Consider the following 57,671-nt stretch of genomic DNA (forward strand, 5'->3'; position numbering starts at 1 on the left):
GCTGCTCAAGCGCCTCGAGGCACAAGGCCTGCTGGAACGCGTACGGGGCGTCGAGGATGAGCGGCTCGTCTATATCCGCCTGACCAAAGCGGGTGCGGCCCTCAAGCGTCAGGCACGCGAAGTGCCTGCAGAAATACTTTGTGCGACCCAGCAGACACCGGAATTCCTGCTGCGTCTGCGCGACGATCTGACACGCCTGCGCGCTACGCTCAACGACTACATGGAAGATTAGGTCGGCGGTTGAAACACAGCTGTGTAGCGTCCACGTGCAAATTCATTTGCACACAAATTATTTGTGTACTATCTTACTCACATGCCGCAGCCAAACGCTCAGCCGGAACGGCGAGCCAAACAGCGGCAAGCATGCAAACCCTGACAACCCAGACAATGGAGCAGCACCATGAACATCCTCTACAAGGCAAGTGCAACGAGTACCGGTGGCCGCGACGGCCGTGCAGTTTCGTCGGACAACGCGCTGGAGGTCAAGTTGGCCGCACCGCGCGAGTTGGGCGGCAACGGCGCAGCGGGCACGAATCCGGAACAACTGTTTGCTGCGGGCTACTCGGCCTGTTTCCTGAGCGCGATGAAGTTCGTCGCCGGTCAACATAAGCAGACTCTGCCGGCCGACACGCAAGTGTCCGCTGACGTAGGCATCGGCCCGAACGACAACGGCGGTTTCGGCCTCGACATCGATCTGCGCATCTCGCTGCCGGGCCTCGCCGCCGACGCGGCCAAGGAACTGGTCGACGCAGCGCATCAGGTCTGCCCGTACTCGAACGCCACGCGCAACAACGTTGCGGTGCGCCTGCACATCGCGTAATTCGCGGTCTCGGTGCCCTACTGCTAGATGCCGGCCTGGCGCGAACCACCGCGCCTCCGCGAACAGCGCCCGTCCTCTGCACAACGGAGACGGGCGCTGTGTCATTTGCCGGGCGCGGCATGTAAAGTGCGACGCTGGACCGATCGTGCACCGTCCGCGGTTTTATCGCCCTGTAATCCGTTACCGAACTCGCCATGCCCACGACAAGCGCCCGACGCCTCAACGACTCCTTCGACACCGGTTTGGTCTGGTTTCGCCGCGATCTGCGCAGCACGGACAATGCCGCGCTGTACTACGCGCTCAAGCACTGCGAACGCGTTTGGTGTGTGTTCGTGTTCGATACGACGATTCTTCAGCCGCTCGTGGACACGTGGCAGGCCCATCATCCGGATACGCCCGTGCAGGATCGCCGCATCGAGTTCATTCTCGCCGCGCTGGCTGAACTGGACGACGCGCTGCGCGCCCACGGCGGTGGTCTGATCGTGCTGTACGGCGACCCTGTCGAGCTCGTGCCCGCGCTCGCCCACGAACTCGGCGTGGACGCGGTCTTCACGAATCACGACTTTGAACCGGTCGCAATCGAGCGTGACGAAACCGTGCGCGAAACGCTCACCGAAGCCGGACGACAGTGGCTGACGTTCAAGGACCAGGTGATTTTCGAGCGCGCTGAAGTGCTGACCGGTCAGAACAAACCGTTCACGGTGTTCACACCGTACAAGAACGCCTGGCTCAAGCAGTTGACGGCCTTCGATCTGAAGCCGTATCCGGTGGAAAAGTATGCAAAGCATCTGGCGGCACTGCCGTCCAGACTGCACCGGCAACTACCGACGCTCAAGCAACTGGGCTTCGCCCCGAGCAACCTCGCCGACCTGAGCTTGCCGACCGGGATGAGTGGCGCGCAGCAACTGCTCGACGACTTCATGACGCGCATCGACAGCTACGCGGACCGGCGCGATTTTCCCGCAGCCAAAGGTCCGAGCTATCTGTCGATGCATCTGCGCTTCGGCACCGTCTCGATCCGCACGCTGGCGCGTCTTGCCCACGAAATGTCGCTGCAACCGGATGGCAAAGGGTCGAGCACCTGGCTCTCGGAACTGATTTGGCGGGATTTCTACTTCATGATCCTGTCGCATCATCCGAGGCTGGCGAGCGGCGCGTCCTTCAAGGAGGAGTACGACCGGCTACGCTGGGAAAAAGGCCGCGCCGCTGACGAAGCGTTCGCGGCATGGTGTGACGGCCGCACGGGCTACCCGCTCGTCGACGCCGCCATGCTGCAACTGAATCGCACCGGCTATATGCACAACCGTCTGCGGATGGTGACAGCGAGTTTTCTGGTGAAGGATCTTGGCGTGGACTGGCGCCTCGGCGAACGCTATTTCGCCGAGCAACTGAACGACTTCGATTTCTCGGCGAATAACGGCGGCTGGCAATGGGCGGCATCGACGGGATGCGATGCCCAGCCGTATTTCCGGATTTTCAATCCGGTCACCCAATCGGAGAAATTCGACGCTGAAGGGCGCTTCATCAAACGCTATCTGCCGCAACTGGAGAAACTGCCGGCCAAGTGGATTCACGCGCCCTGGCTAGCTGGCGCAGCACGGCTGGCGGAATTCGGCGTGGTGTTGGGCGATGATTACCCGGCCCCGATCGTGGATCACGCGGAAGCGCGCGCGCGCACGTTGGCCCGCTTCGGCAAGTGAGTGCCTACTCGCGTTAAGGGCTGCAGAAAATCTGGATGGAGCAATTCGACGCGGCGTTTGGATTCGCAGCATCGCGACCTGTATGGGTCGAATGCGGCGTTAGCCGATCTTGATGGATGCGGGATACGGATCGTCGCGCGTACGCCTGACTTCTGGCGACGGGACTTGTGACTTGGGTGGCGTTTCGGCGATGCCTCAACATGCGTTGTGGCGATGTTCCCGGCTGTCTCGACAATGACGTGACGGCCAATGCACCCTACCCGAACACCGGCGCCTCAAAACACGCCGATGCTTCAACTGGCGCAGCTTAGTGCTGGCTCATCCAGGACGGCTGGCGAACATTCGCGTCGCGGTCCAGCTTGCGCATACGGAATTCCAGATCGTACAGATCGGTTGCTTCGGCGAGGAACGCATCAGCACGTTCTTTGGCGAGTTGGTCGGGCGATTTGGTCAGGAACAGAAACAGGCGGCTAAGCAGATACATGGTCAACCTCGACAATGAAGTTAGGCGTTAACGCCTAAGGGATAACCCTCATTATAGGGAAAACCCTAGGACAACGCCAGCATTCATTTTTCGAAGTGTTGCTCTCACGTCACCGTGCGACGGCAGAGGCCGCTGTGGCGGCGCTTTCCGCGACATTGCCGGCGCCCGCACGACGCTGATGACGGAAGAATTCCCAGATCAGGGCGCTGGCGTCCGGACCTTTGGCGGAATGGAACGGGACGGCTTCATCGCCACCGCTCCAGGCATGGCCAAGTCCTTGCACGCGACACAAGCGCACGACGCGACGGCCGCTGCGCACGTAGTCGCGCGTCACCACACCGCCTTTTCGCTCCTCGCGCACTTCGCCGGATTTGCGTGCGCCGTTCTTGTCGACCATGCGGTTCAGGCGGACGAACTGTTCCGCCAACTGGTCACCATTGACCGGCGCGACCACGTGGTCGGCGTCGCCGTGAATCACGATGGCCGGCATGCCCGGGTAGCTGGCGACGTCGACCGCGTCATCCACGAGTTCAACGGGCTCGCGGCGTGCGCCCCGCCGCATCACGTCCATCGCCGTGATACCTGAACGCGCTTCGTTGAAAGCCGGACCGGAATGCAGCGCGACTGCGGCAAAATGTTCCGGGTAATGCGTCGCCAGAAGCGCCGTCAGCCCGGCTCCCGCCGAAATTCCCGCGACATACACCCGCTCGCTATCGAAGCCGTACTGCGCAATCAGAGCATCGACCAACGACACAACCGCGCGCGCTTCAGCGCCGCCGGCGGCATCGCTGGCGTCGTACCAATGCCAGCAGCGATGCGAATGGACATGCTTCGATTGCTCCGGATAAACCACCGCGAAGCCATAACGGTCCGCCAGCACGTTCATTCGCGTGCCTTCGGCGAATTCGTCGATCGACTGGGTGCAGCCATGCAGCATCACGACCAGCGGCATCGCATCGAGCGCGTGTCCGGACGGGATGTACAACCCGTATTGCAGATGGTTGACGAGTCGCCCCGGCGCGGCGGGCGCGGAGTGGAACGAGCGCGTCCATGCGCCGCTCGCCCACGCCGAGGCGCGCGGACGCACGCGCGATTCGCGCGCGGCGGGGCGCGGTGCCTCGCGTTTGACCGGCGTACGCAGCGCGGCGGCCGGTTTGACCGGCCGAGCCTTGGCGGAAGGCTTGCTGGTGGCGGCCCGCGCCGGCCGCGTCGTGGTGCGCTTGGCCGTCTTGTGAGCGTGCTCGGTCTGGATCGCGAGCAGCCGCTTGAGACCGCGCAGCCAGACTTTCGATAGACTTTTTGCCATCGGCGGATAACCTCGCAAAAAGGGACAGGATCCGTCCGATAGAACGGCGCATTTGTTGTGCAATGCACAATAACACCATTCCTCCTGCGATGCTGACGTCCCAAGCCACCCCGCGTGAGCGAAATTTCCGCACGGCGAACCTTGCAGCGAATCTGGCGTCAAACCGCAGCAAGGCTTGCTCTGCAGTGTTTCGCCGACCGTTCGGCGCTTGTTCGGCAGCTAACGTGTGGCGGCAAAAAGCGCCCTGCGCAAGACGACCGCGCCGCAGCACCCGTCTATACTGACGGTTGATTTAATTGATGTATTAGCTGCGCCACGTCGGCGATTCGCGCCCCTCGCGCGTTAAATTCTTATCAACCCGATTCTACGCGGCCTGGGTCGCGCGCCCGTTATGCCCGATTTATCTACGCATCTGTGGTACTCGATCACCAGCCTCGGCGCAGCCGGCATGACGCTGCCGCTCGCGTTCGCCATCGCCCTTTGGCTGGCCGTCGGCTACACGTGGCGCATGGCTGCGGGCTGGCTGGTGCTGCTCGGTGCGGCGATCGGCGTGGTTACCGTCACGAAGCTGGCTTTTCTCGGCTGGGGCGTCGGCGTTCGCGAGCTGGATTTCACCGGCGTGAGCGGTCACGCGATGCTGTCTACCGCCGTGTATCCGGTTGCACTGTTCCTCGTGCTGTTGCCCGCGCGACCCAAACTTCGTCTGCTCGGCGTCGTGCTGGGCCTCGCCGCGGGAATCGCGGTCGGCCTGTCGCGCGTCGTGCTGAGCGCGCACTCGCCGTCAGAAGCCATCACCGGTTGTCTGGTTGGCGCGCTGGCCGCACTGGTATTCGTGCGCATCGCGTGGAATGTCGAACCGGGCCGGCTATCGGCGTGGCCTGTCACGGCCAGTCTGATGGTCCTCGCGGTAGCGATGCACGGCGTGCATGTGCCCACTCAGCGCTGGGTGACCCACATCGCCCTGAAGGTGTCCGGGCACGACCGGCCGTTCATTCGCGCGAAATGGCGAGCCGTGCGCGACGTTCGCCCCGCCACCGCGCCGTTGTCGCAAACGCTCAACACGCTCCAGTCGCCGCACTCGCTCGACGCCTGAAGCGGCAAGCAGTCGGAAACACCCTGCGCTTCGCTTCAAGGGCCGCAATCATCCCGCGCAACTTTTGGGCGGGCAGAAACAACGCACGGCGCTCGCGCCAGCATCAGTCCTTTGCCGGCTACGCGCGCAGCGAACCTTGATCGCCGCGACGCCCGACGCCCGACGCACGCAACGCAACGCAACGCAACGCAACGATCAATTAGTCCTTCACGCCGAGTATCACGCTCGATGCCTTGAACACCGCCACGGCGGTTCTTCCTTCCACGAGCCCGAGTACATCGGCGCTGGCCCCGGTCACCACCGCGGTAATCACCGCGCCGCCTTCCAGCATCAGCGACACCTCTGCATTGACCGCGCCGCGCTTCACGCTTTGCACTGTGCCGTGCAACTGATTGCGCGCGGAGAGCCTGAGCGGCGCGCCGCTTTCGTCCTCGACCATCAGCACGACCCACGACGCCTTGATCAGCGCGAACGCCGCCGATCCTTCGACTAACGCCAGCGTCTCGGTGCTCTCATGCGTCAGCACGGCGACGATCACTTGCCCGCCTGCCAGCGTCAGCGAAACTTCGTCGTTGATGGCACCGCGAATGATCCGCGAGACCTTGCCATAGAGCTGATTGCGCGCGCTCGTCTTCACGCCGATGCGGCCGATCAGATCCCAATCCGTCGCGAAGCCCTCGATCGCCGCCCCCGCGCGCTCCAGAAAGCGCCGATGCTCGCGCTCCACGGCGCGGAACGTCTCGATCAGCTTCAATGCGCGCGGCGTGAGCGTGGTGCCGCCACCGCCCTTGCCACCGGTCTGACGCACGACGAGCGGCTCGCCCGCGAGGTTGTTCATGGTGTCGATGGCGTCCCACGCGCCCTTGTAGCTGATGCCGACCGCTTTCGCCGCACTGGTGATCGAACCGGTTTCGCCGATGGCCGCCAGCAACGCGATTCGCGACGTGCCGCCAAGCGCGTGCACACCGGCCTGAAACCAGACGGAGCCACCGAGTTCGATTGGTTCGCGGGAAGAATCGGGGCGCTCGGAGGTCATGGCGAGGGGCGTGGATAGCCGCATAAAGGAGGACGAATCATTATAACGACGCCCATAGCCGCGTTTGCCGATGGGCGGCCAGACAACCTGGAAAGCGGATAGATGGAATACTTTCTGCTCGACACTCAGACCGCCTCGCTTTTTTCGTTTTCCGGCACGGTTGACTCGGGCCGTTTGCCGCAACTGCTGCAACTTCCGCAAGGAGCCACCCAGTGAACATCGATCTAACGGGCAAGACCGCCATCGTCAGTGCATCCACGGCGGGCATCGGCCTGGCTATCGCGACCGGCATTGCCGCATCGGGCGCGCACACGGTCGTCAACGGACGCAAGCAGGACGCCGTCGACCATGCAATCGACACCATCCGCAAGAGTGCGCCGCACGCGAAACTGCAAGGCTTTGCCGGCGACCTCGGTACGCAGGCGGGCTGCGACGCGCTCGCGAAAGCCGTATCGCAGGCGGATATCCTGGTGAACAACCTCGGCGTGTTTGGACCCGGCGACATCTTCTCCACAGAAGACGCCGACTGGGAACGCTACTTCCAGGTCAACGTGATGTCGGGTGTGCGACTCACGCGTCACTACCTCAAGGGAATGATGGAGCGCAAATGGGGGCGCGTCGTGTTCATTTCGTCGGAGTCGGCATTGAATATTCCGCCCGACATGCTCGCCTATGGCTTCTCCAAGACTTCGCAACTGAGCATTGCACGCGGCATCGCCAAATACGCGGCGGGCAGTGGCGTCACGGTGAACGCCGTACTGCCAGGGCCAACCTTGTCGGACGGCTTGCGCTCGATGGTGGCGCAGACCGCGAAGGAGCAGGGCAAAACGGTCGAGCAGGTCGCCGACGAGTTCGTGCGCGAGCATCGCGCCAGTTCCATCATCCAGCGGGCGGCCAGCACCGAGGAAGTCGCGAACATGGTGGTCTATGTGTGCTCGCCGCAAGCGTCCGCCACCACGGGCGCAGCGTTGCGTGTGGACGGCGGCGTGATCGATACGATCGCCTGAGGTCCTTGCGATCCAAAGCGAAACGGGCGGCGACATGGCGGCCCGTTTCGCCGCATGCGCCTACGGCACGATCGACGTCATCGCAGCAGTCAAAGCGCGTACTGCGCAATACCGTTGCCGAACGACCAGTTCTCCTTCTCCACCTCGACGAGATTGATGAACACATCCTCCCGTCGTACCCCCGGCGATTCCGCCAACTCCTCCACGATCCGCTTGTACAGCGCCTGCTTTTGCTCGAGCGAGCGCGTGTTGCTGACCGTCAACTGGATCACGACGAAATCGTCGCCGCGTTCGATGTTCATGTACTGCCTGTCGTAGATGAAATTATCGGCGTCGTGCTCCGTGATCAGCATGAATTTGTCGTTCTTCGGCACGTTGAAACTGCCTTCGAGCGAGCGCTGAATGCTGTCGGTGAGCGCCTGGCGAAATTCGGCGGACTTGCCGGCGCGCAGTGAGATTCGTGTCAGCGGCATGATCGGACTCCTTTTTTGCTGTGATTGGGTAAACACAGCTTAGGTCTGGTCAGTCATAATGAACAGACATCATTGATGATTTCATCTATATCCATCAGAAATGAAAGTTCTCGATCTCGACGCCGTGCGCGCCTTTGTAATGGTCGCCGATCTGCATAGTTTCACGCGTGCTGCGGATACGCTCGACACCACGCAATCGGCCGTCAGTCTGAAGCTGAAGCGCCTCGAGGCGCATCTGGGCAAGCAGTTGCTGGAGCGCACGCCACGGGTCGTGCGCCTTTCCGCGGACGGCAACGCCTTTCTCAACGCCGCGCGCGATCTGCTAAATGCGCACGAGCGGGCGCTAGGTTCGTTGTCCCTCGAACGACGTCGGCTCGCGCTGGGGCTCAGCGAGCATGTGGCCGGCCCGGATTTGCCGCTACTGCTCGCCAGGGTCAATGCGCACGATCCGGGGCTGGTGGTCGAGTTGCATATGGGCACGTCGTCAGCGCTGCTGGCGCAATTCGACGAGCGACGGCTCGACGCGGTGATCGTTCGCTACGGCCCCGAAGAGCCGGCCCGCGACGATACGCAGGTGCTGTTCAGCGAACCGCTCGGCTGGCTCGCCACACCCACGTGGTTGCCGCGCGTCGGCGAGCCGTTGGCGCTGGCATTGTTGAGTCCGCCGTGCAATGTGCGCGACGTGGCGTTGCGCACGCTGGCAGCGGTGGGGATCGCGTGGCAGGAAGTGTTTGTCGGCGGCGGGGTGGCGGCCGTGGGCGCGGCGGTGGCGGCGGGTCTGGCGGTGTCGCCATTGGCGCGCCGGGTGGCACCGCGTGGCCTAGTCGATGTCGGCGCGCGGCTGGGTTTGCCGCCGTTGCCGGAGTCGCGCGTGACGTTGCATTCGCGCGTGCGGGACGAGCGATCGGTCGAGACGCTGCGACTGGTGACAAGTGGTTTGGCGATGCAATGACGTAGGCAGCGGCGCTGACGCCCAACCCTTGACTTCAATGGATGATCGGCGGCAGCGAGCCGCTGCTGGCGGTCGCCGGATTGGTCGCCGGGTTGTCGGCGCTGACGCTAACGTTTGCGGAAGGCGCCGAAGTCGTGGCGCGGGACATCGACGGCGTGGCCGCGCCGGTTTTCGCCGCGCTCCGGACCGCTTGAGGATGCGATTTCTGGCCTTGAGCAGCACGCTGGACCAGGTTCGCGTGAATTACCTTGCCTTGCCCCGGCTTCGCGCCAACAATCTGCACGCGTGGATTTTTGCCCTGCGTCATGACAGCGGGTTTCGATCTGGGTTTGGCTACGCCCGGCGTTCCGACGCTTCCCGCTTTAACACCACCCTTCCCGGCGACCTTTTTCACCTTGCCGCCATGCACCGCCGGCTTGCCGCCCTTGCCGGACGCCGACGCCACCCGCACAGTAGCGTGGTGTTGGCCACTCGCCGCGTGCGTGGCACCTGTCTTGGCACCCGTCTTCGCCGCAACCGTCTTTTTCTTCGCCTGCTTCGCGGTATGCCGCGACGCCTCCGGCGGATTCCATACTTCAGCGTAACCCGCCGCGACTGCCACACCGGACACGCACCACACGGCCAACGCCGCTGCTACTGCACGAACCCCCATCTCCCGCTTCTCCTGATCTTCAATTCCGTGACGAGCCGGGATTATATTCTCTTGCAAAAATCCATAATTGGACTATTATAAATTTTAAGTACACATACGGACTCATTGTTCTCATGGCTCACGCTGCCCGCGCCACCCAGCCCGATGCGCCGATTCACGGCCCCGCTTCGGAACCCACGCTCACGGAAATGTCCGCGGCAGGATTGCGCGCTTTCTTCAATATCGCACGCGACTGGGACCTGAGTGCCGAGGAGCAGATCGTGTTGCTCGGCGCCCCGGCGCGCTCCACGTATTTCAAATGGAAGCAGTCGCCGGAAACGGCCCGGCTGGGGCGCGACACGCTCGAACGCCTGTCGTTGATGCTCGGCATCTACAAGGGCCTGCAAATCCTGCTGCCGCAAGCCAGCGCCGCCGACACCTGGATCAGGCGACCCAACAGCGCGCCGCCGTTCGGCGGCCGTCGTGCGCTGGATCGCATGCTGGCCGGCAATATCAGCGACCTCGTGGCCGTGCGCCAGTATCTGGATGCGATGCGAGGCGGCTGGGCGTGACACAACCGTTTTGGCAGGACCGCTGGCGCACCGCGCCGCTCGACTGGTCGCCCGCGTATCGCGTGATTCCTACACGTTTTCCGGCCGTCAACCTGTTCGACCGGGTGGCGTCGTCCGAAGACTTCGACGCGCTCTACGCCCTCGAAGCCATGACCAACGACCGCCTGCGTACGGAGATCGGCGAACTGAATCTGGTGCCGCACGATGAGCGCCGTTTCGGGCCGGGCTACGGCCCGATCATGGCCGCGCTAACGCACTTGAATCCGCTCGGCAGCCGCTTTTCAGACGGCAGCTACGGCGTGTTCTACTGCGCCCGTTCGCGAGCGACCGCAATCGCCGAAACGCGCTATCACACGGGAAATTTTATGCGGGCCACGGCCGAACCGCCGATGCGCCAGCAAATGCGTCTCTACACGGTGGCGGCCAAAGGTGAAGTGGTCGACATTCGCGGCGACGCCACGCTCGACCTCGCGGTGTTGTCGCCGGACGATTATCTGGCCGGGCAATCGCTCGGCCGTGCAGTACGCGAGGCGGGGGCGCCTGGCATTGTCTATCCTTCGGTGCGGGACGACACAGGCGAGTGCCTCGCTGCCTTCCGCACCACGCTGCTGCGCGATTGTCATCACGCGGCGTATCTGGAATACAACTGGAACGGCACGAGTGTGGATATGGTGTTCGAACTCAACCAGGTCGGCTGAGCCAGGGCGCGAAGCATTACGCTGGCGATCAAGGCAGCGCGAGCGCAGCAGCCCCATCCGCGAGCGCTTCCTCAACCGAGACCGACCAGCGTCGCAATGCCTTGGGCTCGACGATGGTCAGCTTGCCGCCGGGTCCGAACGCGCCCGTGTCGATGAACACCTGCGAGCCGATCTGCGTGATGTCGCGCATCGGAGTGTGGCCGCAGTACGTCAACGAAAGACCGCGTTGCCGCTGCGCGTCGCTGTTGCCTACCGCGAGTTCACGGCCCCACAGCAATTGCTGGCGAGTCTCGGCGGAAAAATTCCCCGCGTCGAGTTCGGCGTCGGTACCGAAGAATTCGGCGTGCAGAACATTGAAGCGTTCCTTGCCGCTGCCGACCACGCGCACCAGCGGCAGTGTCCGCAATTCCGCGGCGTAACGGCGCAAACGCTCGTCGGGCACATCCGCCGCCCACGTCCCGCCGATGCCATACCACCATTGCCGCCGCAGACGTCCGTCGACGACCGCGCACAAGGCGTCTTCGTGATTGCCGAGCACGGCGTGAAACCACGGCTTGCCGAGCAGCGCGAGCGCCTGTTCGGAATGCTCGCCGCGATCCACCAGATCGCCGACAGAAAACAGCCGGTCACGCGTCGGGTCGAACGCGATCGTGCGCAACAGATAGCGCAATGCATCGACGCAGCCATGCAGATCGCCGACCACGAAATCGCGGCCGCTCGCATTGCTTGCGTGATGTTGAACGAGAGTATCGAGTACGGAAGCCATGTCCCGATAATAATGCGGCATCCCGGTGCATGTATGCGCGGTGCCGATCGTAACCTGACGCACGGGCACGCGAGAATGACGGAAATCAACGCCGAAAGAGCCTGTTTCCGGGAGTCCTTACCGGAAATAGGCCCTTTACGCGGTCGCTATTGCTGTGTGCGTAGACTGGCTACCTGATCGACAGTCAGCGTGGACTGAGGATTGCCGAACTGCCGGGTCACATAGTTGGTGATGGCGGCGATCTGGTCGTCGGTGAGTTGACTGCCGAACGCCGGCATCAGCACGTCCGCCTGTTTCGTCGTGCGACGCACGCCGTGCAGGATCACCAGCGCCAGATTGTTGGCGTCGCTCGCTCCCACTACTGAGTTGTGAATCAGCGACGGATACGCTCCCGGCGCGCTCGCGCCCACACCCTGTCCCGTCCAGCTGTGGCAAGTCGCGCAATTGGCAACGAACAGCTGCGCGCCATTCACCGCATTGATTTTCGTGCCGCGCAGCGCGGTAACGTCGTCGGCCGGATTGCCCCATTGATCGCGCGGACGCGATTCGCCGCCGCTGATCGGAGGCACCGAGCGCAGATACGCGACGATCGAGCCGAGGTCTTCGTGCGTCAGATACTGCGTGCTGTCGGCCACCACTTCGGCCATGGGGCCGGCCGCGTTGGCGCGGCCGGGCGCCGCGCCGGTCGACAGATACGACACCAGTTCGTCGTCGCTCCAGCCGCCCACGCCGCTCGTCTTGTCCTGCGTGATGTTGTATGCGTGCCAGCCGGCCTGCACTGCGCCGGAGAAGCGCGCGCCCGTCTTCAGGCCCTGCGTGACATTGCGCGGCGTATGGCACTCCTCGCAGTGCGCGAGACCCTCCACCAGATACGCGCCGCGATTCCACTCGGCGCTTTGCTTTGGATCGGGTACGTAGCGGCCTTCGGTGAAGTTGAACATGTTCCAGAACACCATCAGCCAGCGCTGGTTGAACGGAAACTTGAGGCTGTTGCCCGGCGGCGCGTAGTGGATCGGCGCCAGCGTGTTCAGATACGCGCGAATCGCCAGCACATCGCGATCAGTGACCTTGGTGTACTCCGCATACGGAAACGCCGGATACAGCCGCTCGCCGCTTTTGCCGATGCCTTCATGCATCGCGCGCAGGAAATCGGCGTCGCTCCATTGGCCGATGCCGGTGTCCGGATCGGGCGTGATATTTGGCGTGACGATCGTGCCGAACGGCGTGTTGATCGGCAGGCCGCCCGCGAACGGGCGCGTTTTGTCTGCCGTGTGACAGGCCGCGCAATCGCCGGCACGTGCGAGGTATTCGCCGCGTTTGACCAGATCGGCACCGGCTGCGGTCGGGGCGGTCGCGGTGGCGTCGTTGGCTTGCAACGCATCGTCGGCGCGAGCCTGGGTGATCGGCAGTTCATCGCTGCGTCGCGCGCCTGGACCATGCGCTTCATACCACGCGACATACAGCGCGAACAGCGAAAACAACGCCGCCAGCGTCGCGACCGTGAAGCGCCGACGACGCGTGCGCGCAACGAGCGCTTCGAGCGGCGGCACGCGAGAGGTGTTCTTCGTCATGGTGGCTCTCCGTTCGGGGCTCAGATTTCGCGCTTGAGCTTGTCGGCCAGTTTCATCGACAAAGCCGCGATCGTCAGCGTGCAATTCACCGAGGCCGCGGTCGGCATCACGCCGCTGCTGGCAATGAACAGGTTCGAATGATCGTGCGTGCGGCAGTCGGCATCGACCACCGAATCACCCGGATCGTTGCCCATGATCGTGGTGCCCATGATGTGATTGTTGGGCGCGAAGGTGTCGTCGAACGAGACCTCGGCGCCGCCGAACAGCGCGGCGATCTGCGCGTACAGATCGTGCGTGTTGGCCGCGCTTTTCTTCACGTAGTCGTTGATCGAGTAGTAGATCTCCGGCTGCGGAATACCGAGCGCATCCTTGTGATCCGCCGACGGCACCACCCGATTCTGCGGCTCGGCCAGATGCTCGTGAAAACTGTTGATGTTCAGCGTGCGCGCCGCGCGGTCGCGAATCTGCCGATCGAGTTCAGCGCCCGTGAGGCCTTTTTTCAGAAGCTCGGCAGTCACGCCCATGGTCGGCACGCCGTTCGACAGATGCAACTTTTTCGCCGCGTAATCGGAGCGGAACGCGCCGTCGCGGAAGTTGACGATCGAGGTCATCTCCATCGGGCCGCGTCCGGGCCACAAGGGTTCATTAGCGAGAAAAGTCACGCCCGTGCCCGGATGGTCCATCAGATTGCGGCCCACCTGATCGGAACTGTTGCCGACGCCGTGCGGGAATTTATCCGAGGTCGACATCAGCATCAGCTTGGGCGTTTCGATGCCGTTTGCGGCGAGCACGAACAGCTTGCCCGTCACGCGTGTGCTGTTGCCGTTCGGGTCCTTGTAGTGGACGGCTGTGATGAGCCCTTTATTGTCCGCTTCGACGCGATACACCACCGCTTCGGGAATCAGTTTCGCGCCGGCCTGCTCGGCCTTTTCCGCGTGCACGACCCCGTTGTACATCGCCGCAATCGGGCAGATCGGCATGCAGTTGTTATTGCCGCAGCAAGTGGGCCGCGCATCGTACGGACGACTGTTGCGCGCCACCGGTTCGGGTACGACCTTGAAGCCTTGCGCGTTGAGCACGTCGCTAAAGCGCTGATCCATGTACGACAGCGGAAGCTGGCTCATCGGATAAGGCTTTGAACGCGGCGAGCCGAGATCGACCGAATTGTCGGGACCAGATACGCCAAGTTGCGCCTCGGCCAACGAATACCACGGCTCCAGCGTTTCATACGGATAGGGCCAGTCGCGCCCCACGCCGTACAGCTTGTGCAACTGGAAGTCCGAGGGCAACAGCCGCCACGCAGCGGCGGCCCAGTGCCAGGTCGTGCCGCCCACCAGCCGCACGTACTGCGAGTTGTACGGATAGTCGCCCTTCTGGATCAAATAGTTGTTGGCGGGGGCGTACTCGGGATGTGGCGCGTAAGGCGTCGACGGATACGGTGTCGCGAAATCGGACTTGGCCGGCGAGTTGCGAAAGTTCTCGACGATCTGCCAGCGTGGAATGCGCGGCCCGGCTTCCAGCAGGATCACCGAGGCGCCGGCCAGCGCCATCTGATGCGCGACCAGTCCACCCGCTACGCCCGAACCGACCACGACGATGTCGGCGGAATTTGAGTTTGCCATCGCTGCCCTCTTTACTGGCTTATCGTTACTTGCTGGCTTTGCGCGCCTTCGTCCCGTCGTGCCGGATCAATTACCGGGTCAAACGATCGCGGCACGCGCAAGAGGCACGTCGTTCAGGCGCCTACCGGCTTATGCGACCAGTAGAACGGCACGTCGCGGCAATAGGATGGAACCGTCAACACGTCCTTCACGGGTTCGAACATGAGCGCTTTCTCATAGGCCACCACCTCGATATGCGGCGAGTCGCCGACGAGGCCGAGATACCACGCGCGCATGATCGCGCTAACCGATTTGGCCAGCGCCGGCTGTTCGGCCTGCAAGGCCTGCGTGACGGTATCGGATGGCACACCGCCATGACCTTGCAGCCACGTGTTGAGCGCGGCGACGTTCTGCGTGAACTGGCTGTCTGATCGGGAAAGCGCTTCATAGACGCGTTTGCCGAGCACGGTGTCGAAGTCCGACCGTCCGGTGAGGCGTTGCGAGAGCGCAAGGAATGCATCGAGTCCGCCGCCCGCGGGCACGTCGGCGTAGGCCGCACCGATCCACGAGAACGAGCGGCCGACGCCGGCAAACGCGAGCGCTGCGGCAGCAGCGCAAGCGCCGAGCACGAAGGCCCTGCGCGAGGCGGAAATGGAAACTGACGACAACCCGGCCGAATGCGTCACTTCGTGGTGCGCATCATTATTCTCAGGAACATCTGTCATGGGGACTCCAGATGGTGAGTCGACGACGCGCACGACGGCCAGCTAGCCGCCTGCCAAACGCCTTTCAACTGAAAGCGCCGCGCAAGGCCGTTGCGGGAGACTATAGCCTGTGATCCGTCCATTCGACAAATGGTGCCCGAAGCCCGAGTAGAATCCGCGACACCGACAGCCAAACTTCATTCCATGTTCACGAAATATTATCCCCAGGTTTTCCGCAATCGCCCGCGCATGCTGGTCGGCCTCGCGCTCGGCATAGTCGCCGCTCTGCTGCTTGCACCCGCGCACACGCGCCCGGTCGTGCGCGTGCTGATGGGCTGGGACGTCGCCATCTGGAGTTATCTGTTCATGATCTGGCTGCACATGGCGCTCGCCGACGAAGGCCGCGTGCAAGAAACCGCCCGGCGCGACGATGAGAACGCCGGGGTCGTGCTGTTCATCATCTGCCTCGCCACGGTTGCGAGTGTTGTGGCGATCGTGCTGGAACTGGCGTCGGCCAAAGGCACGGCGGGCGCGTCCACGGTCTGGCATTACGTGCTCACGGGCTTCACGATGTTCGGCGCGTGGTTCATCATCCCGACCATCTTCACGCAGCACTACGCGCGGCTCTACTACGACACCGACTTCAAGGAAACCCCACTGCTGTTCCCCGACCATGCGTTGCAACCGGACTACTGGGACTTCCTGTATTTCTCGTTCACGATCGCCGTCGCTTCGCAAACCTCCGACGTGGTGCTGCGCTCCCGTTCGATTCGCCGCGCCGCGCTCGCGCAATCCGTGCTGTCGTTCTACTTCAATGTCGCCGTGCTCGGTTTGTGCGTGAACATCGCGGCGGGTCTGCTCGGCTCCTGACTTGTCCGTAGCGAAACGCAAACGCGCCCAGCAGGCGAACTCCGGCCAGTTCGCCTTTTGCGGTCACCCAGGATCGCTTCGAGCCGCTCGCGTGTAAATCCCGGACGACCGCCGCCCGTTTTACACAAGAACGAGGCGGCGCTCCGAATCTTCCTCTTTCTGCCGTGCGACGCCCCCTACTGCGGGGTCTGCACTTGCCTCCTCGTCCGCCCGCCAGAGCCGCACGGGCACAGCGTTTGCTGCATCTTGCGAGGAGTTCTGACCAGCCGTGCAGCCGACGCCTGGCGTCAAAGCACCCCTAACTGGCCAGCGGCGTGACGATCTTTGCACTACATTGACCAGTACGCGCCTTCGCTGACGCATGCTCTGGAAGCCCAATGAGCGCTGTGATCGCATGCCAATTGCATCCACACCGCAGCAGGACGAATCTGGAAACGACCGATGGAATCTCCAAACGGGAACGCGCCGCGGATTTACTTTTTTCATTCACTTCTGGTTGGACCGCTTGCCGCATGGCCTGCGCAGTTCGCTCACGCGGCCGCGCTGGGCTTCGATCATGCGCTGATCGGCAACCTCTTCGAGCCGGGCCAGGCTGGTCACGGGCAGGTAGTCGGCAATCACGGCCGGCTGCATCCCGTGTTCGAGGCCGCTCAGCCCGCCACCGAGGCAATCCGCTCGCTGGCGGACGCCGCCCGTCCCCATGGCTTGACCTTGCTGGCCGATCTGGTGATCGACCGGATGGCTGCGGACGGCGCGCTGTACGCCGAGCATGCCGACTGGTTCCATCCGTTCGAGTCTGAAGAGGCGCGCCTCGATCCGCGCCATGTGCATCGCGAAGATAACGTCGCGTATGCCAACTTCGACGACGCGGGTAGCCGTGCCGCACTGGTCGGCTGGTGGACCCAGCAGCTGGTGGCGCTCGCCGATGCCGGCGTGGGCGGCTTCCGCTTCGACTCGCCGCATCGCGTGCCGGCCGACGTCTGGCGGCAACTGCGCGACGCGGTGCGTGCAACGCATCCCACGGTGCGCTTTCTGGCCGCTACGCCCGGGCTCTCCCGTGGCGATTTGCCTGGTCTCGAAGGCGCTGGCTTCGACAGCGTGTTTTCGTCGATCCGCTGGTGGGATTTCCGCGCGAGCTGGATGGTGGAAGAGCACGCCGCGCTGGCGCGAATCGGCGCACCGATCGCCTTTCCCGAAGCACCCTATGGCACGCGCCTCGCCGCCGACCTGGGCGACGCGCACGATGCCGCCATTGTCGAACGGGCTTACCGGCGCGCGCTATTCGCGTCGGCTTCGACCGGCACCGGCTGGATGATGCCGATGGGTTTCGAGTACGGCATCGCCGAACCGATGTCGCAAACGCGCGGCGACGCCGCGCAGTTCGCGCGCGCGGTTCAGGCAAAACCATTCGATCTGTCCGAGCGCATCGCGCATGTCAACGAAGTCGCGCGCCGGACGAAGACGCTGCACGCCAACGGGGAATTGCGCCCGTTAAGCGGGCCTGGCGCGCCCGCCGCCGTGCTGCTGCGCGCCGATCAGCCCGATCTGCGCGACGCCGACGAAGCGATCCTCATCGCCATCAACCCGGAATTGGGCGCGCCGGTGCGCGTCGATCCTGCACGTTTTCTCGCCGGCGTACCGGGCAACTTCACGCGCTTCGTGCCGCTCGACGCGCCCGGCCATACCTCGCCCGCCACCTTGACGCCCTTCACGCTCGCAGCCGGCGCCGTGCGCCTGTTCCGCGCCGTGAAGGAAAAACCCATCTGCCTCGCGCCGCCGATCGACAAGTCGAACAGCAAGCGCAGCGGCCGCAAGACGGTGGTCGAAGCGCTCAACGCACCGCGCGTCGCCATCGAAAGCGTGATGCCCACGGTCGACAACGGCCGCTTCCCGGTCAAGCGCAACGTCGGCGAACGCGCCGAGATCAGCGCCGCGATCTTCGCCGAAGGTCACGACAAGATCGCCGCCGCCGTCATCTGGCGCGCCGCCGACGAAACCGCCTGGCACGAAGTGCCGATGGCGCCGGCGCAGCCCGCCGGGCTCGACATCTGGACGGCGCGTATTCCGCTCGAACGCATGGGCCGCCATGAGTTCACCGTGATCGCATGGCGCGACGACTTCGCCTCGTTGACCGAGCACGTGCAGAAGAAGCTGAAGGCGGGTCAAACTGTCGAGCTCGAACTGGACGAAGCCTCGCATCTGTTCGCCCTGGTGCTCGCCGAAGTGGAGACCGTGGAAGGCGCGGTCAAGGAGCCGCTCGAACATATCGTCAAGGTCTTCGCCAAGGCCGACCCCGAAACCAGGCTTGCACTGCTGCTCGCGCCAACCACGGCGAAGGCGATGACCGCTGCGCGCCATCGTCCGTTCCTGAGCCGCGACCCGATCGTCTACCGGATCGACGCGGAACGCACCGCCGCGCGCTTCGCAAGCTGGTACGAGATCTTCCCGCGTTCGATGAGCGACGACGAGTCGCGTCACGGCAACTTTGCCGACGTCACGAAGAAACTGCCGCGCATCCGCGACATGGGTTTCGACGTGCTGTACTTCCCGCCGATTCATCCGATCGGCGTGGCAAACCGCAAGGGCCGCAACAACACGCTGAACGCCCAGCCGGGCGACGTCGGCAGTCCGTACGCGATCGGCGGAGTCGAAGGCGGCCACACCGCCGTGCATCCGCAACTCGGCACGCTCGACGACTTCAAGGCGATGCTCGCCGCCGCGCACGCGCACGGCCTCGAAATTGCGCTCGACTTCGCCGTGCAGTGTTCGCCGGATCATCCGTGGCTAAAAGAGCATCCGACGTGGTTCGCATGGCGCCCCGACGGCACGCTGCGTTACGCGGAAAACCCACCGAAGAAGTATCAGGACATCGTCAATCCGGACTTTTATGCGCACGACGCCAAGCCCGATTTGTGGCTCGCCCTGCGCGACGTGTTCCTGTTCTGGATCGAAGCGGGCGTGCATATTTTCCGCATCGACAATCCGCACACCAAGCCGCTGCCGTTCTGGGAATGGGTGATCGGCGACGTGCGCTCGCGCTATCCAGACACCATCTTCCTTGCCGAAGCGTTCACGCGTCCGCGCATGATGAACCGGCTCGGCAAGATCGGCTTCTCGCAGTCGTACACGTACTTCACGTGGCGCGAGTCGAAGCGCGACTTCATCGAGTACATGACGGAGCTCACGCAAACCAGTGCGCGCGATTTCTACCGGCCGAATTTCTTTGTGAACACACCGGACATCAATCCTCGCCATCTGCAATCGCAGGGACGCACGGGCTTTCTGATTCGCGCGGCGCTGGCCTCGACGCTGGCCGGTTTGTGGGGGGTGTATAGCGGATTCGAACTATGCGAGGCCGCCGCGCTGCCCAACAGTGAGGAATATCTCGACTCCGAGAAGTACCAGCTGCGTGCGTGGGACTGGAACCGGCCAGGCAATATCGTCGGCGAAATTACGGCGCTGAACCGCATTCGCCGCGCTAATCCGGCGCTGCAGACGCATCTCGGCCTGACTTTCCTGACCGCGCACAACGACCACATATTGTGCTTCGAGAAGGCCACGGAAACGCGCGACAACGTGATCGTCGTCGCGGTTAATCTCGATCCGTTCAACGAACAGGGCGCGGACATCGAATTGTCGTGGGACACTTTCCAGCGATGGAACCTGCACGACCATGGCGCGCTGGAAGTAACCGATCAGATGACCGGTGCCCGCTTCGAATGGCACGGCCGCTGGCAGCATGTACAACTCGGCTCCGGCCAGCCGTTTTCGATCTGGCGCATCGCACCGCTCGGCGGCCTGCCCGCCGAACGTCCCGATGAAGCCGACAGCGACTCCAACGGCGCCTATCACGCAGACGCTGGCAACCCAACCCCAACGGAAGGTGCGACATGAAGCGTGAAGATCCAGCCCAAACCACGTCGCAGGCCAATACGAGCGTTGCCACCAGCAACGCCGCCAAGGCGCGTTCGCATCGCCGCGGCAAACCCGCGGCCTTGAGCGACGATCCGCTCTGGTACAAAGACGCGATCATCTATCAGGTGCACATCAAGTCGTTCTTCGACGCCAATAACGACGGCGTGGGCGACTTCCCCGGCCTGATCGCGAAGCTCGACTACATCGCCGAACTCGGCGTGAATGCGATCTGGCTGCTGCCGTTCTATCCGTCGCCACGGCGCGACGACGGCTACGACATCGCCGATTACCGCAACGTACATCCGGACTACGGTCAGCTTTCCGACGTGAAGCGCTTCATTCAGGAAGCGCACGCGCGTGGCATTCGCGTGATTACCGAGCTGGTGATCAACCACACGTCGGACCAGCACCCGTGGTTCCAGCGCGCCCGGCGCGCGAAGCCCGGCTCGAACCATCGCAACTTCTATGTGTGGTCCGAAACCGATCAGAAGTATCAGGAAACGCGGATCATCTTCATCGACTCGGAGCCGTCCAACTGGACGCACGATCCGGTGGCGGGCGCCTATTACTGGCATCGCTTCTACTCGCACCAGCCCGATCTGAACTTCGACAATCCGGCGGTGCTGAAAGAGGTGCTGCAGGTGATGCGCTTCTGGCTCGACATGGGCATCGACGGGCTGCGGCTCGACGCGGTGCCCTATCTGGTCGAACGTGAAGGCACCAACAACGAAAACCTGCCGGAAACGCACGCGATTCTGAAGAAGATTCGCGCGACCATCGACGCCGAGTATCCGAACCGGATGCTGCTCGCCGAAGCGAACCAGTGGCCGGAAGACGTGAAGGAATATTTCGGCGACGAAGACGAATGCCACATGGCGTTCCACTTCCCGCTGATGCCGCGCATCTATATGTCGATTGCGAGCGAGGACCGCTTCCCGATCACCGACATCATGCGGCAAACGCCGGACCTCGCCGAGACGAACCAGTGGGCGATTTTCCTGCGCAACCACGACGAGTTGACGCTCGAAATGGTCACGGACTCCGAGCGCGACTACCTGTGGAATACCTACGCGAGCGACCGTCGCGCGCGCCTGAATCTGGGCATTCGCCGCCGCCTCGCGCCGCTGATGGAGCGCGACCGACGCCGCATCGAGCTGATCAATTCGCTGCTGCTTTCCATGCCCGGCACGCCCGTGATCTATTACGGCGACGAACTCGGCATGGGCGACAACATCCACTTGGGCGACCGCGACGGCGTGCGTACGCCGATGCAGTGGTCGTCAGATAGAAACGGCGGTTTCTCGCGCGCCGATCCTGAACAACTGGTCCTGCCGCCCGTGATGGGCGCGCTCTACGGTTTCGACGCGGTGAACGTGGAAGCGCAAAGCCGCGACCCGCACTCGCTGCTGAACTGGACGCGCCGCATGCTGGCCACGCGACGCGCCAAGCAGACTTTCGGACGCGGCACGATCCGCTTCCTGAAGCCGGAAAACCGCAAGATTCTCGCGTATCTGCGTGAGATGCCAGGCGAGCCGCCGATCCTGTGCGTGGCGAATCTGTCGCGCGCACCGCAAGCGGTCGAGCTCGATCTGTCCGAGTTCAACGGCTCGGTGCCGATTGAAATGACCGCCGATTCGGTGTTCCCGGCAATCGGCCAGCTGACCTATCTGTTGACCTTCCCGCCGTACGGCTTCCTGTGGTTCATGCTGTGTCCGGGCGGCCAGCGTCCGACGTGGGCACAGGCACATTCGGAGCCGCTGCCGGAATTCGTCACGATCGTGATCCGTGAAGGCCAGGTCGGGCCGACGCCGGAAAACGTGCGTCTGCTCGAATCCGAAGTGCTGCCTTCGTGGCTCAGCCGGCGTCGCTGGTTTGCGTCGAAGGATCAGAAGCTGAATGCCGTGCGGCTCGCGGCCCTGACCACGATCCCGAATGGCGGCTTCGCTTTCACCGAAATCGAAGCGGACGTGGGCAAGCATACCGAACGCTACGTGGTGCCGATTGCGATCACGTGGGGTGGCGAAACCACCTTCCCACTGTTCAAGCAACTGGCGCTGGCACGCGTGCGACGTGGCCGCAACGTCGGCCACCTGACGGACGCGTTCGCGCTGCCGATCTTCGCTCACGGTGTGATGCGCAAGCTGCGCGAACGCGCGGTCGTGCCTACCGTGCAGAAGAGCGAGATCCGCTTCATTCCAACCGAGCGCTTCGACGAACTCGGCGAACTCGGCGAGCGTCCCGAGATTCGCTGGCTCGCGGCGGAACAGAGCAACAGTTCGCTGATCATCGCCGATGCCGCCGTGCTGAAGCTGGTGCGCCGCCTGGTGAGCGGCATCCATCCTGAAGCGGAGATCAGCCGTTATCTGACGCAACTCGGCTACGCCAACACCGCGCCTTTGTATGGCGAGGTGGTGCGCGTCGATCCCGAAGGCGTGCCGCATACGCTCTGCATCCTGCAAGGCTTCATCGACAATCAGGGCGACGCGTGGAACTGGTCGCTCGACTATCTGCGCCGCTCGGTGGACGAACTCGCGATTGCCGTCGACACCGAATCGCAAAGCGCCCCGGACCGCGACAACGAAGCGATTCTGGTGGAAGGCTATAGCGAGTTGGCGGGCATCATCGGCAGGCGACTCGGCGAGTTGCACGTGGCGCTCGCCTCGCCGACCGACGACCCGGCCTTCGCGCCCGAACCGGCCAGCGACGAGCAGGTGAAGGCATGGGTCGACGGCACGCAGGCGATGTTGGCCAGCGCGCTCGATCTGCTCGCGCCACGCATCGAGCAGATGAGCGACCCTGAGTCCAAGGCACTTGCGCAAAGTCTGATCGACCGTCGCGCGGCACTGGTCGACGCCGTCGACAAACTCGTGTCCGCAAATGTCGGTGCGCTGCGTATTCGCATTCACGGCGACTTCCACCTGGGTCAGGTGCTGGTCGCGCAGGGCGACGCCTATCTGATCGACTTCGAAGGCGAGCCCGCGCGTTCGCTCGAGGAACGTCGTCAGAAGTCGAGCCCGTTGCGCGATGTGGCCGGTTTGATGCGCTCGCTGTCATATGCGAGCGCCGCGGCGCAATCCACCACGGAAAGCGCGCCGCAGCAAACCGCCGATCGCAAACGTGCACTGTTCGAGCGTTTCCGCGCGCACGCCACGCAGAAATTCCTGAGCGAATACCGGGCCGCCGCTGCCGACTCCACCACGCCGCTGGTCGCGCCGGAAGCGGAGCAGGCCTTGCTCGATCTGTTCCTGATCGAAAAAGCCGCCTACGAAATCCGCTACGAAGCGGCCAACCGTCCGACGTGGCTCGGCTTGCCGGTACGCGGCCTCGCTGCGCTCGCAAGCCGTCTGTTGGGCGACACCGGCGCTGCGGCAGATTCCTCAACCCCGGCGCCTGGCGCCGCCACACCGCCTAACCCGGCCGAGGGCGACTATGAGTGAGCATGATCCGGCCGCAGGCCTCCAACCGCTGGAAATCGACGCGCTCGTCGAAGCGCGTCACCCCGATCCTTTCTCGCAGCTCGGGATGCACCACACGGACGCGGGTCCGGTGGTGCGCGCGCTGTTGCCGAACGCCGCGCATGTCAGCGTGATCGCGCGTGCTGATGGTTCGCTACTCGGCGAATTGGAACAGCTCAGACCTGGACTGTTTGCCGGTCGTGTCACTTCGGCCGCGCCGTATCGGCTGCGGATCGACTGGCATGGCGTGGTGCAGGAAATCGAGGACACGTATTCGTTCGCGCCCGTGTTGGGCGACGAACCGCTCGGGCGTCTTGCGGGTGGCGATCCCTACGCGGTGCTCGAATGCCTCGGCTCGCGTCCGATGGAAGTGGACGGCGTGCCCGGCGTGCGCTTCGCCGTGTGGGCGCCGAATGCACGGCGCGTCTCGGTGGTCGGCGACTTCAATGCGTGGGACGGCCGCCGTCATCCGATGCGGCTGCGTCATCAGGCCGGTGTGTGGGAATTGTTCGTGCCGCGCGTCGGTCCCGGCACGCGCTACAAGTACGAGTTGCTGTCGCGCGACGGTCATCCGCTGCCCTTGAAAGCAGACCCGTGCGCCATGCAGACGGAAAAGCCGCCCGGCACGGCTTCCGTGGTTGCGCACGTCCACGAGATCGAGGATTTCGCGTGGACCGACCACGACTGGATTCAATCGCGTGCCGGGAAGCAGACACCGCGCGCGCCGATTTCGATCTACGAAGTGCATGCCGAATCCTGGCTGCGTGTCGCCGAAGAAGGCCAACGTGGGCTCGACTGGGAAGAACTCGCCGACCGGCTGCTGCCCTACGTGAAAAGCATGGGCTTCACGCACGTCGAATTCATGCCGATCGCCGAGCATCCGTTCGGCGGTTCGTGGGGTTATCAGCCGCTCGGGCAGTTCGCCCCGTCCGCGCGTTTCGGCAAGCCCGAGCAGTTCGCCAGCTTCGTCGACAAGGCGCATGAAGCCGGACTCGGCGTGATTCTCGATTGGGTGCCCGCGCACTTTCCGAACGACGCGCATGGGCTGATCGACTTCGACGGCACGCCGCTCTACGAGCACGCCGACCCGCGCGAAGGCTACCACCAGGACTGGAACACGATGATCTACAACCTCGGCCGCAACGAGGTGAGCGCGTTCCTGATCGCTTCGGGTCTGGCGTGGCTAAAGCGCTATCACGTCGACGGCTTGCGGGTGGATGCGGTGGCGTCGATGCTGTATCGCGACTACTCGCGCGCCGCCGATCAGTGGGTGCCGAATATCTATGGCGGCCGTGAGAATCTCGAATCGATCGCGTTTCTCAAGCGGTTGAATCACGAAGTCGGCTATGTGCCGGGCGTGCCGGGTGCGATCACGATCGCCGAGGAATCGACCGCGTGGCCGGGCGTCACGGCGAAGGTCGAAGACGGCGGCCTCGGCTTCCAGTTCAAGTGGAACATGGGCTGGATGCACGACACGCTGCACTACATGGAGGAAGATCCGGTCTATCGCCAATACCATCACCACAACATGACGTTCGGGATGGTCTACGCGTACTCGGAGCGCTTCGTTCTGCCGCTCTCGCATGACGAAGTGGTGCACGGCAAAGGCTCGCTGCTCGGCAAGATGCCCGGCGACAGATGGCAGAAATTCGCCAACCTGCGCGCGTACTTCGGCTTCATGTGGACGCATCCGGGTAAGAAGCTGCTCTTCATGGGCGGCGAATTCGGCCAGATGGCGGAATTCAACCACGACGCCTCGCCGCATTGGCATTTGCTCGACGACGCGCACCATCACGGCGTGCAGATGCTGGTGCGCGATCTGAACCGTCTGTATGGCGAAGAGCCCGCGCTGCATGTGCTCGACTGCGAACCGGGCGGCTTTGAATGGCTGATCGGCGACGACAGCGGCAACAGCGTATTCGCTTTTCGCCGCACCGATGGCGCGGGTCGCGAACTCATCGTAGTCTGCAACATGACGCCGGTGCCGCGCGTCGGCTATCGGCTCGGCATGCCGCGCGAGGGACGCTGGACCGAAGTGCTGAACACGGACGCCGGCGTGTATGGCGGTTCGAACATGGGCAACGGCGGCCTGATTCATACCGAGGCCAATCCGAGCCACGGCTGGCCGCACTCCGCTTCGCTGACGCTGCCGCCGCTCGCGACGATCGTGCTGCGCGCGGATTGAAGCAGGTGCTGTAGGCGAGCGCGCGGCTTCCTCAAGGCCGCGCGCTCGTCGCATGAAGACCCACGATAGCGTTCATAAAACAGAACAAGGAAGGGGAATCATGTCGCATGCAATGCCCGACCGGCTGTTGCCCGGCTCGCCCTATCCGCTCGGCGCCAGCTGGGATGGCCTCGGCGTCAACTTCGCGGTGTTCTCGGCGAACGCGCAGAAAATCGAGCTTTGCCTGTTCGATCCCACCGGCAGAAAGGAAATCCGCCGCTACACCCTGCCGGAATGCACCGACGAGGTCTGGCACGGCTATCTGCCGAACGCCCATCCCGGCACGGCCTATGGTTTTCGCGCGCATGGGCCGTATCAGCCGCAGCATGGGCATCGTTTCAATCCGCACAAACTGTTGCTCGATCCGTATGCGCGCAAACTGGTCGGACAGTTTCGCTGGTCGGACGCGCTCTTCAGTTACCGCGTGCATTCGAATCGCGCCGACCTCTCCATCGACCGGCGCGACTCGGCGCCGGCCATGCCGAAGTGCGTAGTGATCGACGAGGCGTTCGACTGGTCGCATGACAAGCGTCCCAACGTGCCGTGGGGCGAGACGGTGATCTACGAAACGCACGTGCGCGGCGCCTCGATGTTGCGCGCGGATTTGCGTCAGCATGAACGCGGCACGTTTGCCGCGCTGGCTTCGCCGGAGTTCATCGATCATTTGCTGAAGCTCGGTGTGACCGCAGTGGAATTGCTGCCCGTCCACGCGTTTCTGAACGACCGTTTTCTGGTGGAGCGCGGTTTGCGCAACTACTGGGGCTACAACACGGCGGCTTTCTTCGCGCCGGAGCCGTCGTATCTGAGCACGCATCGTCTCGACGAAATGCGCATTGCCGTGCGCCAGTTACACGCGGCGGGCATCGAGGTGATTCTCGACGTGGTCTACAACCACACCTGCGAAGGCAACGAGATGGGCCCGACCGTCTCATGGCGCGGACTCGATAACGCCAGCTATTACCGCCTGATTCCAGGCGACGAACGCCACCATATCAACGACACCGGCTGCGGCAACACGGTCAATCTGGCCCACCCGCGCGTGCTGCAAATGGTGATGGACTCACTGCGCTACTGGTCGACGGCCTTCAATATCGACGGCTTCCGTTTCGATCTCGGCGTCACGCTCGGACGCGAGCAACATGGCTTCGATCCCGGCTCGGGTTTTTTCGACGCGTTGCGCCAGGACCCGATCCTGTCGCAACGCAAGCTGATTTCGGAGCCGTGGGACATCGGCCCAGGCGGCTATCAACTCGGCAATCATCCGCCCGGGTTTGGCGAATGGAACGACCGTTTTCGCGATACCGTGCGGCGCTTCTGGCGCGGCGACGCCGGCTTGCGCCCCGATCTCGCCGCACGTTTGACCGGCTCGGCCGATCTGTTCAACCGGCGCTTCAGAAAGCCGTGGGCATCGGTCAACTTTGTCACCTCGCACGACGGATTTACCTTGGCCGACGTGACCGCCTACGAGAAGAAGCACAACGAAGCGAACCGCGAAGACAACAACGACGGCCACAACGAAAACTGCAGCCGCAACTGGGGCGTGGAAGGTCCGAGCGACGATCCGGCGATTCTCGCCACGCGCAAGCGCGTAGCCCGCTCGCTGATCGCTACGCTGCTGATGGCACTCGGCACGCCGATGGTACTGGCCGGCGACGAATCGCTGCGCACGCAGAGCGGCAACAACAACGCGTATTGCCAGGATAACGACCTGTCGTGGATCGACTGGGAGCGCGCGCAATCGCCGGATGGGCTTCAGATGAGCGCATTCGTCGCGCGAGTGATTGCATTGCGCAAACAGCATCCACTGCTGCGCGAAACGCGCTTTCTGTTCGGCGACCGCGAAGTCTTGCCGGGCCTGTTCGACGTCGGCTGGTTCGACGAACACGGCGACCCGCTCACCATCGAAGCCTGGCAGGACCCTGAAGGCCGCGCATTCACGCTACGTCGCGCCGGTCCAGGTTTGAATGGCGAAACGGAAGTATTGTTGATGATGTTGAACGCCAATCAGGACCCGCTGCGTTTTACGCCGCCCGCGCCGCACCTGGAATGGCATGTGCTGTTGAACACTGCTGAGCCGGAGAACGAGCCGCGTCGACTGGCCACTGTCGATATCGAAGTGGCTGCGCATGGTCTCGTGATGCTGGCCGCGCAACCGGTCGGCGAGGCCGACTGGCAGGCTGGCTGGAAAGCCGGTGCGCAGCATGGGCCGCGACTGCTGACGGCGTTGCCACCCGATCCAGGCGCGCACCCGCCCTCGGGCGATAAGTCGCCGACGACGTAAGCGGTCAGGTCGGCGAGCACGGGGCGGCACTCGAACAGTTGCAGGGCGGCCGCGTCAGCGCGCGAGGGATCGCAGACACCATCCCTCGCGCGCGACGCGGCCGGAAAGCAAAACCGAATGGTGATGAATCATGTCCGACAATCCGATCGATCCTCACGCGCATCATCACGCGCATTGCCTGCCGTTCGGCGCACAGTTGCTGGGCGCGGCGGGCACGAAGCCGCGCACGCGGTTTCGTTTCTGGGCGCCTTCGTGCAAGACCGTGCACGTCGACGTGGAAACTGGACCGGCCCAAGGCGCGCATGAGATGGCGCCTGCCGGCAATGGCTGGTTCGAGGCGACCGTCGAGAGCGGCGCGGGCACGCTGTATCGCTTCCGGCTAGACGGCGAACATGCGGTGCCCGATCCTGCCTCGCGTTTCCAGCCGCAGGACGTGCATGGGCCGAGCGAAGTGATCGACCCGCGCGCTTATCGTTGGGAACACACGAACTGGCATGGCCGCCCGTGGGAAGAAACAGTGCTGTACGAGTTGCACGTCGGCACGATGGGAGGTTACGCGGGTGTACAGAAGCGCCTGCCGGCGCTCGCTGCGCTCGGCGTCACCGCGATCGAACTGATGCCGCTGAACGACTTTCCCGGCAAGCACAACTGGGGCTACGACGGCGTGCTGCCATACGCGCCCGACTCCGCTTATGGCCGCCCGGATGAACTGAAAGCGCTGGTCGACGCCGCACACGGTCTCGGCCTGATGGTCTTTCTCGATGTGGTCTACAACCACTTCGGACCCGACGGCAACTATCTGCACGAATACGCCCGCTCGTTCTTCCGCGAAGGCACGCAAACGCCTTGGGGGCCGGCCATCGATTTCGAGCGCAGCGAAGTCAGCGACTTCTTTACGGATAACGCGGTCTACTGGATCAACGAATATCGCATCGACGGGCTGCGTTTCGACGCCGTGCATGCGATCGACAATCATGCGTGGCTGCGCGAATTGTCCGACCATATCCGCACCAAGGTGCAACACGGCCGGCAGGTGCATCTCGTGCTGGAGAATGAGCACAACAGCGCGAACCTGCTGGAGACGCATTTCGACGCGCAATGGAACGACGACGCGCACAACACGCTGCACGTGCTGCTCACAGGCGAAACCGAAGGCTACTACCACGCTTACGAAGACCAGCCGATCCGGCGGCTCGCCCGCGTGCTGTCGGAAGGTTTCGCGTACCAGGGCGACCCGTCGCCGATTCATGACGGCAAGCCACGCGGCGAGCCGAGTGGACATCTGTCGCCGACCTCGTTCGTGATGTTTTTGCAAAACCACGATCAGATCGGTAATCGCGCATTCGGCGAACGGTTGCGCAAGCTCACGTCCGACGACGCATTGCGCGCGGCAACCGGCTTGCTGTTGTTGTCGCCGCAGATCCCGCTGCTGTTCATGGACGAGGAATACGGCTCCACGCAGCCATTCCTGTTTTTCACCGATTACACCGGCGATCTGGCCGACGCCGTACGCGAAGGACGGCGACGCGAATTCGCGCGCTTTTCTGCGTTCAGCGACGAACAGCGCCGCGCGCAGATTCCCGATCCGAACGATGTGAAGACTTTCGCCGCATCGTCGCCGCCGGACTCCCCACAGTCATCGGAACTCAGCGATGAAGCGGCGAGAGACCGGCTTGACTGGCTGCACTTCTACAAATCCGCGCTGGCCGTGCGGGCCAAATTGATCACGCCGCGTCTGAAGCATGGCAAGGCGCTCGGCGCCAAGGTGCTGAGCGCGGCGAATGGCGAAGATGCCCATGCGCTGATCGCCCGCTGGAAACTGGGCGATGGCGAAACGCTTTCGATCGCGTTGAATCTGTCGAAAGAAGACGTCCGGCTGACCGACGTGCCGCCCGGCAAGATGATCTTCGAAACACCGCCGCGTGTACGCGATCAAATCGGCTTATACGTGCTGCCGCCGAATACCTTCGTCGCCTGGCTGACCGGCGACGTCAGCGACTATGCCATCGGCCACGATGCCCGCATCGCGGGCCAACAGGAGCGCCACGCGTGATTACCCGACGCCCCAGCGACACGATCGTCACACTCGCCACGCGCGCCGGCTTCGAGGTGCAGTGGCAGGACGCGCATCACATCACCCAGCATGTGCCGGGGACCACGCTCGCCGTGCTGCTCGAACGCATGGGCTTGCCTTGCGGCAACGCCACGCAAATCCGCCAGAGCGCCGCCGCGCTGGATGCCGAGTTGTCCGGCCGCAAATTGCCACCGCTCATGACCGCGGAAGTGGGCCGAGGTATCGCGTTGCCCGCCGCGGCAATCAAATCCGGCAGTCATTATCGAATCGAACTGGAAAGCGGCTCGATCATCGACGGCCGTTTTACGGCGCCCAAAGGCGAGGAAGCCCTACTCGCGCCGATCGACGAACCCGGTTATCACACGCTCGTGATCAACGACCAGCGCGTGACGCTCGCCGTCGCCCCGCCACGCTGCTTTACCGTCGCCGACGCATGGCGCACGCTGCCGGGTAACGAAGACAGCAACGCGCCTCCGCTATGGGGCATCGCCGCGCAGCTTTACGGCTTGCGTCGTACGGGCGACGGTGGCATCGGCGATTACTCGTCGCTGGCGCAACTCGCCGTGCACAGCGCGCAACGTGGCGCGCATGCGCTTGCCGTCAGTCCGACTCACGCGATGTTCAGCGCGGAGCCCGAGCGTTTCAGTCCGTATTCGCCGTCGTCGCGCTTGTGGTTGAACGTTACGCATATCGACCCCGCCGCCGTGTTCGGCGCAGACGCCCTCAGTGCTGCGCTTGACGCGGTGCAGGGCACCGGCACGTGGACGAAACTCGAAACCTTGCCGTTGATCGATTGGCCGAACGCGGTCGTGCTCAAGCTGAAGATCTTGCGTCACCTGTACGAACAGTTCTGCAAGCAGGACCGCGCGAGGCAGACGGCACGCGCGCTGGAATTCCACGGTTTCTGCGAGCGCGCCGGACGTGCGCTCGAAGATCACGCGCGTTTCGAAGCGCTACAGGCGGATCAGCTTTCGCAGGAAGGCGGCAACGGCCATTGGCGCAACTGGCCCGAGGCGCTGCGCGATCCGCGCAGTCCGGAGGTCGAGGCTTTCGCCGAGGCGCATCGTCACGAGGTCGATTTCCATCTGTTCATGCAATGGCTCGCCGCCAAAGGTCTCTCGCATGCGCAGCACGCGGCGAACGAGGCCGGCATGGCCGTCGGCCTGATCGCCGACCTCGCGGTCGGATGCGATAGCGCCGGCAGCCATGCGTGGTCGTATCGCGACGACATGCTGCAAGGCGTCTCGGTCGGCGCGCCGCCCGATCTGTTCAACCAGGCGGGACAAGCGTGGGGCCTCACCACCTTTTCACCGCGCGCCATGCGCACCCAAGGTTTCTCTGCCTTTATCGATATGTTGCGCGCGGCGTTCGCGCACGCCGGCGGCATCCGCATCGATCACATTCTCGGCTTGCGGCGCCTGTGGCTCGTGCCCGAAGGCGAAAGCGCGCGCCACGGCGCCTATCTGCGCTATCCGCTCGAAGACCTGCTGCGGCTGATCGCGCTCGAATCGTGGCGGCATCGCGCGATCGTGATCGGCGAGGATCTCGGCACCGTGCCGCCCGGGTTTCGCGAGCGGCTCGACGAACATGGCCTCGCCGGCATTCGCGTGCTGTGGTTCGAAGGCGCACACGGCGGCAAGGGTTTCAAGCCGCCACACGAATGGGACCGCAATGCGGTTGGCACTACCACCACACACGATCTGCCGACAATCGCCGGCTGGTGGCGCGGCAGTGACATCACGTGGCGCAACAGGATCGGCCAGACGATGGCGCGCGCCGATGGCCGCGATGCCGAAGAAGTCGCGCAGGAGGAACGCGCGCACGACCGCGCCGAGTTGTGGCACGCCTTTCAGCAAGCCGGCGTGGCTGCGCCGGATGTCGCTGCGCCGCCGCCCGATAGCGCGCCGGTGGATGAAGCACTGGCTTTCGTCGCCGCGACGCCCGGTCCGCTGGTCACGTTTCCGCTCGAGGATTTGCTCGGGCTGGTCGAACAGCCGAACCTGCCCGGCTCGATCGACGAGCATCCGAACTGGCGCCGCCGTGTGAGTCTGCCTGTCGACGAACTATTCGACGACGACGCGTTCTGCGACCGCCTGCTCGCAGTCGATCGCGAGCGCCGCGCGTCAGCCGATGTTGTGCCCGCTGCCGTTCCCTCTTCCAACGCTTCTTCGGAGCCTGATACGCCATGACCGTTCCGCGCTCCACGCTTCGCCTCCAGTTCCACCGAGGCTTCACCTTCGACGATGCCGCGAAGCACGTCGAGTACTTCGCCGCGCTCGGCATTAGTCACGTGTACGCGTCGCCTATCACGACGGCCGAGCCCGGCTCGATGCACGGCTACGATACCGTCGATTACACCCAGGTCAGCGCCGAATGCGGCGGCGAGGCGGGCCTCAAGCGCCTTGTCGACAAACTGCGCGCGCACAACATGGGGTTGATCGTCGACATGGTGCCGAACCATATGGGCGTGGGCGGCTCCAGTAACGCGTGGTGGCTCGATATTCTCGAATGGGGCCGTCACAGCGCCTATGCGCGCCATTTCGACGTGGACTGGCATTCGCCCGACCCGGCGTTGCGCGGCAAAGTGCTGGTGCCGACGCTCGGCGCGTCTTACGGCGACGAACTCGCGGCGGGTCGCATCGCGCTGCATTTCGACGCCGACACGGGCCGCTTTTACATCGGCTATGGCCCACATGTATTCCCTGTGTGCCCGACCGATTACGCGTCGATTCTGCAAAGCGCCGATCGCGCGGACCTCAGCGCGCTCGCCGAACGTTTCCACGGTCTGACGACGCAACCTGCCGATCATCCGCGCGCCGCCGAAGGACGCGAGACACTGCGCGAGTTCGTCAGACAGCACGGCGACTCGGCAATCGGGATCGCACTGCAGGCGTATGCGCCCGGCGATCCGGTGACACGCGACCGCTTGCATCGGTTGATCGAGCGGCAGCATTTCCGGCTGGCATGGTGGCGCACCGCGTCCGACGAGGTGAACTGGCGGCGCTTCTTCGACATCTCGACACTGGCCGGCGTGCGCGTGGAGCGCCCCGAAGTATTCGACGCCGTGCACGCGCTGATTTTCCGTCTGTATCAGGAAGGGCTGATCGACGGCTTGCGAATCGATCACGTGGACGGTCTCGCCGAGCCGCGCGAATACTGTCAGCGCTTGCGCCAGCGTCTCACGGAACTGCGCGACACGACACCGTATGTCGTGGTGGAAAAGATTCTCGGCCGTGGCGAGCCGCTGCGCGACGACTGGCCCGTGGACGGCACGACGGGCTACGATTTCATGAGCGACGTGGGCGCATTGCTGCACGACCCGGCAGGTGCCGAACCGCTCGCGCAAACATGGACCGACATCACCGGTCGTAGTCCCCGTTTCGAGGATGAAGCAGTGGCGGCCCGCCGCAAGATCCTTGCGGAAAATCTCTCGGCGGAACTGGATCGGGCCGCCCGTGCGTTGCATCGCATTGCACGCGACTCGCTGACCACGCGCGATTTCACTTTCACGACGCTGCGTCGCGTGCTGACGGAACTGGTCGTGCATTTCCCCGTGTACCGCGTCTATCCGCAGAACAGCCTGCGCAGCGCCACCGATAACGTCTATTTCGATCAGGCGCTCGAAGGCGCACGGCAGTCGCTGTCGCGCGCGGATCATGTCGTGCTCGATCGCGTGAATGCGTGGCTCGGCGGCAGCGCAGAGGAAACGCCGGCCGGTCGTCCCGGCACGCCGTCGCCGTTAGGTCCGAACGCCGCGCCGCCGACTCATGCGGGTTCTTCGCGGCGTACCGCGCAAACGCTCTTTTCGCAGTTGACCGCGCCGGTCGCGGCAAAAGCCGTGGAAGACACAGCGTGCTATCGCTATGGCCGCTTGCTGTCGCGCAATGAGGTCGGCTCGGACCCCGGCGAGTTTTCGCTGTCGGTCGACCGGTTTCATGCGGCGAATCTGGAGCGCTCGCAGCGTTTTCCTCACGCGATGCTCGCCACCGCTACGCACGATCACAAACGCGGTGAGGACGTGCGGGCGCGGCTTGCGGTTCTGAGCGAAATCGCGCCGGAGTGGAGCGCGATCCTGCGCGCATGGTCTACGCTGAACGCGCCGTATCGGCGTGCACTCGATGGCAAACCGGCCGGTAACGCCGAGGACGACTGGGCGCCCGGCCCCGCCGCCGAAGCGATGCTGTATCAGACGCTGGTCGGCTGCTGGCCGCTGGACCTGCGACCGGACGACGCGCAAGGCGTCGAGGCACTGGCCGAACGCGTCGCACAATGGCAACTGAAGGCGCTGCGCGAAGCGAAGCTGCAAACCAACTGGCTCGCTCCGGACGAAGCGTATGAGGCCGGTTGCCGAGATTTCCTGTTCGACATTCTGGCGCCCGAGCGACGCGACGGGTTTCTAAAACAGTTGGCCGCGTTCGTCGCACGAATTAGCCGCGCCGGTGCGCTCAATAGTTTGCAGCAGACTGTGTTGCGGCTCGCATCGCCTGGGATTCCCGATCTTTATCAAGGCACCGAGTTGTGGGACTTCAGTCTGGTCGATCCGGACAACCGACGGCCCGTCGATTTCGGCAAGCGCGCGGCGATGCTCGTGCAAACGCCGCCCTCGGAGTTCCTGTCGAGCTGGCACGATGGACGCGTCAAGCTCGCGGTGATCCAGCGCGTGCTGGCATTGCGCGCGCATTTGCCGGAGCTACTCAGTCAGAGCGAGTATCTGCCGCTCACCGTGCGCGGCACGCATGCAGCGAATGTGATTGCGTTCGCGCGACGGCACGGCAACGCCTGGGCTGTCGTCGTGGCGAGTCGGCTCGCTGACGCTCTGCTCGGCGAGCAAGGCGATGTGCCGATGATCGATCCCGAAGCATGGGCCGACACCGCCGTGGAGATGCCGTCCGATCTGTCCTCGCGTGCGTTGTTCGACTGGCTGAGTCCAGCCGCACCCAAGGTCGATGAAAACGGACTGCTGTCTCTGCGCGATGCACTCGGCGCCATGCCGGTCGCGGTGCTGGTGGAGGACGGGGTGCCGCGTAGTTGATGGTTGGTATGCCGGCGAAATAGAGGCGGTTAGAGCGCACGCGCTTTAACCGCCTTTTTCATCATGGGCTTTTGCAAAATGATGCAACGCCCCGCTCAGGCGTTCGGTTGTTGCTGTGCCCGTTTGACCGCTTCGGCCATCTGCTCCGCAACACGTCGCGTGTCCCAATACACCTGCCCTTTATACATCCGGTCGCCACGCAGATTGAAACGGTCGACGCCGAGCCAACTGAGCTTTTCTCCCGCCACGGTGGCCGACGCTTGCCATTCGATCATGACAGCGTCGCCGGTCGGCGCCCATTGAAGCACGTCTACTTTCAGGTCTGGAAGCTGGGCCAACACCTGACGGAAATGTTCCACCACGCCCTCCCGATTGGCGGGTTCGGTCATAGGGGGAATCAGATTTTGCGTGTCTTCGTGCATCAGAACTCGCAAATTGTCGGCGACGGGGTTTTGCCACTCCGCCGCGAACTGTTGGACGGCTTTCTGCGCGTTGGCGAGTTGCTCTGCCGTAGGCGAAACGTATTGTCCTGCTGAGGCCATGTTGATCTACTCCTGAATGTATGGCTGATTGACGGCGCCGTTCGTTTACGTCCCTGCGATGAGCTCGATTCCACATCCACAGAGATTTTCACATACATCGTGTATGTATACTACAATCAGGATGTGAAAAATCAAGAGACAAATTTCGACCTCATGCCGACCGCAGACGCGCCGCCCAAATCCCGCCGCGAGGAGTACGCGGACGCTACCCGTCAAGCGCTCATCAGCGCGGCAGCCGAGCTCTTTGCCGCGGAGGGCTATCAGCAGGTTGGGATCGAAGCCATTGCGCGCAGCGCGCGCGTGACACGCGGCGCGTTCTATCACCACTTTGCCGACAAAGCCGAACTCTTCGATGCGCTCATCGAGTCGCTACAGGCTTCGGCCGCATCGAGGGTGAAAACCGCGGCCGCGGCAGCGTCGAAGGCGAAGCGCATCAGCGCAGGCATCCGCGAATTTCTGGAAGTCTGTAGCGAGCCGGTGTATCGGCAACTCGTCATCGAAACCGCGCCCGCTGTGCTTGGTGCGGCGCGCTCCCGCGAGATCGAAGAGACACACGTGTATGGCCTGCTGATTCATTCGCTGACGGCGTCGCACGCCGGCAGCGAGAAAGCCCGCATGAACGCGTACCTTGCCGCGCGCATGATCGGCAGCATGGTGTGCGAAGCAGCCCAGCTGCTCGATGGCGCCGACGATCCCGCTGCGCTGAAGGCCGAAGCGTTGAAGCTCGTGGAACGCATGGTCGGCACGCTGACCGCGGAGAAGAGCCGCGCCACGCCGGCTCGCAAGTCGCCCCGCCGTCTCCCTTGAGAGGAGCACCCGTGACTATCGACTGGACAATGATCCGCACCGGCGACGCCGACACGCTGCACGACACGATCGTCGTCATCGCGGGCTGGATGATTCCGCTCGATCCACAAGCCGGGCGCGCCGATTACTTTTTGCTAGGCGCCGACGAGCCCTGCTGCGGGGGCTGCGTGCCGCGCAATCCGTCGATGTCGGTCGAGGTGCAGGCGGCCGTGCCGGTGGCCTTGCAGGCCGAGAGCGTGACGCTACGCGGCCAACTGGTGCGTCTGCTCGATGATCCGGCGGGCTGGCGGTATCGGTTGATCGATGCCGTGTTGCTCGAGCGGCCCGCCGTGCCGCTGCGCAGCTTCAGCCGGCGAGCGTTTCTCGCTTCTGGCGCGGCGCTCGGGCTGACGGCCTGCGCGCCCGGCCGCTTCGCGGGCTACACCGAGACTCAAGACAACGCTACGCCAGTCGCCGCCGGCAACGATAAGCCGACATGGCAGGCACCCGCCGGCACGCTTACCATCGATATGCACACGCACGCCGGCCGCGTAATCGTGTCGCGCGATCCCGCAATCGGTGCGCGCCGTCCGTTCGTCCCGCTCGCGAAGCCGATGCGAGCTGGCGGAATGAACGTCGTGTGTCTCGCGATCGTCACCGATACGACCGTCACGCGTGTCTCGGACAACCGCAAGCGCTTCGAGGCGTGGCGCGAGCCGGAGCCCGGTGAGTTGTATGCGCTCGGGCAGACCGAATTCCAGCGCGCGCATCAGTTGATCGAGCGCGAACAGATGCGCGTGGTGACGAACGCTGCGGCGTTAAGCGCATCCGGCGCGCTCGGCCCGTGCGTCATCATTGCCTCCGAAGGCGGGGACTTTCTCGAAGGCCGGCTGGATCGCGTCGATGAAGCCTATACGCAGTATCAGTTACGGCATTTGCAGCTGACGCACTATCGCGTGAACGAGCTCGGCGATATTCAGACCGAGCCGCCCGTGCATGGCGGTCTCACCGATGCCGGCGCGGACGTCATACGCCGCTGCAATGCGTTGGGGATAGTGGTGGATGTCGCGCACGGCACCTATGATCTCGTGAAGCGCGCCGCCGACACGTCGACCCGACCGCTGGTGCTGTCGCACTCCGCTCTGGCGAGCCATCCGGGCGCGCGCAGCCGTCTCATCACGCCCGACCACGCACGCGCGATCGCGGGTACCGGTGGCGTAATCGGCGTGTGGCCAAGCTCAGGCACGTTCAAGGATTTGCATGGGATGGCCGAGGGCGTGAAGCGCATGGCGGATCTGGTCGGCGTGGAGCATGTCGGGCTCGGCACGGACATGCTCGGGTTCATTTCGCCGCCGGTGTTCCGCAGCTATGAGCAGTTGCCCGATCTGGCCAGTGCGCTGCTGCTCGCCGGATTCTCGCCGGCGGAAGTGGGCGCGATTCTCGGCGGCAATTATCGAAGGGTGTTCGAGGCGTCTGTCGGCTGACGAATGGATCGCCGTGATCGACCTGACGCATCGCTTTATCGGGCCGCTGCCCACAGCAAAGACAGACCCGAAGACAGCATCAAGCCGTCGACGACCAGTTTGAAGGTCGCGGGACTCATGCGTACGACAATCGTCCGCGCGGCAAACGAGCCGATCATCAGCGAGGAGCCGACGATCAGGCCGTCGATCACGACATGCCAAGGCAGCGCACCGAAGTGACTGAACACCGCGACCTTGGCGGCGTAGACAGTCAATGAACCGGCTGCTTCGGTAGCGAGGAACGCACCTTTGACGAGGCCATACGACATGAACACGGGCACCGTGATCGGCCCCGTGGACACGACGATGCCGGTGAGAAAGCCCACCACGCCGCCGATCAGGGAGAGTTGCCAGAGAGAGAATTTGATCGCTCGACGCGCGAGCCAGCGCCGGGTGGGCACCATCGCGAGAAAGAACAGCCCCAGCGCGATTTCGACCGCGTGCGGCGGCAACGCAAGCAGCGTACGCACGCCCAGCGCCGCGCCCGGCACGGCGGTCACGCAGTAGGCACCGCAGGCGCGCCAGTCGATCTCGCGCCACCACGCCAGCACCTTGCCGAAGTTGCCCATGATCGCGGCGATCGCCATGATCGGCACGGCTTGCTGCGGCCCGTAGAGAACCACGAGCACGGGCATCAACATCATCGACGAGCCGGTGCCGATCACGCCGCTCAATGTGCCGGCCAGCAAACCGACGCTCAGCACCAGTAGATATCCCATGTCGCCCTCGTGCGCCGCGAAGCAAGTCCCCGAGGGACGGTGAGGACGACAATTCTACTTGAGCGGTGAGGCACCTGAAACACGATTCGCGCCACCTTCCGCCATCGCGCGTTAGCCGCCCTCGTCGTCGAAAGTCTTCGGATAAACGCGCACGAGCACGATCCGCGGCCCTTTCATTTTCTTGACGACGACATCGAAGCGATCGAATTCGACGCGCTGCCCTTCAGTAGGCAAATCGTTCAGCGCCTGAATCACCAGACCGCCAACCGACTCGGCCTTGCCTTCGTCGATATCGATCCCCAGCGCGCGTTCCAGCGACACCACCGGCAAACTGCCCTTGCCCATCAAGGTGCCGTCGTCCATGCGAGTCCAGTCGGCGTCGCCCTGACGGAATTCGTCGTGAATCTGGCCAACCAGCGCGCCCAGCAGATTGTCGAGCGTGAGGAAGCCGATCGGCTTCGAATTCTTGTGACCGACCAACGCGAAATGCGGCGCGCCCTTGCGGAAGCGGCGGAACAGTTCGAGCGCCGGCATGTCGGGCTTCACGTATTGCACGGGCCGCGCGTATTTGGAGAGATCGTCGAGCGTGCTGCCGGCGTGGCGCGCCAACAGCAAGTCCTTCAGATGGATCATGCCGGCCACGCGTTCGCCCGCCGCATCTTCAAACAACGGATAACGGCTGAAGCGATGCTGCGCGACCATCTGCATGTTTTCGCGCAAGGGCAGATCGCGCCGCAAGCCGATCATTTCGTGGGCCGGCCGCATCAGGTCCGACACGGTCATACGCGAAAAATCGAGCGAATGAGCGATGGTGTTCCACTCGTCCTGGCTGTACGCGCCATCGGGCGAGCCCAGTTCGGTCGCGACGTTGGCGCGGCGGCCGCGCAGGATCAGCTTGAGTTCGTCGGTCGAATAATGCGAGTCGTGACCGTGGTCGGCGTCGAGGCCCGCGAGCCTCAGCACCGCATTGGCGCTCGAGTTGAGCACCCAGATCGCCGGATACATCGCCCAGTAAAAACCGTACAGCGGCGTGGCGGCCCACAGTGAGACTTTCTCCGCCTCGCGAATCGCCAACGACTTCGGTGCGAGTTCGCCCACCACGATATGCAGGAACGAGATGCACGAAAACGCGAAGAACAGCGAAATGCCGTGGATCAGCTTTTCCGATTCGACGCCGAGCAAGCTGAAAACCGGCGTGAGCAATTCGGCAAACGCGGGTTCGCCGATCCAGCCAAGCCCGAGCGAGGCCAGCGTGATACCGAGCTGGCAGGCGGACAGGTATGCGTCGAGACGCCCGTGCACCTTGGCGAGCAGACGGCCGCGCATACCGTGTTTGGCGGCAAGGCTTTGCACCCGCGTCTGCCGCAGTTTGACCAGGCCGAATTCAGCGGCGACAAAAAAACCGTTGAGGGCAACGAGAAACAACGCACCGATAAGGGCGACAACCTGGATCAAAGCGAGAAGCTCCGGCAACAAAAGTTGTCAGTATAGAGCGTGAAAGCCATGTGAAAAGTTAATCGCGTACACGCGCGGTCAAGTCGGATCGCTTACCTGGCAGCGGTCGCGCTCAACGGAATGCGTAGCGAGAGCGTGGCCGGCTCGCCTGTGGTCGCATCGATCTGCTCGAAAGCGCCGCCATGCGCTTCCGCAACGCGCTTGCACAACGCGAGAACCCAGGCGATGCGCTTCGCTTCGCGCGGCTCGCCCGCCTGTTTGCGGGCAAATGCTTCGAGCACGTGTGGCAAGGCCGGATCGCTGAGTGCCGTAGCGTTCGCGTCGTACGTGACGGCAGCGTGCCACGCGCTCGTGTCGGCGCGCGTTACCAGCTTGACAGTGGCGCCCTCCACGCTTGCTTCCACGGCGAAAGTGAGCATCAGCCACAAGGCGGCAGCGAGACGCGTGCGATCGCCATTTAGTTGCTCGGTGCCGAGTTGTGAATCGACCTGGAGTTCCACGTCGCGTCGGCGCGCAAGCTCCGAGCGGACTTCTTCGACGTTCTCGTCGAGTAGCGGATGCAGCGGAAACGGCGCATACGTGAGCGCCAGCGATTTGGTTTCGGCGCGCGTGGCGTCGACGATCGTCTCGAGCAGTTTGACCTGCTGATCCACACCACTGCGAATGCCGGTGACGGCGCGCTGTGCGTTGGGGTCGTTCGCGTCGAGCTTGCGCTCGAGCACGTAGGCCCAGCTGTGAATTGCATTCAACGGACCACGCAGGTCGTGCGATACCAGCGACAGCACGTGATCGCGCATGAACAGCGCGGTTTCCGCACGCAGATACGCGGTGCGTTCGGAGACGGCGAAGCCGGAAGGAACCGGCTGTTCGCCAGCAGTTCCGGTTGAAGACGTTGTCACGATCGAGCCCTCTCAGGCAGTGCATGATGATTGAAAGAAGCCCCATTATAGGCACGGCATCCGGCACGAACACCCTGGCCGGATGGCCATTCCGGACGCAATCCGCGTGCCACGCGCAATCCTCGCCGACCGAGCGCCAACACGCCTACAATGTCGGTTTTTACGTTTTTGACCTGAGGAGCGACCTATGTCGACCGTGACTACCGATTCCGGCCTGAAGTATGAAGACATCGTTGAAGGCACCGGCACTGAAGCCGTCGCTGGCAAGACCGTCAGCGTGCACTACACCGGCTGGCTGACCGACGGCCAGAAGTTCGATTCGAGCAAAGACCGCAATGACCCGTTCGCCTTCGTGCTGGGCGGCGGCATGGTCATCAAGGGCTGGGATGAAGGCGTGCAAGGCATGAAGGTCGGCGGCACGCGCAAGCTGACGATTCCGCCGCAACTCGGTTACGGCGTGCGTGGCGCGGGCGGCGTGATTCCGCCGAACGCGACGCTCGTGTTCGAAGTCGAATTGCTCGACGTCTAAGTTTTTCGCCGTTTTGTCATTTTTCACCGTTAGATGAGCCACGCCGCCGTCACCGCCCCTAGCGTTTCGCTGCGCCGCTTCAGCGCAATCGAAGCGTCGGACGTGCACGACTTTCATCAGGTCGTGCTGGGGCTCGACGGCGCGATGGTGATGGCGGTGAACGGTGTCACACAGCAGATCGACGCCGGCGCCGCCTGGCTCGTGCCGGCGGGTTCGCGGCACGATTACGCGGGCGTCGGCGAGAATCGGCAGTTGGTGCTGGACTTGCCGGTCAATTCGCTCGCGGTGCCGGAGCGCTTGTTCGATCGCGCGCGAGCCGTGACGGTCGACGCCTCGTTCACGCAACTGGTCGATCGGATCGCGGCGCACGCCACGCACGGTGCACCTGGCAGCGATTTGACCACGCGGCGGTTTCATTGGGACGCAGCGGCCCGCCTGGGCGCTGCCCTGATCGCGGATGCCGGTACCACGGCCGGCACGCAAGCTGGCGGCACGGGCCTGGACTTCGCGCGTATCGACCGATGGTTGCGGGTGCATATGTCGGACCCGCTGCGAATCGCCGACCTCGCCGCGCATTGCGGCTTCGGCATACGCCGTTTTCATCAGCTTTTTATCGACGCATTCGGCGAGACGCCGCATCGCTATCTGCAGCGTTTGAGGCTCGATACGTCGATCACCTTGCTCGCCGATCCACGACGCTCGTTGAGCGAGATCGCGCTGGAAATCGGCTTCGGCGATCAGAGCGCGTACACGCATGCGTTCACGCGGCGCTTTGGGCTGGCGCCCGGTCAGTGGCGCGCGTTGCGCCACTGAGTTTCCGCTGCGCGAGCCGTCTTTGAACGAGCGGCCCGCTTTCTCTCAGGTCTAAAAAGGCGTTCAACCCGCCAGACCACGCTCCAGATCGCTACGCACATCCGCTGCGTTTTCCAGCCCCACTGCGAGACGAATCAGGCCTTCGGTGATGCCAGCCGCCGCGCGCGCTTCCGGCGTCACGCGACCATGCGTGGTGGTGGCCGGATGCGTGATCGTGGTGCGCGTGTCGCCGAGGTTGCCGGTGATCGAGCAGATCTTCGTGCTGTCGATCACGCGCCAGGCATTCGCGCGCATCTGCTCGGGCGTGTCGCCCTTCAACTCGAACGAAAGAATCGCGCCGCCCGACTTCTGCTGACGCATCGCCAGTTCATGCTGCGGATGCGACGCAAGACCCGGATAAAACACGCGATTCACGGCCGGATGCGATTCCAGCCAACGCGCGATTTCCAGCGCATTCGCCGACTGCTTGTCGACGCGCAGCGACAGCGTCTCCATGCCCTTGAGCAGCACCCATGCATTGAACGCGGACAGCGTCGGGCCGGCGCTGCGCACGAACGGAAAGACCTTTTCCATGATGAACTGCTTCGAGCCGACCAGCGCGCCGCCGAGCACGCGGCCCTGACCGTCGAGGAACTTGGTGGCCGAATGCATCACGACGTCGGCGCCGAGCTTCAGCGGCTGTTGCAGCGCCGGGCTACAGAAACAGTTGTCGACCACGAAGATCGCGTTCGCCGCTTTGGCGATTTTGCTGATCGCCGCGATGTCCGCCACTTCGGTCAGTGGATTCGACGGTGTTTCGAGGAAGAACATCTTCGTCTCGGGACGCACGGCATTTTTCCACGCGTCCAGATCGGTCGGATCGACGAAGGTGGTCGTAATGCCGAACTTGGTGAAGATCTGCGAGAACATGCCGAGCGTCGAGCCGAACAGCGCCTGCGAGCTGACCAGATGGTCGCCCGCCTGCAGCGTCGACATCACGACCGACATGATCGCGGCCATCCCCGACGCCGTCGCCATGCAGGCTTCACCGCCTTCGAGCGCAGCCAGGCGGTCCTGGAACATCGAGACCGTGGGGTTCGTGAAGCGCGAGTAGGTGTAGTTGTCTTCGGAGTTCTTGAATTTTTCGGCGGCGTCCGCGGCACTCGCGAACACGAAGCTCGAAGTCAGGAAGATCGCTTCCGAATGCTCGTTGAAGTCGCTGCGCGCCGTGCCCGAGCGGACTGCCAACGTATCGAAGTTCAGGGAGTCGTCCATGTTGGTTCTGGTTTCCAATGTTTCATGGCTGCGTTCGGTGCGCGATTCCGTGTGACACAGGAGCGCGATGCCAAACGGCAGCAACAAAAAAGCCCGCTTTTGCGTCGGCATAAGCGGGCTTCATGTGCGGGGTAAAGCTGGAGCGGAGGCGGATGAGTGCGGCTTTCCCACCTTTCGCTTTAGCTGTTTCGGGTTGCCCCGCGTCCGCAAGCTGAGATCAAATCGACGCAAGCCATCATGCTAACACGCTCGTAGCGTGGCGTGCAGCGCCACGCTACGAGCGCTCATCAGCCGACCGACAATTGCAGATGCAATTGCGAGCGTGCCGGCGCACCGCCGTCGATTGCATCGCTCGCGGCATCGCGGTCCGATTGCGAGGACGGTGCGAGACGCGCGGTTTCGATGCGGTCGAGGTACTCGGTGGTGATGTCGCCCGTCACGTAGTTGCCGTCGAAGCACGAGGCTTCGAATTCCCTCAGCGCCGGGTTGATGTCGCGCACCGCTTGCTTGAGCGCGTCGACGTCCTGATACACCAGGTGGTCCGCGCCGATCATGCGGGCGACTTCGTCGTCCGTGCGGCCGTGTGCGACGAGTTCGCCGCGCGTCGGCATGTCGATACCGTAGACGTTCGGGAATTTCACCGGCGGCGCTGCCGAGGCGAAGATCACCTTGTTCGCGCCAGCATCGCGCGCCATCTGCACGATTTCATGCGAGGTGGTGCCGCGCACGATCGAGTCGTCCACGATCAGCACGTTCTTGCCCTTGAACTCGATGCCCATGGCGTTCAGCTTCTGACGCACCGACTTCTTGCGTACAGCCTGACCCGGCATGATGAAGGTACGGCCGACGTAACGATTCTTGAAGAAGCCTTCGCGGTATTCCACGCCCAGCTTCTTCGCGACTTGCATCGCCGCAGGACGGGACGAATCGGGAATCGGCATCACGACGTCGATCGGAACATCGGGCAATTCGCGCTTGATCTTCTCGGCGAGGTAGTCGCCCATGCGCAGACGCACGTTGTAGACCGGCACGCCGTCGAGCACCGAGTCCGGACGCGCGAGATACACGAGTTCGAAAATGCAGGGGTTCAGGCTCGGGTTCGTCGCGCATTGCTGCGAATGCAGATTGCCTTCGATGTCGATGAAAATCGCCTCGCCCGGCGCGATGTCGCGCACGAATTCGAAACCGATACCTTCGATCGCCACCGATTCCGACGCCAGGATCCACTCGACGCCTTCCGCGGTTTCCTGCTTGCCGAGACACAACGGACGAATGCCGAACGGGTCACGGAAGCCGAGCAGACCGTAACCGGCGATCAGCGAAACGATCGCGTACGACCCGCGCACCCGACGATGCACGCCCGACACGGCCTTGAACAACGCCGCCGGGTCGAGTTGCAGGCCCGAGCTGGACAGCTGCAATTCGTGCGCGAGCACGTTGAGCATGACCTCGGTGTCGGAGTTCGTGTTGATGTGGCGGCGATCGACGCGGAACATCTCGTCTTTCAGCTGCTGCCAGTTGGTCAGATTGCCGTTGTGCGCGAGGATGATGCCGAACGGCGCGTTCACGTAGAACGGCTGGGCTTCTTCTTCGCTCGAGGCGGAACCGGCGGTCGGGTAACGGACCTGGCCGATACCGGTCGTGCCCGGCAGGCTACGCATGTTGCGCGTGCGGAACACGTCGCGCACCATGCCGTTGGCCTTATGCATGTGGAAGTTGCTGCCGTTCGCTGTCGCGATGCCGGCGGCGTCCTGACCGCGATGCTGCAGAAGCAGCAGGCTGTCATAGATCAGCTGATTGACCGGAGAGTGGGAAACTACGCCTACGATGCCGCACATGGCATGTCCTTCAAAGGTACGAAATTCGTCATGGCGATCGGTGCCTGCAAAAGCCCCCAAGCGGACCTTTCGGGCGTACTCGACGGTACGTACAGGCAGCCGGTTTGCGCCGGAGTCCTGCTGCGTTTCCTTGAGCACTCACCTGATCGTCACACTCGGACGTAGGCAGCAAGCGTCTCGGGAAGCAGCGGTTTCATTACGTGCACGCCCTCGACCGCGTAAGGTCGCAGCAAGGCGTTGCGCCAGAATTCCTGTTGGGGCAGTTCGGTCAAGCCAGCGAGGGCGACCAGAATCAGCACCAGAATGACCCCGCGCACGAGGCCGAACATCAAACCGAGCGAGCGGTCCACGCCACTCAAGCCGCTTGCCTGCACGATGCGGCTCAGGAGGGCATTCAACACGCTCGCCACCAGCACCACACCGATCGCCACCAGCGCAAAGGCCAGCAGCCATTGGGTCAACGCGCCACCCGGCCACGTGGACGGGATAAACGGCACGACGTAACCGACGAAGCGGCAAGCAATGAAAAAAGCCGCGATCCAGCCGATCAGCCCAAATATCTCAGACAAAAAGCCGCGCCATGTGCCGCGCAGCGCCGACAAACCGATCACCGCCATTACAGCGTAGTCGAAGGCCGTGAACATCGCTGGCTTACTGTGCAGTGCCGCTGTTCGCGCCCGACGTCAAGCCGGCCTCACGAACTTTCGCAATCGCGGCGGTGGCCGCTGCACGGTCGGCAAAGGGACCGGCGCGCAACAGCGTGAGCGTCGAGCCGTCTGCCTGCTTCCGATGTTCGGTATATGCGGGCACTCCGGCCGCTTTCAACTTGGCCGCCCAATTTCTTGCGTTGGTGTCGTTCGCGAAGGCGCCCAACTGGACCGCGAAACGACTGCCCGCCGGCGATGCCGGCGTGCCGGAATTCGCATTGGCACTGGCTGCGGCGGTGTTCGTGTCGTCCGTGCCCGGGGCCGGCGTGGTCGCGGCGCTATGGGTGACCGGCGGCGTGACCAAGGGTTTCGCGGCCGGTTTGGCCGGAGCGACGGGCGTGGCCGGCGTCGTGTTGGCCACCACGGCGGGCGCTTGCGGTTTCGCAGTAGCCGCTTTAGTGGCCGGCGCTGCTGTGCCCGTATCCGCGCTTTGCTGTTTGGTGGTACTGCCGGACTGCGCTTGCGCCGCAGCCGTAGCCGGCGCGAGACCGGAGGCGGCGAGCGATGCGTCGGGCGCAGCGGGGTTGTCGGGCGCGACACCGGCCTGCGTATCGTCATCGCCCTTCGCGAGTTTCGGCGCCGGGCGGTTCGGAATGTCGATGGAGATGTCGTTCGTGACCGGCTTGGGGTGCGAGTCGAGCACCATCGGCAGGATGACGACAGCCGCTACGACCATCGCGATCGCGCCGACGAGGCGCCGCCGCGCACGCTGCTTTTCCGGCAACGTAGGGTCGAGCAACATCGCATCGGCGTCGACCGTGCGCTCCGTGCGGCGGGTTCGCCGCTCCACGCGCTCACCACGAGCGGCCCGGGTGGAACTGGTATTTGCGCCGCGCCGTGTAGGCGCGTCGTCTTTCTTGCCGAACGAGAAAATTCCCATGAATCGCTTGGTTCGAGCCTGGCGCCCGTTCAGTGTTGCTGCGATTTACGGTAGGCCATCACGCCTGCTACCGTATAGAAACTGCCGAAAACCACGATTCTATCATTCTCTGACGCTCGTTTTAGCGCGTCTTGGTAGGCTTCTGCCGGTGTCGCGTAACGCGTCACGCTGCTATCGGTGCCGTTGTCCACGCCCTGCTCACGCAATGCCCGCTCCAGGTCTTCTGCCGAGGCGGCCCGCGGCGTCGGCAGATCGGTCACGCACCAGTGGTCGATTTCGCCCTTGAGATGCGTCAGCACGCCGGCAATATCCTTGTCGCGCATCGCGCCGAACACGGCATAGGTGTACGGGAAAAATCCCATGTTGCCGAGATTTTGCGATAGCACCGCGGCTGCGTGCGGATTGTGGCCGACATCCAGCACGATGGCAGGCTTGCCCGGCAACACCTGGAAGCGGCCTGGCAGCTCGACGTTGGCGAGGCCGAGGCGAATGTCCTGTGCCGAGACCGGCAAGCGGTCGCGTAGCGATTCGAGCCCCGCAAGCGCCGCCGAAGTGTTGATCAACTGATTCGCGCCGCGCAACGCCGGGTAAGCGAGCGCCGAGCGCCGCATGGTCGGGCCGACGTAACTCCACTGCTGACGCTCGCTACCCGCCTGGCCTTCATAGCGAAAATCGCGGCCGAACAACCACAGCTCCGCGCCGATTTTCTCGGCGTGATCGATCAGCGATTGCGGCGGCACCGGGTCCGCGCAGATCGCCGGCTTGCCCGGACGAAAAATGCCCGCTTTTTCGAAGCCGATTTTCTCGCGCGTGTCGCCGAGATATTCCGTGTGATCGATATCGATGCTGGTGATGATCGCGCAGTCCGTATCGAGGATGTTGACCGCGTCCAGACGGCCGCCAAGACCGACTTCGAAAATCACCGCGTCCAGTCCACGTGAGGCGAACAGGCTCATGATCGCCAGCGTCGTGAACTCGAAATAAGTCAGCGTGACCGGCTCTGCGAGGCTCATGCGTGCGGTCTCGACGGCTTCGAAATGCGGCAGGAGTTCGGCGTCGCTGGCCATCTCGCCGTTCACCCTCGCTCGCTCGTTGAACGACAGCAGATGCGGCGACGTATGGCAGCCAACCGTGAATCCGGATTTCAGCAGAATGGCTTCAAGGATCGCGCACGTCGAGCCCTTGCCGTTCGTGCCGCCGACCGTGATCACCGGACAGTCGAACGACAACTTCATCGCGTCGCGTACCTGGGTGATGCGCTCCAAACCCATGTCGATGCCGACCGGATGCGCGGATTCAAGGTGCGTGAGCCACGCTTCGAGGGTCGGGAATGTCGTCATGAGGTGAATCGCGAGTGAATCGGTTAAGCGGCGTTGCGAACAGGCGGTTTGTCTCGCGGTAGCCTGGCGGCGACGGCCGAGTCGTCCTGGCCTGCACCGCTGGGCACTTTATGCGCAGAAACATCGCCCGGCAGCGCAGAGAGTCGGCGCTGCGTTGCGAGACCGTGATTATCCTGGAAATGACAACGCGCCGCTTGATTGCTCACGCGGCGCGCTATTTTTACTGCTTTTATTGCCCTCTGGCGGCGGTCGCGCTTGACTAAGCACGCTCGCTCAGAAGGGCGACGTGTCGCTTATGCGACCGCATCAGCCGGCTGGTGGCTCAACAGCGCCATCAATTGCGCGATTTCTTCACGCAGCTTGCGACGGTCGATGATCATGTCGACCGCGCCCTTCGTCAGCAGGAATTCGGCGCGCTGGAAGCCTTCCGGCAGCTTCTCGCGCACGGTTTGCTCGATCACACGCGGGCCGGCAAAGCCGATCAGCGCCTTCGGCTCGGCGATCACCACGTCGCCGAGGAAGGCGAAACTTGCCGACACGCCGCCCATGGTCGGGTCGGTCAGCACGGAGATGAACGGAAGTTTGGCTTCGGCGAGCTTGGTCAGCATGGCCGTCGTCTTCGCCATCTGCATCAGCGACAACAGGCTTTCCTGCATGCGCGCACCGCCCGAAGCCGTGAAGCAGATAAACGGCACTTTCTGTTCGAGCGCGTTCTGCGCGCCGCGCGCGAAGCGCTCGCCAACCACCGAACCCATCGAGCCGCCCATGAACGAGAACTCGAAGCAGGCCACGACCACCGGCAGTGTGTGGATTGCGCCGCCCATCACGACCATGGCATCGGTTTCGTCGGTGTCGTCCATCGCCTCTTTCAGGCGATCCGGGTACTTGCGGCTGTCCTTGAACTTCAATGCATCGACCGGAACGATTTCCTGGCCGATTTCGTAGCGGCCTTCCGGATCGAGCAGGCCGTCGAGCCGCTCACGGGCGCCGATGCGCATGTGGTGGTCGCACTTCGGGCAAACGTGCAGATTAGCCTCGACGTCATTGCGATACAGCACGGCTTCGCACGACGGGCACTTGATCCACAGGCCTTCCGGAATCCCCTTGCGGTTCTTCGGGTCGGTTTGTTTGATTTTCGGCGGCAGCAGCTTATCGAGCCAGCTCATAGTGAATCCTTCTGGAGTCAACGGTCGCGCAAACGGCGGGGATCAACCCGCCGCTCACACTACAGACGACAAAAATAACTGTTATCGGGCAGTCGCGGCACCGTCGAGCGCCTCGCGCACCTCTGCGACGAAACGCGTGAGCGCTTCGGCGGCGGCTTCGGGGGCCGCCTGTTCGAGCAATTGCACGATACGGCTGCCGATCACCACGGCATCGGACACCTCGGCGACCAGACGCGCAGTTTGCGCGTCGCGGATGCCGAAACCGACGCCTACCGGCAGGGGTACGCGCGACTTGATGGCCGGGATTTTACTCGCGATGCTGGAAACGTCCAGATTTCCCGCTCCGGTCACCCCTTTCAACGATACGTAGTAGACATAGCCGCTGGCGATTTTGCCGACTTCCGCAATGCGCTCGTCCGTGGACGTGGGGGCCAGCAGAAAAATCGGATCGATACCCGAGGATCGCATCTTTTCAGCGAAGTTACGGCACTCTTCCGGCGGGTAATCGACAATCAGGACGCCGTCGACACCCGCCTCTTCCGCCGCTTTCGCAAAGGCATCGACACCCATGCGCTCGACCGGATTGGCATAGCCCATCAACACGACCGGCGTCGTGTCATTTGTCTCGCGGAAGCGCTTGACGTCGGCAATTACGCTGCGCAGCGACACGCCTTGCGCCAGGGCACGCTCGGACGACTGCTGAATGACGGGACCATCGGCCATGGGGTCGGAAAACGGCACGCCAAGTTCGATCACATCCGCGCCGCCGGCGGCGAGCGCATGCATGAACTCGACCGTGCGAGCCGGATCCGGATCACCCGCGGTCATGAACGGAATCAGACCCTTCTTACCTTGGGCGGACAGCGCGGCAAACGTATTCTTGACACGGGACATGGAAATTTCTCGGATTAAAGTCACTGCGCGGCTGCTTACCGCGCATCGCTCATTGCACTTCGGCCTGCTGCGGCGCTTTAGCCTTGGCTTTTGTCCTGGCCCGGCGTGGCAACGGCGGAGCGGCGGCGGCGCTGACGCGTTCGCGCGCTATCGCGCAGTAACTTTCATTGATCTCATAGCCGACGAATTCGCGCTGTTGGCGGGCGCAAGCGACTGCGGTGGTGCCGCTGCCCATGAACGGGTCGAGTACGCGCCCGCCCTTCGGACAAGTGGCTAACACCATGCGCTCGACGATTTCCAGAGGTTTCTGGGTCGGGTGGTCGACGCGTTCGGCATGCTGCCGATGCAATCGCGACACCGACCAGACGTCCTTCGGATTATAGCCAAGCTCCAACCACTTGCTACCCTCGAACAACTTACGCGAACGCGCCTTCTTCGTGACGGCATCGTACGGGATGCGGACGGGATCGAGATCGAAGTAGTAATCCTTCGACACCGCGAAAAAACCGATATTGTCGTGCACCGAAGTGAATCGGCGCACGGTTCCGCCCATGCTCGGCACACGCCGGTCCCAGATGATTTCGTTGATCATCGTGAGTTTTGTCTTCAGGAAGCTGAAGATTTCCGGCGCGTACTGCCAGGTGCAGAAAATGTAGAGCGAACCCGATGGCTTGAGCTTTGGAATAGCCAGTTCGAGCCAACCACGCGTCCAGGCAAGAAAATCGTCGCCGCTTCGCATGTCCGAGTCGTTGCCATAATCCTTGCCAAGCCCGTAAGGCGGATCGCACAGGATCAGGTCGATCGACCCGTCGGGAATGTTCACCACATCGGTCAGAAAATCGCGGTTCAACAGCTGAATACCGGCGGGCACCTGCGGCAACAACGTAGCCGGCACCTCGGCAGCCGATGTCCCGGCTGCCGGCGTGGTTTCAAGCGCCGGTTGCGGCTCGTCGAACTCGTCGCGCATCGTCGCGGGGCTCAGAACTGAATGCCCGATCGCTCAGCGACCGTATGCATGTCCTTGTCGCCGCGGCCCGACAGGTTGACCAGCAGGACCTTGTCCTTCGGCAGCGTCGGCGCGAGTTTCGCGGCGTAGGCCAGCGCGTGGCTGGATTCCAATGCCGGGATAATGCCCTCGATGCGACAACAGTCGTGGAACGCTTTCAGTGCTTCTTCGTCGGTGATGCCGACATATTGCGCTCGATTAATCTCTTTTAGCCACGCATGCTCGGGACCGACGCCCGGATAGTCGAGACCCGCCGAGATCGAATGCGTCTCGATGATCTGGCCGTTTTCATCCTGAAGCAGGTATGTGCGGTTGCCATGCAGCACGCCGGGGCTGCCGCCGATCAGGGAGGCAGCATGACGACCCGATTCGATGCCGTCGCCAGCCGCTTCGACGCCGATCAATTGCACCGAAGTGTCGTCGATGTACGGATAAAAGATACCCATTGCATTCGAACCGCCGCCCACGCATGCGATGACCGCATCGGGCTGACGACCGACCAGCTCCGGCATCTGAACCTTGCATTCGTCACCGATCACGCGCTGGAAGTCGCGCACCATCATTGGGTACGGATGCGGACCCGCCACCGTGCCGATGATATAGAACGTGTTTTCCACGTTGGTGACCCAGTCGCGCATGGCCTCGTTCAGCGAATCCTTCAACGTGCGCGAGCCCGATTCCACCGGCACGACGGTCGCGCCGAGCAGCTTCATGCGGTACACGTTGGCGGCCTGGCGACGCACGTCTTCCGCGCCCATGTAGACCACGCATTCCATGCCGAAGCGCGCGGCGATCGTTGCCGTGGCCACGCCATGCTGACCGGCACCGGTTTCCGCGATCACGCGCGGTTTGCCCATGCGTTTGGCCAGCAACGCCTGACCGATCACGTTATTGATCTTGTGCGCGCCCGTATGGTTCAGGTCTTCCCGCTTGAGGAAAACCTGGGCGCCGCCGAGCATCTCGCTCCAGCGCTGCGCATGATAAATCGGCGACGGACGACCGACGAAGTACTTCAACTCGCGCTCGTATTCGGCAACGAATTCAGGGTCTTTTTGATATTTCTCGTACGCGACGCGCAGTTCATCGAGCGCGTGGACCAGCGTTTCGGCGACGAACACGCCGCCAAATTGGCCGAAATGGCCTCTTTCGTCAGGCAAGTTATACATGGTGATCACTCTTCTCAGTGCGGGGCGCGGCTCGGCTGTGAGCAAACCGCACCACCAGAATCATTCGACGTCCGCCGCGCGCAGCGCGCGTACAAACGCCGCCATCCGGGCGTGATCTTTCACGCCCTTGGCGCCCGGGACTTCGATGCCGCTCGAGACATCGACCGCGTACGGGCGCACGCGATGGATCGCATCACTGACGTTTTGCGCGTTCAACCCACCACTCAAAACGGCCCGACGCGCGAGCTCTGCTGGAATAAGTGACCAATCGAAAACCTTCCCGCCGCCGCCATAGCCGTCGACATGGGTGTCGAACAAAAAGCCACTGGCAGCTGAATAGTTGAGCGCCGATTTTACCAAATCGGCCGGTTGAGTATCCGCCGCGACGCGCAAAGCGCGCAACCAAGGCAAACCCGCAACGCCGGCAAGCGTTTCGCACTGGTCCGGCGTTTCGTCGCCGTGGAACTGCAGCAGCGTGAGGCTGACGTTGCTGACCACTTCGCGAATCCAGTCCGGCGTCGCGTTGACGAACAAACCGACCACCGAGACGAACGGCGGCACGTCATGCACCAGCTCCACGGCTTGTGCGATGCTCACCGAACGCGGGCTCGGCGGATAAAACACGAGACCGATCGCGTCGGCGCCGAGCTCGATCGCGTGGGCGACGTCTTCAGGCTTCGACAATCCGCACAGTTTGATGCGCGTACGATGCGGTACGGTTTGCTGATTGGCGGCGTTGCCGGCTTCGTTCGCGAGTGGGTCGGTCGAATTCATATTTACGCTTGCTCGGTCCATACGGTACTCCACGGCACACTGCCCGTCTGCGGCGCGGGCACGGCGAATTGCTCAGGATAGCCCACTTGCGCCAGATGCAAGCCGTCCGGCATGAAGGTCGGCGCCGCGGCGTCACGGTCATGGCTTGCCAGCACCTCGGCCATCCACTCTGCCGGACGACGGCCATTCCCGACATAAACCAGACAGCCCATCAGATTGCGCACCATGTGATGCAGAAACGCGTTCGCCCGAAAGCGGAAATGGACGAAATCCCCCTGCCGCTTGATGTCGATCTGGTGCAGGTGCTTGAACGGTGTTTTCGACTGGCACTGCGAGGAGCGGAACGCCGAAAAATCATGTTCGCCGATCAGGCAGGCGGCAGCGGCTTGCATTGCTTCGACATCGAGCGGCGTGTGCACCCAGCCGGCCCGCGTCGCCAGCATCGGCGAGCGCACCGGGTGAACGTAGAGGACGTAGTAGTAGGTGCGCTCGAATGCCGAAAAGCGTGCGTGGAACGCGTCGGGCATCGGCTTCGCCCATTGCACTGCGATCGTCCTGGGCAAAAACGCGTTGGTGCCGCGTACCCAGGAGCTGTCCGTGCGGTCGAGTTCGGTATCGAAATGCACGACCTGGCCGAGGCCATGCACGCCGGTATCCGTGCGGCCCGCCACCACCGTGCTCACGGGCGTGCGCGCGAACTCGCGCAGCGCCCGTTCCAGTTCGTCCTGCACGGTGTTGCGATGCGGTTGCGACTGCCAACCAAAAAACGCCGAGCCGTCGTACTGGACGCCCAGTGCAATCCGCTTCACGACAACGGGGCGAGGGTCGAGAGCAACGCGCGCGCTTCGGTACGCGTAGCCGGATCGTTCGCCTCGATCACTTCGTTGATGAGCGCACGCGCGCCGGACAGGTCACCGAGTTCGATGTATTCGGCAGCGAGGTCGAGCTTGTTACGGGCGATGCGGCCGAGATCGGCCGTGGTGAACACCGGCAACGGCTGAGCCGGGCTCGGCGGCAACTCCAAATCGAAGTCGAGTTTCAGCGCGCCGAAGCCGGCCGCGCCAAAGCCGGCCGCGCCGAAGCGACCCGCACCGAGACCCGCGACAGCCGCGTGACCTGCGGTGCCGGCGTCGATTTCGTCGGCGATGTGCGGGAAATCGTCGGGATCGTGCGGCGCGACAGCCTGTTGCGCCGTCGTTTCCGGCGATACAACCGGCTGCGTCGTCAGCGAGACGGGCGCGTGTACGTTGTCGGCGTCTGTTTCAATGCGCGGCGGCAAGGGCATGTCGAGGCTACCGAACGCGTCGACGGCGTCGCGCGGGAATTCGGTCGGCGCGGAGACGGCGGGTTCAGCTTGCGCGACGGGTATCGGCTCGGGCAGCGGAGTTATATCGGACGTGACCGTCGCAGCGTGGTGCGGCGGCTCGTGAGTCGGCTGATAAAACGGTTCGCCATGCGCGAGGTCCTGATGCTGCGGTTGATCCAGATGCGTCAAAGGCACCGCGGGCGCGGATGTGTCAGGGACCGGATGGGCCGACGCATCGGTGTACGGTTGAGCGAACGGTTCAGCCGCGCGCGGTTCGACGTGATGAGGCGTGAAATCGAGAACCGGCACGGGGGTGTGCGGATAGGTTTGCGACTCGGTCGACGGCTCTGACGGGACTTCGTCGTCCCATTGCAAAGAGTGCGAGGGGCCGGCTTCCGGGTCGGCTTCGTTGAGCGGTTCGAGCGACGTCAGCGGCAACGCCTCGGCGCCGAGCTCCGCTGCGGCGGCGAGGCTCGCAGCCGTGGTCGCACCGTCGAATTGCTCATGATGAGCCGTGGGAAGCGGTTCGATCGCCGCGGGCGACTGTGTAGGCTCGATTGCCTCAAGCGCCGCCGGCCGCTCGTGCCAGACGTCTCCGTGTTGGGACGAGCCTGGTTCTTGTGCAGGCTCGGCCAAATGGCCAGCGGCCTCGCGTTCAGCTGCGGTGTTTTCGGCCGCCGCCCGCGTCGCCGCCAAGCGTTCCGCCTCGGCTTTGGCGGCTGCTTCATGTTCGGCATCAGCGTTTGCTGCGGCGTGACGGTCCGCTTCGGCTTTGGCTGCCACTTCATGTTCCGCCTCAGCCTTCGCTGCCGACTCTCGTTCCAGCTCAGCCTTCGCGGCCGCTTCCCGTTCGGCATCAGCGTTTGCTGCGGCGTGACGGTCCGCCTCGGCTTTGGCCGCCGCTTCCCGTTCCCGCTCAGCCTTCGCCGCCGCTTCCCGTTCCACCTCAGCCTTCGCTGCCGCCTCGCGACGAAGTTCAGCTTCGCGTTCCGCTGCTACACGCTCAGCCGACTCACGGGCCGCTGCTTCACCTTCTGCGGCTTCACGTTCAGCCGCCGCTCGAGCTGCGGCATGCTGCACCGCGGCGTCATCATTCACCTGGTCCGATACCGACCGAACCGGGGTTTCATCGTGCGACGGAGCGACGTTCTGCGAGTCTGCCAGGCGCGCGGATGCGGCTGCTTCGTCGCTAGCCAACGCTGCTTCATCCTCCGCATTCTGACGCCGACGTCGCCGCATACGCAGTGCCGCCAGCAGCACGACCAGTGCCGCGCCCACCGCCGCCGCAATGCTCAACTCGTTCTGCGACAGGCCCGCGACAGTCGGCGATGCCGCGACGGTCGCGCCGCCATGACCCGGCACGCTCGCCGCCGGGGACGCGCCAGCCATCGGCTGTGCGCCGTTGTTCGGCGCAGTACCGCTCGCCGCCGACGTGCCGCCGATGCCGTGCTTCTGCAACTCCATCAACACGCGGTTCTTCAGCGCAAGCAATTGCTGCAAGCTGGACACTTGCACGCGTGGCTGCGAAGCCGTCTGCGTACCAGCTGCCCCGGAGACAGGCGCCGACGCGCCGCCAACCGGCTCGCTGGCAGAAGGCTGAATCGATCCCGTCCATTCGTGCGTGCCGCTAGCCGGCGACGCAGCCGCTTGCGAGCCCGCCACGGGCGTTGACGCAGCCGCACCACCTCCGGCCGCGACCGAACTGGCTGAAGCCGCTGCGCCGGTCTCCGCAGCGCCGCTGGCCGCTCCGGATACGGCGGGCGTTGCCGGCGCTGCCGCGTGAGCCGCCGCACTGGCTGCACTGGCCGCCGAAGCCGCCGCCGCATTGACTTGCGCGACGCCGCTGGCGGCACCCGTTGCAGCGACAGCCGCAGCCGCAGCGGTCGTCGTGGTGGCAGCCGGAGCCGCAGCCGCCGCCGAGGTCGCCGCCGGTGCCGAGGCAGCCGCCACGTCGGACGCAGGCGCGCCGGTCGCATCCAGCGCCGGCACCGTCAACACGGCGCCGAGACGCATCCGGCTCGGATCGTGGCTCATGAAAGCGCTCGGGTTCGCATCGAACAGCGCGCGTGAAGCGCGTGCGAGCGTCGCCCGATCGTGCGACTGGGTCACGGCGATCGCCACGTCGTTCAACGACTGGCCGGGCCGCACCGTCACCTGACTACCGGCGGTGTACGAAGCGGACGCCGCATCCGGCGCGCTCGCGGCCGTGGCCGGCGCCGCCATCGCATTGCCGGCGCCCGTGGCAGCCAGCGCGAAAGCCAAAGCAACCGCTGCCGTCAGACGGTTCGCACCGTGTTGCGCGAACATCGCCCGAAGGGAAGTGAATCGAAGGTTCATCGGGACTCCAGGCGCGTTAGCACGCAGCCCTTTTTTGCGGTTGGAAAGAGACAAGATATTCGGAGCACACAATGAAAAAAGCGCCGCGCAAGCGCGACGCTTCTTGAGTTTTCTACGCGTCGTGAGCGCGTAGTTTACTTTACTTGTCGAGCACAATGCGAAGCATACGACGCAGCGGTTCTGCCGCGCCCCACAGCAGCTGATCGCCGACCGTGAACGCCGACAGATATTCACCGCCCATCGCCAGTTTGCGCACGCGGCCGACCGGCACCGTCAGCGTGCCCGTCACCACCGCCGGGGACAGATCGCGCATCGACGCTTCGCGCTCGTTCGGCACGACCTTGACCCAGTCGTTGCCCGACGCGAGGATATCGTTCACTTCGTCCAGCGGCACGTCCTTGTTCAGCTTGATGGTCAGCGCCTGCGAGTGGCAGCGCATGGCGCCGATCCGCACGCACAGACCGTCGACCGG

General features: G+C 63.6%; 46 protein-coding genes (2 of these 46 running past the window's edge). 20 read left to right on the forward strand and 26 right to left on the reverse strand.

What is annotated here, in order from left to right:
- From FQ705_RS01655 to FQ705_RS01665, 3 genes are all read left to right on the forward strand, one after another.
- On the forward strand, nucleotides 1–232 hold the 3' portion of the coding sequence (locus tag FQ705_RS01655; RefSeq protein WP_144137734.1) for a MarR family winged helix-turn-helix transcriptional regulator. 221 nt of this gene lie to the left of the window's left edge; only the last 232 of its 453 coding nucleotides appear in the window; its start codon lies off the left edge, out of view; the stop codon is at nucleotides 230–232.
- Between the two features lie 168 nt (nucleotides 233–400).
- The gene (locus tag FQ705_RS01660) at nucleotides 401–820 is read left to right on the forward strand and encodes an organic hydroperoxide resistance protein (RefSeq protein ID WP_144137735.1); all 420 of its coding nucleotides are present in this window, start codon (nucleotides 401–403) and stop codon (nucleotides 818–820) included.
- Nucleotides 821–1,014: 194 nt separating this feature from the next.
- Nucleotides 1,015–2,520: a cryptochrome/photolyase family protein gene (locus FQ705_RS01665; protein WP_144137736.1), complete on the forward strand. Its 1,506-nt coding sequence runs from the start codon at nucleotides 1,015–1,017 to the stop codon at nucleotides 2,518–2,520.
- Nucleotides 2,521–2,827: 307 nt separating this feature from the next.
- Here FQ705_RS01665 and FQ705_RS01670 read toward each other — a convergent pair whose 3' ends face one another.
- Both FQ705_RS01670 and FQ705_RS01675 read right to left on the reverse strand, forming a co-directional pair.
- Nucleotides 2,828–3,004: a DUF3563 family protein gene (locus FQ705_RS01670; RefSeq protein WP_144137737.1), complete on the reverse strand. Its 177-nt coding sequence runs from the start codon at nucleotides 3,002–3,004 to the stop codon at nucleotides 2,828–2,830.
- Nucleotides 3,005–3,113: 109 nt separating this feature from the next.
- A complete protein-coding gene (locus FQ705_RS01675; protein WP_144137738.1) occupies nucleotides 3,114–4,310 on the reverse strand; it encodes a PHB depolymerase family esterase in 1,197 nt (398 codons plus the stop codon).
- Between the two features lie 391 nt (nucleotides 4,311–4,701).
- Here FQ705_RS01675 and FQ705_RS01680 point away from each other — a divergent pair, with 391 nt between their 5' ends.
- Nucleotides 4,702–5,403 (forward strand): phosphatase PAP2 family protein, encoded by a 702-nt coding sequence (locus tag FQ705_RS01680; protein ID WP_144137739.1) that lies wholly within the window; start codon nucleotides 4,702–4,704, stop codon nucleotides 5,401–5,403.
- A 199-nt stretch (nucleotides 5,404–5,602) separates the two neighbouring features.
- Here the strand turns inward: FQ705_RS01680 and FQ705_RS01685 are convergent, their stop codons facing one another.
- Complete coding sequence (locus FQ705_RS01685) at nucleotides 5,603–6,439, reverse strand: TOBE domain-containing protein (RefSeq protein WP_144137740.1); 837 nt, start codon at nucleotides 6,437–6,439, stop codon at nucleotides 5,603–5,605.
- A 212-nt stretch (nucleotides 6,440–6,651) separates the two neighbouring features.
- Between FQ705_RS01685 and FQ705_RS01690 the strand changes: the two genes are divergently transcribed.
- On the forward strand, nucleotides 6,652–7,446 hold the full coding sequence (locus FQ705_RS01690) for an SDR family NAD(P)-dependent oxidoreductase (RefSeq protein ID WP_144137741.1): 795 nt from the start codon (nucleotides 6,652–6,654) through the stop codon (nucleotides 7,444–7,446).
- Between the two features lie 89 nt (nucleotides 7,447–7,535).
- Here FQ705_RS01690 and FQ705_RS01695 read toward each other — a convergent pair whose 3' ends face one another.
- Nucleotides 7,536–7,919, reverse strand: coding sequence for a tautomerase family protein (locus tag FQ705_RS01695; RefSeq protein ID WP_144137742.1), 384 nt, complete (start codon nucleotides 7,917–7,919; stop codon nucleotides 7,536–7,538).
- A gap of 100 nt (nucleotides 7,920–8,019) precedes the next feature.
- On the opposite strand from FQ705_RS01695, the gene FQ705_RS01700 reads away from it, so the two are divergent.
- A complete protein-coding gene (locus tag FQ705_RS01700; RefSeq protein ID WP_144137743.1) occupies nucleotides 8,020–8,871 on the forward strand; it encodes a LysR family transcriptional regulator in 852 nt (283 codons plus the stop codon).
- A gap of 34 nt (nucleotides 8,872–8,905) precedes the next feature.
- On the opposite strand, the gene FQ705_RS01705 is transcribed toward FQ705_RS01700, so the two are convergent.
- Nucleotides 8,906–9,523, reverse strand: a complete 618-nt coding sequence (locus FQ705_RS01705; RefSeq protein ID WP_144137744.1) for a hypothetical protein — start codon at nucleotides 9,521–9,523, stop codon at nucleotides 8,906–8,908.
- 113 nt (nucleotides 9,524–9,636) lie between these two features.
- On the opposite strand from FQ705_RS01705, the gene FQ705_RS01710 reads away from it, so the two are divergent.
- Together FQ705_RS01710 and FQ705_RS01715 are read left to right on the forward strand one after the other, a co-directional pair.
- Nucleotides 9,637–10,074 (forward strand): MbcA/ParS/Xre antitoxin family protein, encoded by a 438-nt coding sequence (locus FQ705_RS01710; protein ID WP_144137745.1) that lies wholly within the window; start codon nucleotides 9,637–9,639, stop codon nucleotides 10,072–10,074.
- Complete coding sequence (locus FQ705_RS01715) at nucleotides 10,071–10,772, forward strand: RES family NAD+ phosphorylase (protein ID WP_144137746.1); 702 nt, start codon at nucleotides 10,071–10,073, stop codon at nucleotides 10,770–10,772. Before FQ705_RS01710 ends, FQ705_RS01715 begins: the two co-directional genes overlap by 4 nt.
- A 28-nt stretch (nucleotides 10,773–10,800) precedes the next feature.
- On the opposite strand, the gene FQ705_RS01720 is transcribed toward FQ705_RS01715, so the two are convergent.
- The 4 genes from FQ705_RS01720 to FQ705_RS01735 all read right to left on the reverse strand — a co-directional run bounded on the left by FQ705_RS01720 (nucleotide 10,801) and on the right by FQ705_RS01735 (nucleotide 15,435).
- Nucleotides 10,801–11,538: a metallophosphoesterase gene (locus FQ705_RS01720; protein WP_144137747.1), complete on the reverse strand. Its 738-nt coding sequence runs from the start codon at nucleotides 11,536–11,538 to the stop codon at nucleotides 10,801–10,803.
- Between the two features lie 146 nt (nucleotides 11,539–11,684).
- Nucleotides 11,685–13,109: a cytochrome c gene (locus tag FQ705_RS01725; protein ID WP_144137748.1), complete on the reverse strand. Its 1,425-nt coding sequence runs from the start codon at nucleotides 13,107–13,109 to the stop codon at nucleotides 11,685–11,687.
- A 20-nt stretch (nucleotides 13,110–13,129) separates the two neighbouring features.
- Entirely contained in the window at nucleotides 13,130–14,731 is a 1,602-nt protein-coding gene (locus FQ705_RS01730; protein ID WP_144137749.1) for a GMC family oxidoreductase, read from the reverse strand.
- Nucleotides 14,732–14,844: 113 nt separating this feature from the next.
- Nucleotides 14,845–15,435, reverse strand: coding sequence for a sugar dehydrogenase complex small subunit (locus FQ705_RS01735; RefSeq protein ID WP_144137750.1), 591 nt, complete (start codon nucleotides 15,433–15,435; stop codon nucleotides 14,845–14,847).
- 183 nt (nucleotides 15,436–15,618) lie between these two features.
- Between FQ705_RS01735 and FQ705_RS01740 the strand changes: the two genes are divergently transcribed.
- The 8 genes from FQ705_RS01740 (at nucleotide 15,619) to treY (ending at nucleotide 35,265) form a co-directional block, all read left to right on the forward strand.
- The gene (locus FQ705_RS01740) at nucleotides 15,619–16,284 is read left to right on the forward strand and encodes a DUF1345 domain-containing protein (RefSeq protein ID WP_144137751.1); all 666 of its coding nucleotides are present in this window, start codon (nucleotides 15,619–15,621) and stop codon (nucleotides 16,282–16,284) included.
- Nucleotides 16,285–16,725: 441 nt separating this feature from the next.
- The gene (locus FQ705_RS01745) at nucleotides 16,726–20,178 is read left to right on the forward strand and encodes a maltotransferase domain-containing protein (protein WP_144137752.1); all 3,453 of its coding nucleotides are present in this window, start codon (nucleotides 16,726–16,728) and stop codon (nucleotides 20,176–20,178) included.
- Nucleotides 20,175–23,636, forward strand: coding sequence for a maltose alpha-D-glucosyltransferase (gene treS, locus FQ705_RS01750; protein WP_144137753.1), 3,462 nt, complete (start codon nucleotides 20,175–20,177; stop codon nucleotides 23,634–23,636). Before FQ705_RS01745 ends, treS begins: the two co-directional genes overlap by 4 nt.
- Nucleotides 23,629–25,839 (forward strand): 1,4-alpha-glucan branching protein GlgB, encoded by a 2,211-nt coding sequence (gene glgB, locus FQ705_RS01755; RefSeq protein WP_144137754.1) that lies wholly within the window; start codon nucleotides 23,629–23,631, stop codon nucleotides 25,837–25,839. Before treS ends, glgB begins: the two co-directional genes overlap by 8 nt.
- A gap of 100 nt (nucleotides 25,840–25,939) precedes the next feature.
- A complete protein-coding gene (gene glgX / locus FQ705_RS01760) occupies nucleotides 25,940–28,159 on the forward strand; it encodes a glycogen debranching protein GlgX (protein ID WP_144137755.1) in 2,220 nt (739 codons plus the stop codon).
- Nucleotides 28,160–28,289: 130 nt separating this feature from the next.
- Nucleotides 28,290–30,212 (forward strand): malto-oligosyltrehalose trehalohydrolase, encoded by a 1,923-nt coding sequence (gene treZ / locus FQ705_RS01765; RefSeq protein ID WP_144137756.1) that lies wholly within the window; start codon nucleotides 28,290–28,292, stop codon nucleotides 30,210–30,212.
- Entirely contained in the window at nucleotides 30,209–32,422 is a 2,214-nt protein-coding gene (gene malQ / locus FQ705_RS01770; protein WP_144137757.1) for a 4-alpha-glucanotransferase, read from the forward strand. The genes treZ and malQ overlap by 4 nt, the downstream gene beginning before the upstream one ends.
- Nucleotides 32,419–35,265 (forward strand): malto-oligosyltrehalose synthase, encoded by a 2,847-nt coding sequence (treY, locus tag FQ705_RS01775; protein ID WP_144137758.1) that lies wholly within the window; start codon nucleotides 32,419–32,421, stop codon nucleotides 35,263–35,265. The genes malQ and treY overlap by 4 nt, the downstream gene beginning before the upstream one ends.
- A gap of 95 nt (nucleotides 35,266–35,360) precedes the next feature.
- Here treY and FQ705_RS01780 read toward each other — a convergent pair whose 3' ends face one another.
- Nucleotides 35,361–35,807, reverse strand: a complete 447-nt coding sequence (locus FQ705_RS01780; RefSeq protein ID WP_144137759.1) for a nuclear transport factor 2 family protein — start codon at nucleotides 35,805–35,807, stop codon at nucleotides 35,361–35,363.
- A 153-nt stretch (nucleotides 35,808–35,960) separates the two neighbouring features.
- Here FQ705_RS01780 and FQ705_RS01785 point away from each other — a divergent pair, with 153 nt between their 5' ends.
- Nucleotides 35,961–36,614, forward strand: a complete 654-nt coding sequence (locus tag FQ705_RS01785) for a TetR/AcrR family transcriptional regulator (protein ID WP_144137760.1) — start codon at nucleotides 35,961–35,963, stop codon at nucleotides 36,612–36,614.
- Between the two features lie 11 nt (nucleotides 36,615–36,625).
- Nucleotides 36,626–38,077, forward strand: coding sequence for a dipeptidase (locus tag FQ705_RS01790; protein WP_144137761.1), 1,452 nt, complete (start codon nucleotides 36,626–36,628; stop codon nucleotides 38,075–38,077).
- A gap of 35 nt (nucleotides 38,078–38,112) precedes the next feature.
- Here the strand turns inward: FQ705_RS01790 and FQ705_RS01795 are convergent, their stop codons facing one another.
- The 3 genes from FQ705_RS01795 to FQ705_RS01805 form a co-directional block, all read right to left on the reverse strand.
- Entirely contained in the window at nucleotides 38,113–38,835 is a 723-nt protein-coding gene (locus tag FQ705_RS01795; protein ID WP_144137762.1) for a sulfite exporter TauE/SafE family protein, read from the reverse strand.
- 111 nt (nucleotides 38,836–38,946) lie between these two features.
- Nucleotides 38,947–40,290, reverse strand: a complete 1,344-nt coding sequence (locus FQ705_RS01800) for a hemolysin family protein (protein WP_144137763.1) — start codon at nucleotides 40,288–40,290, stop codon at nucleotides 38,947–38,949.
- A gap of 92 nt (nucleotides 40,291–40,382) precedes the next feature.
- On the reverse strand, nucleotides 40,383–41,189 hold the full coding sequence (locus FQ705_RS01805) for a sensor histidine kinase (RefSeq protein WP_144137764.1): 807 nt from the start codon (nucleotides 41,187–41,189) through the stop codon (nucleotides 40,383–40,385).
- 187 nt (nucleotides 41,190–41,376) lie between these two features.
- Here FQ705_RS01805 and FQ705_RS01810 point away from each other — a divergent pair, with 187 nt between their 5' ends.
- Together FQ705_RS01810 and FQ705_RS01815 are read left to right on the forward strand one after the other, a co-directional pair.
- Nucleotides 41,377–41,718: an FKBP-type peptidyl-prolyl cis-trans isomerase gene (locus FQ705_RS01810; RefSeq protein WP_144137765.1), complete on the forward strand. Its 342-nt coding sequence runs from the start codon at nucleotides 41,377–41,379 to the stop codon at nucleotides 41,716–41,718.
- Between the two features lie 33 nt (nucleotides 41,719–41,751).
- Complete coding sequence (locus FQ705_RS01815; RefSeq protein ID WP_144137766.1) at nucleotides 41,752–42,531, forward strand: helix-turn-helix transcriptional regulator; 780 nt, start codon at nucleotides 41,752–41,754, stop codon at nucleotides 42,529–42,531.
- 63 nt (nucleotides 42,532–42,594) lie between these two features.
- On the opposite strand, the gene FQ705_RS01820 is transcribed toward FQ705_RS01815, so the two are convergent.
- The 13 genes from FQ705_RS01820 to asd all read right to left on the reverse strand — a co-directional run.
- Nucleotides 42,595–43,785: an O-succinylhomoserine sulfhydrylase gene (locus FQ705_RS01820; protein ID WP_144137767.1), complete on the reverse strand. Its 1,191-nt coding sequence runs from the start codon at nucleotides 43,783–43,785 to the stop codon at nucleotides 42,595–42,597.
- A 287-nt stretch (nucleotides 43,786–44,072) separates the two neighbouring features.
- Nucleotides 44,073–45,623, reverse strand: coding sequence for an amidophosphoribosyltransferase (purF, locus tag FQ705_RS01825; protein WP_144137768.1), 1,551 nt, complete (start codon nucleotides 45,621–45,623; stop codon nucleotides 44,073–44,075).
- Between the two features lie 149 nt (nucleotides 45,624–45,772).
- A complete protein-coding gene (locus FQ705_RS01830; protein WP_144137769.1) occupies nucleotides 45,773–46,267 on the reverse strand; it encodes a CvpA family protein in 495 nt (164 codons plus the stop codon).
- A 7-nt stretch (nucleotides 46,268–46,274) separates the two neighbouring features.
- Nucleotides 46,275–47,210 (reverse strand): SPOR domain-containing protein, encoded by a 936-nt coding sequence (locus tag FQ705_RS01835; protein ID WP_144137770.1) that lies wholly within the window; start codon nucleotides 47,208–47,210, stop codon nucleotides 46,275–46,277.
- Between the two features lie 29 nt (nucleotides 47,211–47,239).
- On the reverse strand, nucleotides 47,240–48,550 hold the full coding sequence (gene folC / locus FQ705_RS01840; protein WP_144137771.1) for a bifunctional tetrahydrofolate synthase/dihydrofolate synthase: 1,311 nt from the start codon (nucleotides 48,548–48,550) through the stop codon (nucleotides 47,240–47,242).
- A 293-nt stretch (nucleotides 48,551–48,843) separates the two neighbouring features.
- Nucleotides 48,844–49,716, reverse strand: coding sequence for an acetyl-CoA carboxylase, carboxyltransferase subunit beta (accD, locus tag FQ705_RS01845; RefSeq protein WP_144137772.1), 873 nt, complete (start codon nucleotides 49,714–49,716; stop codon nucleotides 48,844–48,846).
- An 81-nt stretch (nucleotides 49,717–49,797) separates the two neighbouring features.
- A complete protein-coding gene (gene trpA / locus FQ705_RS01850; RefSeq protein ID WP_144137773.1) occupies nucleotides 49,798–50,610 on the reverse strand; it encodes a tryptophan synthase subunit alpha in 813 nt (270 codons plus the stop codon).
- A 49-nt stretch (nucleotides 50,611–50,659) separates the two neighbouring features.
- Entirely contained in the window at nucleotides 50,660–51,577 is a 918-nt protein-coding gene (locus tag FQ705_RS01855) for a DNA-methyltransferase (RefSeq protein ID WP_144137774.1), read from the reverse strand.
- Nucleotides 51,578–51,588: 11 nt separating this feature from the next.
- Nucleotides 51,589–52,782: a tryptophan synthase subunit beta gene (trpB, locus tag FQ705_RS01860; RefSeq protein WP_144137775.1), complete on the reverse strand. Its 1,194-nt coding sequence runs from the start codon at nucleotides 52,780–52,782 to the stop codon at nucleotides 51,589–51,591.
- Nucleotides 52,783–52,842: 60 nt separating this feature from the next.
- Nucleotides 52,843–53,556 (reverse strand): phosphoribosylanthranilate isomerase, encoded by a 714-nt coding sequence (locus tag FQ705_RS01865; RefSeq protein WP_144137776.1) that lies wholly within the window; start codon nucleotides 53,554–53,556, stop codon nucleotides 52,843–52,845.
- A 2-nt stretch (nucleotides 53,557–53,558) separates the two neighbouring features.
- Complete coding sequence (gene truA, locus FQ705_RS01870) at nucleotides 53,559–54,365, reverse strand: tRNA pseudouridine(38-40) synthase TruA (protein ID WP_144137777.1); 807 nt, start codon at nucleotides 54,363–54,365, stop codon at nucleotides 53,559–53,561.
- Nucleotides 54,362–57,199: a FimV/HubP family polar landmark protein gene (locus FQ705_RS01875; RefSeq protein WP_144137778.1), complete on the reverse strand. Its 2,838-nt coding sequence runs from the start codon at nucleotides 57,197–57,199 to the stop codon at nucleotides 54,362–54,364. Before FQ705_RS01875 ends, truA begins: the two co-directional genes overlap by 4 nt.
- Before the next feature lie 139 nt (nucleotides 57,200–57,338).
- A protein-coding gene (gene asd, locus FQ705_RS01880; RefSeq protein WP_144137779.1) for an aspartate-semialdehyde dehydrogenase crosses the window boundary here: on the reverse strand, nucleotides 57,339–57,671 show its end. It continues 789 nt past the right edge of the window; the window shows 333 of its 1,122 coding nt (coding positions 790–1,122); its start codon lies off the right edge, out of view — the gene reads right to left on this strand; its stop codon occupies nucleotides 57,339–57,341.

Origin of the sequence: Paraburkholderia sp. BCC1884 (assembly GCF_900996225.1) — a bacterium.
GTDB lineage: Bacteria > Pseudomonadota > Gammaproteobacteria > Burkholderiales > Burkholderiaceae > Paraburkholderia.

Bases quoted from the DNA above. Each gene is read 5' to 3' on its own strand.
- FQ705_RS01810 (WP_144137765.1), top strand. From the start codon at position 41,377: ATGTCGACCGTGACTACCGATTCCGGCCTGAAGTATGAAGACATCGTT.
- accD (WP_144137772.1), bottom strand. From the start codon at position 49,716: ATGAGCTGGCTCGATAAGCTGCTGCCGCCGAAAATCAAACAAACCGAC.
- FQ705_RS01665 (WP_144137736.1), top strand. From the start codon at position 1,015: ATGCCCACGACAAGCGCCCGACGCCTCAACGACTCCTTCGACACCGGT.
- FQ705_RS01820 (WP_144137767.1), bottom strand. From the start codon at position 43,785: ATGGACGACTCCCTGAACTTCGATACGTTGGCAGTCCGCTCGGGCACG.
- glgX (WP_144137755.1), top strand. From the start codon at position 25,940: ATGTCGCATGCAATGCCCGACCGGCTGTTGCCCGGCTCGCCCTATCCG.
- FQ705_RS01745 (WP_144137752.1), top strand. From the start codon at position 16,726: ATGGAATCTCCAAACGGGAACGCGCCGCGGATTTACTTTTTTCATTCA.
- glgB (WP_144137754.1), top strand. From the start codon at position 23,629: ATGAGTGAGCATGATCCGGCCGCAGGCCTCCAACCGCTGGAAATCGAC.
- FQ705_RS01835 (WP_144137770.1), bottom strand. From the start codon at position 47,210: ATGGGAATTTTCTCGTTCGGCAAGAAAGACGACGCGCCTACACGGCGC.
- FQ705_RS01680 (WP_144137739.1), top strand. From the start codon at position 4,702: ATGCCCGATTTATCTACGCATCTGTGGTACTCGATCACCAGCCTCGGC.
- FQ705_RS01720 (WP_144137747.1), bottom strand. From the start codon at position 11,538: ATGGCTTCCGTACTCGATACTCTCGTTCAACATCACGCAAGCAATGCG.
- FQ705_RS01725 (WP_144137748.1), bottom strand. From the start codon at position 13,109: ATGACGAAGAACACCTCTCGCGTGCCGCCGCTCGAAGCGCTCGTTGCG.
- purF (WP_144137768.1), bottom strand. From the start codon at position 45,623: ATGTGCGGCATCGTAGGCGTAGTTTCCCACTCTCCGGTCAATCAGCTG.
- FQ705_RS01730 (WP_144137749.1), bottom strand. From the start codon at position 14,731: ATGGCAAACTCAAATTCCGCCGACATCGTCGTGGTCGGTTCGGGCGTA.
- FQ705_RS01795 (WP_144137762.1), bottom strand. From the start codon at position 38,835: ATGGGATATCTACTGGTGCTGAGCGTCGGTTTGCTGGCCGGCACATTG.
- FQ705_RS01865 (WP_144137776.1), bottom strand. From the start codon at position 53,556: ATGAATTCGACCGACCCACTCGCGAACGAAGCCGGCAACGCCGCCAAT.
- FQ705_RS01785 (WP_144137760.1), top strand. From the start codon at position 35,961: ATGCCGACCGCAGACGCGCCGCCCAAATCCCGCCGCGAGGAGTACGCG.
- FQ705_RS01675 (WP_144137738.1), bottom strand. From the start codon at position 4,310: ATGGCAAAAAGTCTATCGAAAGTCTGGCTGCGCGGTCTCAAGCGGCTG.
- FQ705_RS01780 (WP_144137759.1), bottom strand. From the start codon at position 35,807: ATGGCCTCAGCAGGACAATACGTTTCGCCTACGGCAGAGCAACTCGCC.
- FQ705_RS01695 (WP_144137742.1), bottom strand. From the start codon at position 7,919: ATGCCGCTGACACGAATCTCACTGCGCGCCGGCAAGTCCGCCGAATTT.
- FQ705_RS01710 (WP_144137745.1), top strand. From the start codon at position 9,637: ATGGCTCACGCTGCCCGCGCCACCCAGCCCGATGCGCCGATTCACGGC.
- treY (WP_144137758.1), top strand. From the start codon at position 32,419: ATGACCGTTCCGCGCTCCACGCTTCGCCTCCAGTTCCACCGAGGCTTC.
- treZ (WP_144137756.1), top strand. From the start codon at position 28,290: ATGTCCGACAATCCGATCGATCCTCACGCGCATCATCACGCGCATTGC.
- FQ705_RS01660 (WP_144137735.1), top strand. From the start codon at position 401: ATGAACATCCTCTACAAGGCAAGTGCAACGAGTACCGGTGGCCGCGAC.
- trpB (WP_144137775.1), bottom strand. From the start codon at position 52,782: ATGTATAACTTGCCTGACGAAAGAGGCCATTTCGGCCAATTTGGCGGC.
- FQ705_RS01815 (WP_144137766.1), top strand. From the start codon at position 41,752: ATGAGCCACGCCGCCGTCACCGCCCCTAGCGTTTCGCTGCGCCGCTTC.
- folC (WP_144137771.1), bottom strand. From the start codon at position 48,550: ATGACGACATTCCCGACCCTCGAAGCGTGGCTCACGCACCTTGAATCC.
- FQ705_RS01700 (WP_144137743.1), top strand. From the start codon at position 8,020: ATGAAAGTTCTCGATCTCGACGCCGTGCGCGCCTTTGTAATGGTCGCC.
- FQ705_RS01685 (WP_144137740.1), bottom strand. From the start codon at position 6,439: ATGACCTCCGAGCGCCCCGATTCTTCCCGCGAACCAATCGAACTCGGT.
- FQ705_RS01875 (WP_144137778.1), bottom strand. From the start codon at position 57,199: ATGAACCTTCGATTCACTTCCCTTCGGGCGATGTTCGCGCAACACGGT.
- FQ705_RS01855 (WP_144137774.1), bottom strand. From the start codon at position 51,577: ATGCGCGACGAGTTCGACGAGCCGCAACCGGCGCTTGAAACCACGCCG.
- FQ705_RS01735 (WP_144137750.1), bottom strand. From the start codon at position 15,435: ATGACAGATGTTCCTGAGAATAATGATGCGCACCACGAAGTGACGCAT.
- FQ705_RS01830 (WP_144137769.1), bottom strand. From the start codon at position 46,267: ATGTTCACGGCCTTCGACTACGCTGTAATGGCGGTGATCGGTTTGTCG.
- trpA (WP_144137773.1), bottom strand. From the start codon at position 50,610: ATGTCCCGTGTCAAGAATACGTTTGCCGCGCTGTCCGCCCAAGGTAAG.
- FQ705_RS01740 (WP_144137751.1), top strand. From the start codon at position 15,619: ATGTTCACGAAATATTATCCCCAGGTTTTCCGCAATCGCCCGCGCATG.
- FQ705_RS01705 (WP_144137744.1), bottom strand. From the start codon at position 9,523: ATGGGGGTTCGTGCAGTAGCAGCGGCGTTGGCCGTGTGGTGCGTGTCC.
- FQ705_RS01670 (WP_144137737.1), bottom strand. From the start codon at position 3,004: ATGTATCTGCTTAGCCGCCTGTTTCTGTTCCTGACCAAATCGCCCGAC.
- treS (WP_144137753.1), top strand. From the start codon at position 20,175: ATGAAGCGTGAAGATCCAGCCCAAACCACGTCGCAGGCCAATACGAGC.